50 protein-coding genes and 1 tRNA gene (2 of these 51 only partly in view) are annotated in these 57,281 nt (G+C 58.8%); 25 read left to right on the forward strand and 26 right to left on the reverse strand.

Annotated elements, in window-relative coordinates; translation table 11 throughout:
• Positions 1 to 391 carry the 3' portion of a ribonuclease HII gene (locus ACZ5C3_RS05305; RefSeq protein ID WP_464035823.1) on the forward strand. The gene continues 356 nt to the left of window position 1, outside the view, so 391 of the gene's 747 nt are visible here — the last part of the coding sequence; its start codon lies off the left edge, out of view; it ends in the stop codon at positions 389 to 391.
• Positions 392 to 465: 74 nt separating this feature from the next.
• Positions 466 to 1,998 carry a glycosyltransferase family 39 protein gene (locus tag ACZ5C3_RS05310; RefSeq protein WP_464035825.1) on the forward strand — a complete coding sequence of 511 codons (1,533 nt, stop codon included), beginning with the start codon at positions 466 to 468 and terminating at the stop codon, positions 1,996 to 1,998.
• A 4-nt stretch (positions 1,999 to 2,002) separates the two neighbouring features.
• On the opposite strand, the gene ACZ5C3_RS05315 is transcribed toward ACZ5C3_RS05310, so the two are convergent.
• Complete coding sequence (locus tag ACZ5C3_RS05315; RefSeq protein WP_464035827.1) at positions 2,003 to 2,824, reverse strand: uracil-DNA glycosylase; 822 nt, start codon at positions 2,822 to 2,824, stop codon at positions 2,003 to 2,005.
• A gap of 115 nt (positions 2,825 to 2,939) precedes the next feature.
• On the opposite strand from ACZ5C3_RS05315, the gene ACZ5C3_RS05320 reads away from it, so the two are divergent.
• The 3 genes from ACZ5C3_RS05320 to ACZ5C3_RS05330 all read left to right on the forward strand — a co-directional run bounded on the left by ACZ5C3_RS05320 (position 2,940) and on the right by ACZ5C3_RS05330 (position 7,573).
• Positions 2,940 to 4,601 (forward strand): electron transfer flavoprotein-ubiquinone oxidoreductase, encoded by a 1,662-nt coding sequence (locus ACZ5C3_RS05320; protein ID WP_464044579.1) that lies wholly within the window; start codon positions 2,940 to 2,942, stop codon positions 4,599 to 4,601.
• A gap of 163 nt (positions 4,602 to 4,764) precedes the next feature.
• Positions 4,765 to 6,558, forward strand: coding sequence for a tetratricopeptide repeat protein (locus ACZ5C3_RS05325; RefSeq protein ID WP_464044580.1), 1,794 nt, complete (start codon positions 4,765 to 4,767; stop codon positions 6,556 to 6,558).
• Between the two features lie 133 nt (positions 6,559 to 6,691).
• Positions 6,692 to 7,573 (forward strand): 4-(cytidine 5'-diphospho)-2-C-methyl-D-erythritol kinase, encoded by an 882-nt coding sequence (locus ACZ5C3_RS05330; protein WP_464035829.1) that lies wholly within the window; start codon positions 6,692 to 6,694, stop codon positions 7,571 to 7,573.
• A gap of 7 nt (positions 7,574 to 7,580) precedes the next feature.
• Here ACZ5C3_RS05330 and ACZ5C3_RS05335 read toward each other — a convergent pair whose 3' ends face one another.
• Positions 7,581 to 8,591, reverse strand: a complete 1,011-nt coding sequence (locus tag ACZ5C3_RS05335; protein ID WP_424629563.1) for a polyprenyl synthetase family protein — start codon at positions 8,589 to 8,591, stop codon at positions 7,581 to 7,583.
• A gap of 99 nt (positions 8,592 to 8,690) precedes the next feature.
• On the opposite strand from ACZ5C3_RS05335, the gene ACZ5C3_RS05340 reads away from it, so the two are divergent.
• The 7 genes from ACZ5C3_RS05340 to ACZ5C3_RS05370 all read left to right on the forward strand — a co-directional run bounded on the left by ACZ5C3_RS05340 (position 8,691) and on the right by ACZ5C3_RS05370 (position 15,847).
• Positions 8,691 to 8,918, forward strand: a complete 228-nt coding sequence (locus ACZ5C3_RS05340; RefSeq protein WP_464035831.1) for a putative signal transducing protein — start codon at positions 8,691 to 8,693, stop codon at positions 8,916 to 8,918.
• On the forward strand, positions 8,911 to 9,684 hold the full coding sequence (locus ACZ5C3_RS05345) for a tRNA1(Val) (adenine(37)-N6)-methyltransferase (RefSeq protein ID WP_464035833.1): 774 nt from the start codon (positions 8,911 to 8,913) through the stop codon (positions 9,682 to 9,684). Before ACZ5C3_RS05340 ends, ACZ5C3_RS05345 begins: the two co-directional genes overlap by 8 nt.
• A 342-nt stretch (positions 9,685 to 10,026) precedes the next feature.
• On the forward strand, positions 10,027 to 10,914 hold the full coding sequence (locus ACZ5C3_RS05350; protein WP_464035835.1) for a S49 family peptidase: 888 nt from the start codon (positions 10,027 to 10,029) through the stop codon (positions 10,912 to 10,914).
• A gap of 50 nt (positions 10,915 to 10,964) precedes the next feature.
• Positions 10,965 to 11,150, forward strand: a complete 186-nt coding sequence (locus ACZ5C3_RS05355) for a hypothetical protein (protein ID WP_464035837.1) — start codon at positions 10,965 to 10,967, stop codon at positions 11,148 to 11,150.
• Positions 11,151 to 11,572: 422 nt separating this feature from the next.
• Positions 11,573 to 12,502 carry a glycine--tRNA ligase subunit alpha gene (locus tag ACZ5C3_RS05360; protein ID WP_464035839.1) on the forward strand — a complete coding sequence of 310 codons (930 nt, stop codon included), beginning with the start codon at positions 11,573 to 11,575 and terminating at the stop codon, positions 12,500 to 12,502.
• A gap of 3 nt (positions 12,503 to 12,505) precedes the next feature.
• A complete protein-coding gene (glyS, locus tag ACZ5C3_RS05365; RefSeq protein WP_464035841.1) occupies positions 12,506 to 14,587 on the forward strand; it encodes a glycine--tRNA ligase subunit beta in 2,082 nt (693 codons plus the stop codon).
• Positions 14,588 to 14,743: 156 nt separating this feature from the next.
• Positions 14,744 to 15,847, forward strand: a complete 1,104-nt coding sequence (locus tag ACZ5C3_RS05370; RefSeq protein WP_464044581.1) for a hypothetical protein — start codon at positions 14,744 to 14,746, stop codon at positions 15,845 to 15,847.
• Between the two features lie 58 nt (positions 15,848 to 15,905).
• Here the strand turns inward: ACZ5C3_RS05370 and ACZ5C3_RS05375 are convergent, their stop codons facing one another.
• Positions 15,906 to 16,268 (reverse strand): DUF1236 domain-containing protein, encoded by a 363-nt coding sequence (locus tag ACZ5C3_RS05375; RefSeq protein WP_464035845.1) that lies wholly within the window; start codon positions 16,266 to 16,268, stop codon positions 15,906 to 15,908.
• Between the two features lie 233 nt (positions 16,269 to 16,501).
• Between ACZ5C3_RS05375 and ACZ5C3_RS05380 the strand changes: the two genes are divergently transcribed.
• The 3 genes from ACZ5C3_RS05380 (at position 16,502) to ACZ5C3_RS05390 (ending at position 21,491) form a co-directional block, all read left to right on the forward strand.
• The gene (locus ACZ5C3_RS05380) at positions 16,502 to 16,642 is read left to right on the forward strand and encodes a DUF3096 domain-containing protein (RefSeq protein WP_464035847.1); all 141 of its coding nucleotides are present in this window, start codon (positions 16,502 to 16,504) and stop codon (positions 16,640 to 16,642) included.
• 151 nt (positions 16,643 to 16,793) lie between these two features.
• Complete coding sequence (ppdK, locus tag ACZ5C3_RS05385; RefSeq protein ID WP_464035848.1) at positions 16,794 to 19,736, forward strand: pyruvate, phosphate dikinase; 2,943 nt, start codon at positions 16,794 to 16,796, stop codon at positions 19,734 to 19,736.
• A 324-nt stretch (positions 19,737 to 20,060) separates the two neighbouring features.
• Entirely contained in the window at positions 20,061 to 21,491 is a 1,431-nt protein-coding gene (locus ACZ5C3_RS05390; protein ID WP_464044582.1) for a cell wall hydrolase, read from the forward strand.
• A gap of 1 nt (position 21,492) precedes the next feature.
• On the opposite strand, the gene nadC is transcribed toward ACZ5C3_RS05390, so the two are convergent.
• The 3 genes from nadC to nadA form a co-directional block, all read right to left on the reverse strand.
• Positions 21,493 to 22,380, reverse strand: coding sequence for a carboxylating nicotinate-nucleotide diphosphorylase (nadC, locus tag ACZ5C3_RS05395; protein WP_464035850.1), 888 nt, complete (start codon positions 22,378 to 22,380; stop codon positions 21,493 to 21,495).
• 1 nt (position 22,381) lies between these two features.
• On the reverse strand, positions 22,382 to 23,977 hold the full coding sequence (locus ACZ5C3_RS05400; RefSeq protein ID WP_464044583.1) for an L-aspartate oxidase: 1,596 nt from the start codon (positions 23,975 to 23,977) through the stop codon (positions 22,382 to 22,384).
• Between the two features lie 108 nt (positions 23,978 to 24,085).
• Positions 24,086 to 25,198, reverse strand: coding sequence for a quinolinate synthase NadA (gene nadA, locus ACZ5C3_RS05405; RefSeq protein ID WP_464044584.1), 1,113 nt, complete (start codon positions 25,196 to 25,198; stop codon positions 24,086 to 24,088).
• A 328-nt stretch (positions 25,199 to 25,526) separates the two neighbouring features.
• Here nadA and acuI point away from each other — a divergent pair, with 328 nt between their 5' ends.
• Together acuI and ACZ5C3_RS05415 are read left to right on the forward strand one after the other, a co-directional pair.
• Positions 25,527 to 26,513 carry an acrylyl-CoA reductase (NADPH) gene (gene acuI, locus ACZ5C3_RS05410; RefSeq protein WP_464035852.1) on the forward strand — a complete coding sequence of 329 codons (987 nt, stop codon included), beginning with the start codon at positions 25,527 to 25,529 and terminating at the stop codon, positions 26,511 to 26,513.
• 139 nt (positions 26,514 to 26,652) lie between these two features.
• Entirely contained in the window at positions 26,653 to 27,189 is a 537-nt protein-coding gene (locus tag ACZ5C3_RS05415; protein ID WP_464035854.1) for a hypothetical protein, read from the forward strand.
• An 83-nt stretch (positions 27,190 to 27,272) separates the two neighbouring features.
• Here ACZ5C3_RS05415 and ACZ5C3_RS05420 read toward each other — a convergent pair whose 3' ends face one another.
• From ACZ5C3_RS05420 to ygfZ, 6 genes are all read right to left on the reverse strand, one after another.
• Positions 27,273 to 29,969 (reverse strand): DUF2339 domain-containing protein, encoded by a 2,697-nt coding sequence (locus ACZ5C3_RS05420; protein ID WP_464044585.1) that lies wholly within the window; start codon positions 29,967 to 29,969, stop codon positions 27,273 to 27,275.
• A 97-nt stretch (positions 29,970 to 30,066) separates the two neighbouring features.
• Positions 30,067 to 31,050: an NUDIX hydrolase gene (locus tag ACZ5C3_RS05425; protein ID WP_464044586.1), complete on the reverse strand. Its 984-nt coding sequence runs from the start codon at positions 31,048 to 31,050 to the stop codon at positions 30,067 to 30,069.
• Between the two features lie 32 nt (positions 31,051 to 31,082).
• Positions 31,083 to 31,589: a tyrosine phosphatase family protein gene (locus ACZ5C3_RS05430; protein ID WP_464035856.1), complete on the reverse strand. Its 507-nt coding sequence runs from the start codon at positions 31,587 to 31,589 to the stop codon at positions 31,083 to 31,085.
• 133 nt (positions 31,590 to 31,722) lie between these two features.
• Positions 31,723 to 32,334, reverse strand: a complete 612-nt coding sequence (locus ACZ5C3_RS05435) for a YfbR-like 5'-deoxynucleotidase (RefSeq protein WP_464035858.1) — start codon at positions 32,332 to 32,334, stop codon at positions 31,723 to 31,725.
• Positions 32,331 to 32,954 carry a DNA-3-methyladenine glycosylase I gene (locus ACZ5C3_RS05440; protein ID WP_464035860.1) on the reverse strand — a complete coding sequence of 208 codons (624 nt, stop codon included), beginning with the start codon at positions 32,952 to 32,954 and terminating at the stop codon, positions 32,331 to 32,333. Before ACZ5C3_RS05440 ends, ACZ5C3_RS05435 begins: the two co-directional genes overlap by 4 nt.
• The gene (gene ygfZ / locus ACZ5C3_RS05445) at positions 32,951 to 33,832 is read right to left on the reverse strand and encodes a CAF17-like 4Fe-4S cluster assembly/insertion protein YgfZ (protein WP_464035862.1); all 882 of its coding nucleotides are present in this window, start codon (positions 33,830 to 33,832) and stop codon (positions 32,951 to 32,953) included. Before ygfZ ends, ACZ5C3_RS05440 begins: the two co-directional genes overlap by 4 nt.
• Before the next feature lie 326 nt (positions 33,833 to 34,158).
• On the opposite strand from ygfZ, the gene ACZ5C3_RS05450 reads away from it, so the two are divergent.
• The gene (locus ACZ5C3_RS05450; protein WP_464035863.1) at positions 34,159 to 35,493 is read left to right on the forward strand and encodes a dihydroorotase; all 1,335 of its coding nucleotides are present in this window, start codon (positions 34,159 to 34,161) and stop codon (positions 35,491 to 35,493) included.
• Between the two features lie 34 nt (positions 35,494 to 35,527).
• Here ACZ5C3_RS05450 and ACZ5C3_RS05455 read toward each other — a convergent pair whose 3' ends face one another.
• The 4 genes from ACZ5C3_RS05455 to ACZ5C3_RS05470 form a co-directional block, all read right to left on the reverse strand.
• A complete protein-coding gene (locus ACZ5C3_RS05455) occupies positions 35,528 to 35,794 on the reverse strand; it encodes a hypothetical protein (RefSeq protein ID WP_464035864.1) in 267 nt (88 codons plus the stop codon).
• Between the two features lie 181 nt (positions 35,795 to 35,975).
• Positions 35,976 to 36,353, reverse strand: coding sequence for a TIGR02301 family protein (locus ACZ5C3_RS05460; protein ID WP_464035866.1), 378 nt, complete (start codon positions 36,351 to 36,353; stop codon positions 35,976 to 35,978).
• Between the two features lie 46 nt (positions 36,354 to 36,399).
• Positions 36,400 to 36,828, reverse strand: a complete 429-nt coding sequence (locus tag ACZ5C3_RS05465; protein ID WP_464035867.1) for an NUDIX hydrolase — start codon at positions 36,826 to 36,828, stop codon at positions 36,400 to 36,402.
• Positions 36,825 to 37,289: a hypothetical protein gene (locus tag ACZ5C3_RS05470; protein ID WP_464035869.1), complete on the reverse strand. Its 465-nt coding sequence runs from the start codon at positions 37,287 to 37,289 to the stop codon at positions 36,825 to 36,827. Before ACZ5C3_RS05470 ends, ACZ5C3_RS05465 begins: the two co-directional genes overlap by 4 nt.
• A 147-nt stretch (positions 37,290 to 37,436) precedes the next feature.
• On the opposite strand from ACZ5C3_RS05470, the gene ACZ5C3_RS05475 reads away from it, so the two are divergent.
• Positions 37,437 to 38,231, forward strand: a complete 795-nt coding sequence (locus tag ACZ5C3_RS05475; RefSeq protein WP_464035871.1) for an SOS response-associated peptidase family protein — start codon at positions 37,437 to 37,439, stop codon at positions 38,229 to 38,231.
• On the opposite strand, the gene ACZ5C3_RS05480 is transcribed toward ACZ5C3_RS05475, so the two are convergent.
• The 4 genes from ACZ5C3_RS05480 to ACZ5C3_RS05495 are packed head-to-tail and all read right to left on the reverse strand — an operon-like array spanning position 38,228 to position 41,734.
• Positions 38,228 to 38,812 (reverse strand): GDP-mannose pyrophosphatase, encoded by a 585-nt coding sequence (locus tag ACZ5C3_RS05480; protein WP_464035873.1) that lies wholly within the window; start codon positions 38,810 to 38,812, stop codon positions 38,228 to 38,230. The genes ACZ5C3_RS05475 and ACZ5C3_RS05480 overlap by 4 nt on opposite strands.
• A gap of 25 nt (positions 38,813 to 38,837) precedes the next feature.
• Complete coding sequence (locus tag ACZ5C3_RS05485) at positions 38,838 to 39,281, reverse strand: GNAT family acetyltransferase (RefSeq protein WP_464035875.1); 444 nt, start codon at positions 39,279 to 39,281, stop codon at positions 38,838 to 38,840.
• 15 nt (positions 39,282 to 39,296) lie between these two features.
• A complete protein-coding gene (locus ACZ5C3_RS05490) occupies positions 39,297 to 40,724 on the reverse strand; it encodes an FAD-binding oxidoreductase (RefSeq protein ID WP_464044588.1) in 1,428 nt (475 codons plus the stop codon).
• A 29-nt stretch (positions 40,725 to 40,753) separates the two neighbouring features.
• Positions 40,754 to 41,734, reverse strand: a complete 981-nt coding sequence (locus ACZ5C3_RS05495; RefSeq protein ID WP_464035877.1) for an L-threonylcarbamoyladenylate synthase — start codon at positions 41,732 to 41,734, stop codon at positions 40,754 to 40,756.
• A 93-nt stretch (positions 41,735 to 41,827) separates the two neighbouring features.
• Between ACZ5C3_RS05495 and ACZ5C3_RS05500 the strand changes: the two genes are divergently transcribed.
• Positions 41,828 to 41,904: transfer RNA gene (locus ACZ5C3_RS05500), tRNA-Pro, on the forward strand.
• Positions 41,905 to 42,247: 343 nt separating this feature from the next.
• Here ACZ5C3_RS05500 and ACZ5C3_RS05505 read toward each other — a convergent pair.
• From ACZ5C3_RS05505 to ACZ5C3_RS05525, 5 genes are all read right to left on the reverse strand, one after another.
• A complete protein-coding gene (locus ACZ5C3_RS05505; protein WP_464035878.1) occupies positions 42,248 to 42,571 on the reverse strand; it encodes a hypothetical protein in 324 nt (107 codons plus the stop codon).
• 357 nt (positions 42,572 to 42,928) lie between these two features.
• A complete protein-coding gene (locus ACZ5C3_RS05510) occupies positions 42,929 to 43,639 on the reverse strand; it encodes an SDR family NAD(P)-dependent oxidoreductase (protein WP_464035880.1) in 711 nt (236 codons plus the stop codon).
• Positions 43,640 to 43,960: 321 nt separating this feature from the next.
• Positions 43,961 to 44,686, reverse strand: coding sequence for an alpha/beta fold hydrolase (locus ACZ5C3_RS05515; RefSeq protein WP_464035882.1), 726 nt, complete (start codon positions 44,684 to 44,686; stop codon positions 43,961 to 43,963).
• A 104-nt stretch (positions 44,687 to 44,790) separates the two neighbouring features.
• Positions 44,791 to 45,087, reverse strand: coding sequence for a putative quinol monooxygenase (locus ACZ5C3_RS05520; RefSeq protein ID WP_464035884.1), 297 nt, complete (start codon positions 45,085 to 45,087; stop codon positions 44,791 to 44,793).
• An 896-nt stretch (positions 45,088 to 45,983) separates the two neighbouring features.
• Positions 45,984 to 46,904 carry an MBL fold metallo-hydrolase gene (locus ACZ5C3_RS05525; RefSeq protein ID WP_464044589.1) on the reverse strand — a complete coding sequence of 307 codons (921 nt, stop codon included), beginning with the start codon at positions 46,902 to 46,904 and terminating at the stop codon, positions 45,984 to 45,986.
• 659 nt (positions 46,905 to 47,563) lie between these two features.
• On the opposite strand from ACZ5C3_RS05525, the gene ACZ5C3_RS05530 reads away from it, so the two are divergent.
• Both ACZ5C3_RS05530 and ACZ5C3_RS05535 read left to right on the forward strand, forming a co-directional pair.
• On the forward strand, positions 47,564 to 53,017 hold the full coding sequence (locus ACZ5C3_RS05530; RefSeq protein ID WP_464044590.1) for an AAA family ATPase: 5,454 nt from the start codon (positions 47,564 to 47,566) through the stop codon (positions 53,015 to 53,017).
• Between the two features lie 358 nt (positions 53,018 to 53,375).
• Positions 53,376 to 53,789 (forward strand): response regulator transcription factor, encoded by a 414-nt coding sequence (locus tag ACZ5C3_RS05535; protein ID WP_464035893.1) that lies wholly within the window; start codon positions 53,376 to 53,378, stop codon positions 53,787 to 53,789.
• 76 nt (positions 53,790 to 53,865) lie between these two features.
• Here ACZ5C3_RS05535 and ACZ5C3_RS05540 read toward each other — a convergent pair whose 3' ends face one another.
• Positions 53,866 to 54,558, reverse strand: coding sequence for a response regulator transcription factor (locus ACZ5C3_RS05540; RefSeq protein WP_464035895.1), 693 nt, complete (start codon positions 54,556 to 54,558; stop codon positions 53,866 to 53,868).
• A gap of 412 nt (positions 54,559 to 54,970) precedes the next feature.
• Between ACZ5C3_RS05540 and ACZ5C3_RS05545 the strand changes: the two genes are divergently transcribed.
• From ACZ5C3_RS05545 to ACZ5C3_RS05555, 3 genes are all read left to right on the forward strand, one after another.
• A complete protein-coding gene (locus tag ACZ5C3_RS05545) occupies positions 54,971 to 56,014 on the forward strand; it encodes a LysR family transcriptional regulator (protein WP_464035896.1) in 1,044 nt (347 codons plus the stop codon).
• A gap of 61 nt (positions 56,015 to 56,075) precedes the next feature.
• Positions 56,076 to 56,639 (forward strand): YkgB family protein, encoded by a 564-nt coding sequence (locus tag ACZ5C3_RS05550; protein WP_464035897.1) that lies wholly within the window; start codon positions 56,076 to 56,078, stop codon positions 56,637 to 56,639.
• Positions 56,640 to 56,714: 75 nt separating this feature from the next.
• On the forward strand, positions 56,715 to 57,281 hold the start of the coding sequence (locus ACZ5C3_RS05555; RefSeq protein ID WP_464038264.1) for a dihydrolipoyl dehydrogenase family protein. Its footprint extends 984 nt past the window's final position; the window shows 567 of its 1,551 coding nt (coding positions 1-567); the start codon lies at positions 56,715 to 56,717; its stop codon lies beyond the right edge, outside the window.

Here is a 57,281-nt window from a genome sequence, read left to right on the forward strand (position 1 = left end):
GGCTGTGCGTGCGCTCCCCGAACTGCCGAAGCATGTTTTTGTCGATGGTCGCGACAAGATCGATGTCCCCTGCAATTGCGAGGCGGTGATTGGCGGCGACGGACTTGTCGCCTCGATCGCGGCAGCGTCCATTATCGCTAAGGTCTCGCGTGACCGGTTGATGTGCCGGCTGGCGCAGGAACATCCGGAATACGGTTTCGATTCCCACATGGGCTACGGTGTGCCCGCACATCTGGCGGCTCTCGACCGTCTTGGACCGACCATCCATCATCGCCGGTTTTTCGCGCCGGTCGTTGCCGCCCGTGAAAAGCACGAGGGCAGGGCCGTCTCGATCGATGCGTCGGTCAGGATTGCGATCAGCGAAACAACTGAAGAAGTCGCCGGTAGTTGAGCAGCTTGGTTGCCTGATCGGGCGCCGGGCTTTATCAGTGATGAAAATCATCGCAAGGCCGGTTCAGGCGTTTCATGCGTTTTACATCCCTGATCGTTGAATTGGTTCGTGCGCGGCCGCGGCTGATTTTCTGGATCGCGGTGCTGGCGCAAGCGGCGCTGTGGTTCATCGTACCCACCATTCTGTATGGAAGCCCGCCGGGCGACACGGCAACCGTCCTGGCCTTCGGCAGGGAATATCAGGTCGGCACCCAGCTTGGTCCGCCAGCTGCGTTCTGGCTGGCCGATATCGCCTTTCGCCTTTCCGGCAACCATATCTTCGGCGTTTATCTGCTCTCGCAGGTTTGTTTCATCGTCACCTTCTGGGCGCTGTTCCAGCTCGGCCGTGCCATTGTCGGGGGACAGCAGGCGGTCCTCGCAGTGCTGCTCACGGCCACGATCATCGCATTTTCGTATCCCGGCGTTGAGTTTGGCCCGCTGACCTTGGCAAGGCCGCTATGGGCGCTTGTGCTGCTCCATTCGTGGCAGGTCATCGGGCAGAGCCGGCGCAACGCATGGTTCGCTCTGTCCATCGAAGCCGGTATGTTGCTGCTGACGACGATGGCGGCGATTCCGTTGCTGATCATGCTGGCGATCTTTGCCCTGGCGACAAAGAAAGGCCGGCACGCACTGGCGTCGACGGATCCCGTGTTCGCCGTGATGGTTATCATGGTTATCGTGTTGCCTTACGCCGTGTGGCTGGAGCGTGGGGATGCGGTCACCCTTCCGCTGCTGCCGCAGATCTTGGATCTCTCGGATATTGAGGCGCGCCTGATCAACTGGGGGCAAATGCTGGCCGGATTGGCGTTTGCACTGTTTGGCGTCGCGCTGCTCTTGATCTTCAACTCACGCAGGTTGAACGGCAAACCGCAAGACGCGCCCGTCATCTATCGGCCCGGTGTCGCGCCATCGGGGCGATTGTTCGTTTATGTGTTCACCGTCGCCCCTGTGCTGGTGCTCAGCTTTGGCGCCGCATTGCTTGGAATGGACCAGATCATTGGCGGTGATGGCATCGCGCTACTGCTGGTGGGGCTGGCGGTCATCGTGACGGCGAGCGACCTTATCTATCTCAGGCGGCAGCATGTGCTGCGCTCCGTTTGGCTGGCGATCATGGCCGCACCGGTGGTCGTTGTCCTTGCGGTCGTCTTCATTCAGCCATGGACCAGCACGGGCGAAATCAAGACATCGCTGCCGGCGAGCGAGATCGGCAAGTTCTTTGGCGAGAACTTTGAGCGGCGCACCGGGCATAAGCTGGCTGCGGTTGCCGGTGATCCGCAGCTTGCAATGCTGATTGGCTTCGCGGCGCCGGGCCGGCCGCATGTGCTGCTCGATGCAACGCCGAAGCAGACACCGTGGATCACGTTTGCGTCGTTCAACCAGACTGGGGGCGTCGTGGTCTGGCGCGCCGCGGATACGGTCGGCACGCCGCCCGATGATCTCGTGAAACGGTTTCCCGGACTGGTGCCCGAAGTACCGCGTACATTCGAACGCATGGTGAATGGCCGCCAACCGCAGCTGCGGATAGGGTGGGCTATTGTCCGCCCACAAGCTGCGCCGGCATCGCGCTAATCCTTCAATCGGTCTTTGTTGCCGCGAGTGCTTTCTTCACGGCACGTAAATCCTGCCAGGTCAGCCGTTTGTAGATCGGCTGGCGCAGCAGATAGGCCGGATGGAATGTTGCCATCGCGCGAATTTTTCGCGTGCCGGTGTTGTACTCGATCCACTTGCCGCGCGATTTCACGATGCCGTCCTTCACCTCGAGCACGGCCTGCGATGATGGTTTGCCGAGGCATACCAGAACATCTGGATTGACGAGTTCGATCTGCCGCCGAATGAAGGGCAAGCAGATCTGGGTTTCCTGCGGCGAGGGATCGCGGTTACCTGGCGGCCGCCACGGAATGATGTTGGCGATATAGGCGCTGGTGCGGTCGAGACCAATCGACGCCATCATCAGATCGAGCAGCTTGCCGGAGCGCCCGACAAACGGCAGACCTTCGAGATCTTCGTCACGTCCGGGCGCTTCGCCGACGAACATGATTCTCGCTTGCGGATTTCCGTCGGCGAACACCAGCCGTGTCGCGGTCGATTTCAGCGCGCAGCCGTCGAACGCCTCCAGCAGCGTGCGAAGTTCCTGAAGCGAGGCGGCTGTCGGCGCGATATCGCGCGCGGAAGCGATCGCCGCATCAGGAGGAGGCGCAGGCTCGGCAAGAATCTTTTGCGGCGGTGGTGCTACGTTCGCAGTGCGGAATTGAACCGGCTTTGCGGCAGGCTGTTCCGCCGCTGCAATGTCCTCGGAGAGCCAATTCACAGGCTCATCGGATAGCGCGCAATCCACCCCTGCTTCCAGATAGAAAGCAAGAAGTTCGCGGGCAGTAGGGGCGCGTTCGGGTGTCATGGCCATTTCAATGTAGGATGGATTGCGCTGCAGCGAAACGGGGTTGTTCTTGCGCCGAAAATCGGGAAGAACGATGGTTAGAAGTATTCTGAAACGACAATTTTGAGATCAGAGCATGAGCACCGAGCCGCTTCCTCCGCGCGATTCCATGGAGTTCGACGTCGTGATCGTCGGCGCCGGGCCTTCCGGCCTCAGCGCAGCGATCCGGCTGAAGCAAATCAATCCCGACCTCTCGGTCGTCGTGGTCGAGAAGGGATCGGAGGTCGGCGCTCATATTTTGTCCGGTGCGGTGATCGATCCGGTCTCGCTCGACAAGCTGATCCCCGATTGGCGTGAGGACGCCGATTGTCCGTTGAAGACGCAAGTCAAGGACGATCACTTCTACTGGATGACCGGCAGTGGCGCGATCAAGCTGCCGAACTTCATGATGCCGCCGCTGATGAACAACCATCATTGCTACATCGGCTCGCTCGGAGACGTGTGCCGCTGGCTTGGCCCACGCGCCGAAGCGCTTGGCGTGGAAATCTATCCGGGCTTCGCCGCGGTCGAAGTGCTCTACGGCGAGAACGGCGAGGTGCGCGGTATCGCTACTGGCGATATGGGCGTGGCGCGCGATGGTTCGCACAAGGCTTCTTACACCCGCGGCATGGAGCTGCTCGGCAAGTACACGCTGTTTGCTGAAGGCGCCCGCGGCAGCCTGACCAAGCAACTGATCGCGAAGTTCGGGCTCGACAAGAATGCCGAGCCGCCGAAGTTCGGCATTGGGCTCAAGGAAGTCTGGCAGATCGATCCGGCGAAGCACAAGAAGGGGCTGATCCAGCACTCGTTCGGCTGGCCGCTCGGCAATTCCACCGGCGGCGGATCGTTCCTTTATCATTACAATGAGAATCTGGTGGCGGTCGGGTTTGTGGTCCATCTGAACTACAACGATCCGTATCTGTCGCCTTTCGAAGAATTCCAGCGCTTCAAGACCCATCCGTCGGTACGTGACGTGTTTGAGGGGGGCAAGCGCATTGCCTATGGCGCGCGTGCGATCACTGAAGGCGGCTATCAGTCCGTCCCACGCTTGTCGTTCGCGGGCGGCGCGCTGGTCGGCTGTGCGGCGGGCTTCGTCAACGTTCCCCGCATCAAGGGTGTCCACAATGCAATGGGCACCGGCATGCTGGCGGCGGAGCACGTCGCGGCCGCGCTGGCGGCAGGCCGCGCCAACGACGAACTGGCCGAGTACGAAAACGCCTGGCGTGGATCGGCGGTTGGCCAGGACCTGTTCAAGGTCCGCAACGTCAAGCCGCTGTGGTCGAAGTTCGGGACTGTAATCGGCGTGGCGCTGGGCGGCCTCGACATGTGGACCAACACGCTGTTCGGCTTTTCGCTGTTCGGAACACAGTCCCACGCGAAACCGGACCGCAAGACGCTGGATCCCGCCAAGGCCCATGCCCCAATTGCCGCGCCGAAGCCGGACGGCAAACTGACCTTCGACAAACTATCGTCGGTATTTTTGTCTAATACGAACCACGAGGAGGATCAGCCGATCCACCTCAAGGTTGCCGACATGAACCTGCAAAAGACCTCCGAACACGATGTCTATGCCGGTCCGTCGAACCGATACTGCCCGGCGGGCGTTTATGAATGGGTGGACGAGACGTCGGGTCCGCGCTTCCAGATCAACGCGCAGAACTGCGTCCACTGCAAAACCTGCGACGTTAAGGACCCTAATGGTAACATTACATGGGTTCCTCCCGAAGGCGGGGGCGGGCCCAACTACCAGTCGATGTGAGCACGATTACGCGAGGATGGCGAGTTGCCACGATTGCGCCATAGTGACTAGGCTCCTCGCCTCATTCCCTCGAATCCTTGCGGATGAGGGCCAAACAAGCCATTGTTATGTGCTGCTGGCGTGACCGGTCGCACTTTACCTAATCATGGAGCCGGCGAGCGTGATGCTTTCACTTCGTTTCAATCGCGTGGCCGCAGCCACCCTCGCACTGGCAGCCGTCGTGACGGCGGCATCTCCGTCGTACGCGCAGGCGCGCAGCAATGAGACCAGCGAGGATGCCAAGCAGTCGAATTTCCCGACGCCGCGTGATCTGGCCGGTCTGACCGTCTCCGGCAGCTACCTCGCCGCCCGCCACGCCAGTGTCGACCGCGACGCCGGCGCGGCATCGGCCTTCTATCGGGCCGCATTGCGCTCCGATCCGAAGAATTCCGAGCTTCTCGACCGTGCGTTTATCTCGTCCCTGGCCGATGGCGACATGGACGAGGCGGTGAGACTCGCTGAAAAAATTCTCACCGTCGATAAGAACAACCGCGTGGCGCGGCTGGTGATCGGTGTGCGCGCGCTGAAGCAGAAGCAATATTCTGCCGCCCAGCAGAATATCAATCAGTCGGTTCGCGGGCCGATTACCGATCTCGTTGCGACCCTGCTGTCCGGCTGGGCGAGCTATGGCGCCGGAAACACCCAGGCGGCCATTTCAAGCATCGATAAGCTGGCGGGTCCCGAATGGTATCCGATCTTCAAGGACCTGCATGCCGGCATGATCCTGGAGCTTGCTAACAAGCAGAAGGAAGCGGGCGTACGGTTTGATCGGGCCTATAAGCTCGATGATTCCGCCCTGCGTGTTGCCGATGCCTATGCGCGCTGGCTATCACGCAACAAGGATGCTCCGGCTGCGACGGCTATTTATGAGGCGTTCGACAAGAAGCTGGCACGTCACCCGCTGGTCGTTGAAGGCATCCGGGAGACGAAGGCCGGCAAGAAGCTGGCGCCGCTGGTCGACTCCCCACAGCAGGGCGCTGCTGAGGCGCTCTATGGCATTGGTGCGTCGTTGACCCGCCGCGGCGGCGAAGATCTGGCGTTGGTCTATCTCCAGCTCGCGCTTTACCTGAACCCGAACCACTCCCTCGCGCTGCTCTCGCTTGCCGATCTCTATGAGTCGGTGAAGAAGCCGCAGATGGCGATCAAGGTGTATGAGCGGGTCGCTGCGAATTCTCCACTGAAGCGTAACGCCCAGATTCAGCTCGCGACCGACCTCGATGCGGTCGATCGGACCGATGAAGGCATCAAGATCCTGAAGACCGTTGTTGCCGAAGATCCGAAGGATCTCGAGGCGATCATGGCGCTCGGAAACATCGAGCGCTCGCGCAAGAAATTCGAGGATTGCAGCACGACTTACGGCAAAGGGATCGATATCTCGGCCGAGAACGGCGATAAGCCGAACTGGGTTTTCTATTATTTCCGCGGCATCTGCAGCGAACGGTCGAAGCAGTGGCCCCAGGCGGAAGCCGACCTGAAGAAGGCTCTCGAGCTGCAGCCTGAGCAACCGCATGTGCTCAACTACCTCGGCTATTCGTGGATCGACCAAGGCATCAACCTTGATGAGGCCATGAAGATGATCCGCCGTGCGGTCGAGCAGCGCCCGGACGATGGTTACATCGTCGACTCGCTCGGCTGGGCCTATTACCGCATCGCTGACTATGACAACGCGGTGAAAAACCTTGAGCGCGCGATCGACCTGAAGCCGGAAGATCCGACCATCAACGATCACCTGGGCGATGCTTATTGGCGCGTCGGACGGACCCTCGAAGCGAAATTCCAGTGGCAGCATGCAAAGGATTTGAAGCCGGATCCTGAAGAGGTGCCCAAGATCGACGCCAAGCTGAAGGACGGCTTGCCGGACGATACGTCCAATGCCGCGGCTGCCGAAAAGAAGAAGGACGATGGCAAGGGCGGCTGATTTCTCGGCCATCTTCCAGGGCTGCCGGGCTTGACCCGGCGCTCCATTCCTCGATAAACGGCGCGTTTTCCGGTGAATGTGCGGGTTAAGGCCCGCGCATTCACGTGCCATTGACCGGAGCGGCTGACCTGAAATGACCCTCTTGACCGATACCGCACGCGCCAAGGTCAACCTGACGTTGCGCGTTCTCGGCCGCCGCGTGGATGGCTATCACGATCTCGAAAGCCTCGTTGCCTTCGCCGACTGCGCAGATACCCTGACCCTGGAGCCCGGCTCTGAGCTCAGCCTGACGACGAAGGGGCCGGGCGCGCAGGACTGCGGCGACATGTCGGACAATCTGGTGGTGCGCGCGGCGCGTGGGCTTGCCGGTCGCGTTCCAGGTCTCATGCTCGGTCATTTCATATTGGATAAGCGGCTGCCGGTCGCGGCGGGAATTGGTGGCGGCTCAGCGGATGCCGCGGCCGCGCTTCGGCTATTGGCGCGGGCCAACGGCATCGAAAGCGATGATCCGCGTGTGGTTGAGGTCGCGCGCGAAACGGGGGCCGATATTCCCGTCTGCCTCGCTTCTCACGCCTGCACCATGACCGGGGTCGGCGAAAACCTGTCGATGCTCACGCTGCCCCAGCTGCCCTGCGTGATGGTCAATCCGCGCGTTGGTGTCGCCACCAAGGACGTGTTCACGGCGCTTGGGCTGAGCAAGGGTGAATTCCTCGCCGGTGTTGGCGACGTCATGCTGTCGCCGGGCTGGCCCGAGGATGCTTCGTTTGAAGTATGGGTCGATGCCATCGATGCCGGCACCAACGACCTTGAGCCGCCTGCGCTGAAAGTCGAGCCAGTGATCGGCGACGTTCTGTCGGCGCTACGCGCGACCGATGGCGTGCGCCTCGCACGCATGTCGGGCTCCGGCGCGACGTGTTTTGCGATTTTTGGAAGTGGCGCGGAAGCGCGCGCCGCTGCGAAGGAAATCGCCGAAGGGTATCCCGACTGGTGGGTTCACGCCGGCGAATTGAGCTAGCACGCTCTCAGTGCGAGCGCGCGAGACAGAACGCGACAACCTGCTCCAGCGCTGTCTTCATCGGCGATGACGGGAAAAGCGCCAGCGCATCGACAGCCATCGCGCCGTAGTGCTGCGCACGGCTCATGGTGTCTTCCAGTGCACGATGCTTGGTCATCAGACCGATAGCGTGGTCGAGATCGTCGTCATTGATTTCGCCACGCTCCAGCGTGCGAATCCAGAATTCGCGCTCCACGTCACTGCCGCGGCGGAAGGCGAGCACCACGGGCAGCGTGATCTTTCCCTCGCGGAAATCGTCGCCGACATTCTTGCCAAGTTTCGCGGCCTTGCCGCCGTAGTCGAGCACGTCGTCCACGAGCTGGAATGCGATGCCGAGATTCATGCCGACCGACCGGCACGCAGTCTGTTCGGCCTTCGGGCGATTGGCGATGACCGGACCGACTTCGCAGGCGGCTGCAAAGAGTTCAGCGGTCTTGCCGCGGATCACAGCGAGATATTCGTCCTCAGTCGTGGCGGTGTTTTTCGCTGCCGCCAGCTGCATCACTTCACCTTCGGCAATGGTTGCCGCCGCGGACGACAGAATATCGAGCGCGCGAAGCGAGCCGACCTCGACCATCATGCGGAACGCCTGGCCGAGCAGGAAGTCGCCGACCAGCACGCTGGCCTCATTCCCCCACAGCATGCGTGCCGAAAGCTTGCCCCGGCGCAGCTCGCTTTCGTCAACGACGTCGTCGTGAAGCAATGTCGCGGTGTGCATGAATTCCACCGCCGCCGCGAGCTTGATGTGACCTTCGCCGCTGTAGCCGGTCAGGTTGGCCATCGCGAGCGTCAGCATTGGGCGCAGGCGCTTGCCGCCCGATGAGATCAGGTGGTTCGCGACCTCCGGGATCATCGTGACTTCCGAGCCGGTCCGCGACAGGATGGTGGCGTTGACGCGCTCCATGTCGGAAGCGACAAGCGCAACCAATTGATCTATCGATGGTGTCGAGTGGCTCTCGAAGGGTACTATTACGGCCACGCCCGGTCTCCGGATGAAATTTGAGGCCACCATAGAAACTGCCGCGCGGCGCGGCAAGAGGGGCCATATAGGCTGTTCTAACTACAGGAGAAAGCTGCATTGCGCGAACTGATGCGGACCAATGATATCGTACTGGTGTCGGCCGTCGGCGCGCTGCTTGACGGTGCGAATATCCATCACCTCGTTCTGGACAATAACATGAGCGTTATCGAAGGATCGCTGGGCGTCCTGCCGCGGCGTATCCTTGTCCATGAGGATGACAATCTGGCCGCAAGGCGCCTGCTGACCGAGGCCGGGCTCGCCCACGAGTTGCGGGACAATGATTGAGTCGCCAGGTGACGTAACCGACGATCTGTTTCTGGGCGGACGGTTACGGCTTTGCCAGCCAAAGCGCGGTCATCGTGCCGGACATGATGCGATGCTGCTGGCCGCGGCGACGATGGTGCGCACCGGTGACCGCGTTGCCGATTTTGGTGCCGGTGTAGGTGCAGCTGGATTGGCCCTTGCCACGCGTGTGCACTGTATCGATTTGGTTCTCGTCGAAATCGATGAAACCCTTGCTGCACTGGCGCGGGCGAATGCCGGCGCAAATCAACTCAATGCGCAGGTCATCGTGCAGGACGTGACGTCAAAGGCTGCAGATTTGGCTGCTGAAGGTCTCGGTCCGGACAGTGTCGACGTCGTGTTGATGAACCCACCGTTCAACGACGCTGCGCGTCACCGGGCGTCACCGGATGCCGGGCGGCAGGTCGCTCATATGGCGACCCCGGAAACACTGCAGGAATGGGTGCACGCCGCACGCCGGGTCCTGAAGTCTGGAGGCGTGCTGACGCTGATCTGGCGGGCTGACGGGCTGGCTGATGTGATCACAGCGCTCAACCGCGGTTTTGGCAGTCTGGAAATCCAGTCGGTGCATCCCGCCGCCGAATTAGGCGCCATCCGGATCCTGGTGAAGGCGGTTAAGGGAGGACGCGCGCCGCTGGTTCTGCACCAAGGCCTTGTCTTGAGGGACGAGAAGGGGACCGCCGCTGAGGTTCAGGCCATTCTTGACGGCAAAGAGGTCCTACCGCTGGCAAAGCCACTCAGAGCTTAATAAATCGCGAGCCAAGTGGCCTTATTGATGGGCCGACTTCGACTCTGCTTCCGGCGCGGCCGTGAAGTGGATGGCCGTAAAAAGGGCGCCAATCAGCAGCATCAAGAGATAAATTTTCATCGGAGCACCTATTGGGCTGCGCGTTCGCAGCCAGATACTTCAAAGCAAGATATGTTCCAGTTTGGGGTCACCCCGTCGCGATGCCCTGATAACGCCGGGAAAACCTCTTCGACCGGCAGGTAGCGCGAATTCGGACGCAAAGACAGTAAACCTTTGCTGAATGAACCGTGACTTGTTGATGCCAGTTACCGGATAATAAACCGTAAATGTGAAGGACGTTTGATGTCTGATGAGAGTGGCCGCAACGGCGGATTTTGGGACCAGCTGAAAGGCATGCTGCCCGCACGTTTTCGTGGTGGAGCGGTGGTGCCGGTGGTCCGGTTGTCTGGCGTGATTGGCGCGGTGACCCCGCTGCGGTCCGGGATGACCCTTGCCAGCGTGGCCAAGCTTCTTGAGCGGGCGTTCGCCACCAAGGGTGCGAAGGCGGTCGCCCTCATCATTAATTCGCCGGGCGGCTCACCGGTGCAGTCGCGTCAGATCTATCAGCGCATTCGTGCGCTCGCCGCCGAGAAGAAGCTTCCGGTGCTGGTGTTCGTCGAGGATGTCGCGGCCTCGGGCGGCTACATGATCGCGTGTGCGGGTGACGAAATTTTCTGCGACCCGTCGTCCATCGTTGGATCGATCGGGGTTGTTGGCGGCAGTTTCGGGTTCCAGGAACTGATCAAGAAGGTTGGTATCGAGCGGCGGCTTTATACGTCGGGCGAGCACAAGGCGACGCTCGATCCGTTCTTGCCGGAGAATCCTGAAGACGTGGCACGATTGAAGGCGATCCAGCGCGAAATCCACGACACCTTTATCGATCTGGTGAAGCAGAGCCGCGGTGCGCGGTTGAGAGGCGAAGACGGCTATCTGTTTACCGGTGAATATTGGGCTGGCGAACGCGCAGTGAAGCTCGGTCTCACCGATGCCATCGGAGATATCCGCACTGTCTTGCGCGCGCGCTACGGCGACAAAGTGCGCACACCTGTTATCGCGCCGTCGGCCGGACTGTTGTCGGGCGCGCTGGGGCGCAAGCCCGGCGCCGGCTCGCTGATGGACCTACACAGTTTGCCCGAGGATGCGATTGCAGCAATCGAAGCTCGCGCGATCTGGGCTCGCTATGGGCTGTAGTGTGTGACCTACAAGCTGCAGGCTTTTGAAAATCTAATGGGAGATCAATCGTGCCGCCGCTGATCCTGATCGTTGCTGGAATTCTTGGCGGAGCGGCTTTGATGCGTCTTGCGGCGCGCGAGAGTCGTCGCATCAACCGCGAGCTTGACGAAACTCGCCAGGCGCATGTCGACAATCGTGACGATGCAAAGACTCTGCGTCGCGACCCCGACACCGGGACATACCGGCCGAGCTAGTGCGGTGGTTCAGAAGTTCGTTGCGCTTAGTTTTTTAGCGGTTGGGGCGGAGGTCTTCCGACACCATGGTGCCGAGCCCGATAATGATGACAATCGCCGCCAAGATTTCAGACATGAACATGGTACGCCCCGGTACTGCTATTTTTGGCCGGTTATCCGGCTTTTTTGTTCGTGAACTGGTTTAGCGGCGAGTTCCTAATAAAGGCCGCAGCGTTGTCGGGCTTTTGCCACGGCGGTTAAGGGGAAGTTTCGTCAGTCGGGGATGTTTGATCAAATTTGGGGTGATCTGGCGCTGCCGGTGCTCCGCGAACAAGAGAGGGTTGCTGGCGGTTTCCTTGCCTTGATTCCAGTCGCCTGCGCCGATACGGTCCGCGCGCAAATCAGGCTTCACCAATCCTTAAAGCGATCTCAGAAACCACCCCATGGACTCAACACCGCCGCATATGCGCCCCGAACGCTCGTTCCAGGGCCTGATCCTCACGCTGCAGCGCTATTGGGCAGACTACGGTTGCGTCATCCTACAGCCGTACGACATGGAAGTGGGGGCGGGTACGTTCCATCCGGCAACGACATTGCGCGCGTTGGGCCCCAAGCACTGGAACGCGGCCTATGTGCAGCCGTCGCGCCGGCCGAAAGACGGCCGTTACGGCGAAAATCCGAACCGGTTGCAGCACTATTATCAGTTCCAGGTGATCCTGAAGCCGTCGCCGCCGGATATCCAGGAGCTCTACCTGAAATCGCTCGCTGCCATCGGCGTCGATTCACACCTGCACGACATTCGCTTTGTCGAGGACGACTGGGAAAGCCCGACGCTGGGCGCCTGGGGGCTCGGCTGGGAATGCTGGTGCGATGGCATGGAAGTGTCCCAGTTCACCTATTTCCAGCAGGTCGCAGGCGTTGAATGCGCGCCGGTGGCCGGCGAACTCACCTACGGCCTTGAACGCCTCGCCATGTACGTGCAGGGCGTCGATCGCGTGTACGACCTCAACTTCAACGGCCGCGACGGCGACGAGAAGGTGACCTACGGCGACGTGTTCCTGCAGGCCGAGAAGGAATATTCGCGACACAATTTCGAGCATTCCGATACGGCGATGTTGTTCGAGCAGTTCAAGATGGCTGAGGGCGCGTGCAAGAAATATCTCGAAGCGGGTTGGGAAGGCGGCAAGAAAGAGCGCCACTTGATGGCGTTGCCTGCCTATGACCAGTGCATCAAGGCAAGCCACGTTTTCAATCTGCTCGATGCACGTGGTGTGATCTCGGTGACCGAACGTCAAAGCTATATCTTGCGTGTCCGCGAACTCGCCAAAGCATGCGGCGAGGCATGGGTTCATACCGAAGCAGGTGGAGCATAAGCGATGCCTGATCTTCTCCTTGAACTGTTCTCCGAAGAAATTCCCGCACGCATGCAGGCGAAGGCGGCAGACGACCTGCGCCGTATGGTCACCGACAAGCTGGTCGCCGAAGGGCTCGTTTATGAAGGCGCGAAGGCGTTCGTGACGCCGCGCCGTCTGGCGCTCACCGTTCACGGCATTCCCGTGCGTCAGCCTGATCTCAAGGAAGAGCGCAAAGGTCCAAAGGTCGGTGCGCCTGATGCAGCTGTCCAGGGCTTTCTCAAAGCGACCGGACTGAAATCGCTGGATGAAGCGCAGCTTCAGAGAGATCCGAAGAAGGGCGATTTCTACGTCGCACTGTTAGAAAAGCCGGGCCGTGCTGCGATCGACGTGATCGCGGAGATTCTCCCCGTCATCATTCGCACTTTCCCGTGGCCGAAGCAGATGCGCTGGGGCGAACGTTCGGCGAAGCCGGGCGCGTTGACCTGGGTGCGGCCGCTGCATTCGATCATCGCCACCTTCGGTCCCGAGACTGAAGAGCCGGACATTGTGAAATTCGACGTTGCGGGCATCGAAGCGGGGCAGGCGACCCGTGGCCATCGTTTCATGGCGCCTGCTGACTTCACCGTGCGCCGTTTCGACGATTATGTGTCGAAGCTGGAAGCGGCGAAGGTCGTTCTCGATCCGCAACGCCGCAAGGACATCATCCTCGCGGACGCCAAGCAGCTTGCCTTCGCGCAAGGTTATGAGCTGGTCGAGGATCAGGTGCTGCTCGACGAAGTGTCGGGACTGGTCGAGTGGCCGGTGGTGCTGATGGGATCGTTCGACGAGGATTTCCTCTCGATCCCGGGTGAAGTGATCCGTGCCACCATCCGCAACAACCAGAAATGCTTTGTGGTGCGCGATCCGAAGACCGGCAAGCTCGCCAACAAATTCATTCTGACCGCAAACATCGAGGCCACCGACGGCGGCAAGGCCATCATCGACGGCAACGAACGTGTGATCCGCGCGCGCCTGAGCGATGCGAAGTTCTTTTACGAAACCGATTTGAAGACGAAGCTGGAAGACCGGCTGCCGAAGTTCGAGCAGATCGTGTTCCACGAGAAGCTTGGTACGCAGGCGCAACGCATTGGGCGCATCGAGAAGCTTGCTGCCGAAATCGCGCCTCTGGTGGGCGCTGATGTCGAAAAGACCAAGCGCGCCGCGCGCCTCGCCAAGACCGACTTGCTGACTGAAGTCGTCGGTGAATTCCCCGAGGTTCAGGGCCTGATGGGTAAATACTACGCGCAGGCTGCGGGTGAGGATGCGAGTGTCGCGGCCGCTATCGAAGATCACTACAAGCCGCAAGGCCCGAACGATCGGGTACCGAGCGATCCGGTGGCGGTTGCTGTCGCACTGGCCGATAAGATCGACACGCTGGCGGGCTTTTGGCGGATTGATGAAAAGCCCACGGGATCGAAGGACCCGTTTGCACTCCGCCGTGCCGCGCTGGGCGTTATTCGTCTCCTGCTCGACAATTCGTTGAAGTTCAGCCTGGCGAAGGTTGCGTCATCGCAGCTCGGCGGCGAGAGCGACAAGGTTGCCGATCTTCTCTCCTTCTTCGCCGATCGTCTTAAGGTCCAGCTTCGCGACCAGGGCGCGCGGCATGACCTCGTCGATGCGGTATTCGCGCTCGAGGGGCAGGACGATCTATTGATGATCGTGCGGCGCGTGGATGCGTTGGGCAAATTCCTCGACACTGACGACGGCAAGAACCTGCTCGCCGGTACGAAGCGTGCGGCGAACATCCTGCGCATCGAGGAAAAGAAGGACGGCAAGTCGTTCGAGGGCGCACCGAACGTGTCGCTCTACAAGCTCGATGAAGAAAAGGCATTGGCGAGTGCCATCGATCAAGTGAAGGTTGACGCCAGTGCAGCCGTGGCCAAGGAAGACTTTGCCACCGCCATGACAGCCATGGCGAAGCTGCGTCCGGCGGTCGATGCGTTCTTCGACAAGGTGAAGGTCAACGACGACGACCCATCCGTGCGCGAAAATCGTCTCAGGCTTCTCAACGAGATCCGGGCCGCGACCCGCGCCGTGGCGGATTTCTCCAAGATTCAGGACTGATTTGACCATCTCCGCCCAGACCCGCCCCGCGTAAGGGGCAGGTCTGTCCGGATTCGGGACGGGAATTTACCGTTCATTAACCATGATCTGAAAGGTTCCACTCGCATAACGGTTTTTTAACCGAGGCTGTTTTTCGGCCCGCGCGAGGACCTTTAGATGACATCGATAGCTGCCTTTACCAACAACGCGTATGCCCAGTTCGGCTCGGCCTATGCGAGGGCCGCTGCGATTCAACCTTCGCTCGCCAACATCCTGAATGCGAATGAGACTGGACATTCGGTGGATCCGAATGCCGCGACAACTCTGACGCTGTCAGACGCCGCCCGCGCTCGCCTCGCGAGCGCGGCTGCAACCCCTGACTTTGCGACGATCGCGAGCAATGCACGCAAGTCGCTCGACGATCTTTATGCTGCGGCACAGGTTACCCGGCCGCTCACCAATGACGGCAAGCAGACGATCGATTTGTCGAAACTCGATCGCCGCTCGCTGTTTGCTATCTCGACCAATGCAGGCGGGAAGTTCACGGATGACGAGCAACGCGTCGCCTCCGATGAATTGAAAAGCCGCCTCGACGGCGCGCTTGCGCCAGCGGCCGCGACAGCGTCGCTGACGAATAATTATGCGGTGGTTTACAAGGCCGCCCTCAATTATCTCGACGGTGCCAGCACCGAGGAGAAAGCCACATCAACGTGGGCTGTGCAGCATGCGGCGGCTCAAAAGGGATATCAGGCGGCGCAGCAGAATCCGGATGCGGTACCGTCAGGCATTCCGGGTGATCCGGTCGCCGCTTACCTCGCGCAGAATCCCCACGGCACCCCCTCAAAGCCAAAGAAGGACTTTCCGACCGTCGCAAAGGACGTGCGCACGGTGCTCGACACCCAGGCGCAGGACGCTATTCAGAACGGCAGGGAGCTGGTGTACGAGCCAGGCCGCAAGACTGGGCAACTGGTCGATTTCTCGACGATGGACGGCCGCTCGCTGTCTGCGATTGCCCTGAACCAGAACAATCTCTTCTCCCTGCAGGAAGTGCAGGCGGCCAAGAAGGAATTGAACTCGCGCACGCGCAACAGCATTTCGTCCGCGATGAAACAAAGCCAGTCGAGCGGGGATCCTTCGCAATTCAGCCTTGGCGTTCTGCAAAGCTATTCGGCAATGAGCGACGAAGAGCGGCTCGCCGTTGAATGGACGCCTGCGTTCCGCGAAACGCTCGTCCACAATTACAAATCGACTCGCGGCATCATGGATATGATGCCGACATAACGGCAATAACGATAAAAGCCCGCCCGGGTCACCGGGCGGGCTTTTATCATCGGAGCTGTTATTCAATCACCTGCATGACGCGTCGGGTCCGCGGCTCCACCAGCAGCGGGCGATCGTTCACGACCGTGTATCGATAGGTCGTTGCGCCAAACTGCTGAGGCACGTCGTAATACGTTACGCCTGCTTCAGGTAGGACCGTGCCCACTCTCACGGGCGTGTTGACCGTGTAGGAAGGTACGCGTTCCTCAACGATATATTGCCTGAAACGCGGGCGCTCATCCTCATTGATGATACCGACGCCGGGACCGCTAAGCCCCGTCGTTACGCCTTCCTCGACGATAACGCGCTGCTGAGCCTGCGCGGCGAACGGCATTGCCGTGGCGCTGGCCAACAAGGCAATTGCGAGAATCGGATTACGCATGGTTGTCGTCTCCTAAGAAATTTTTGGGGTTCGGCAATCGTGCCAGCCTGACAATCCTTCCCGTGGAGCATCGTTCCTGCGCCATGCGTGGTTTCATTGCGGCATTTTCGGGATCAACAGGAACTTGTGTGCCCTTCAAACTAGTGTGGCGAGAGCCTGCTATCGTCATCGTGCGCGCGAGGATAAATTTCTCAGCGATTCGCTTTGTCATTCCTGATTGCCGGAGACTCTTGATGCATCTCTCAACTCATCTTCAGCCGATCGTTGCCCTGGTTGCCGGCCTCCTGATTCTCGTCATGCCGCGGCTGTTGAATTTTATCGTCGCGATCTATCTGATTTTGGTCGGAATCATCGGCCTGGGCCTCATCAAGTAACCCCCGCAAATGGGGCGGTTATTCGGAGACGGGACGCCAGCCCTAAAAGTCACCACATTGAAGTCCACAATGGCCCTCGCGCGGCTTGCGCGGGGGCTATTAACCGTGGTGTAACCCGCCTGCCGTTTCCCTCACGCAGCGTCTGGAAGCCATGGCCAAAGCCTCATCTAAGCCCAAAAAGCCCCTCGTTAAGTCTTCTGCCAAATCCAAGCCTTCTGCATCAAAGCCCTCTGCATCGCCTGCCGCCGCGAAATCAGCGCGGAAGGCTGTGAAGGCCGCGCCTGTCGCGGCCAAAAAGGCTGTCAAGGCGCCGGCCAAGTCGGCCGCCAAACCAGTTGCAAAGTCGGCTTCCAAATCCAAGCTGCCGGTCAAGGCCGCAGCCAAGAGCAGCCCAAAGGCGGCTCCGGCGCCGAAGGCAGGGAAGTGGGTCTACACGTTTGGTGACGGCCGGGCCGAAGGCAAGGCTGGCATGCGCGACCTGCTCGGCGGTAAGGGCGCGAACCTCGCCGAAATGGCCAATCTCGGCCTTCCTGTGCCTCCCGGTTTCACCATTCCGACCTCGGTCTGCACCTACTTCTACGCCAACGAGAAGACCTATCCGAAGGAATTGAAAGCGCAGGTTGAAAAGGCGCTGGACGCGGTCGGCAAGATCGCGGGGAAAACCTTCGGGGACGCAAAGAATCCGCTGCTGGTGTCGGTGCGATCCGGCGCGCGTGCGTCGATGCCGGGCATGATGGACACGGTCCTCAACCTCGGTCTGAACGACAAGACCGTCGAAGCATTGGCTTCGTTGTCCGGTGATCGCCGCTTTGCCTACGACAGCTATCGCCGCTTCATCACGATGTATTCGGATGTCGTGCTCGGGTTCGAGCATCATCACTTCGAAGACATCCTCGATACCTACAAGGATAGCAAAGGTTACTCGCTGGACACCGAGCTGACCGCTGAAGACTGGGTTGATCTTGTCGGCAAGTACAAGAACGCCGTGGCGGAAGAGACCGGCAGCGATTTCCCGCAGGATCCGCATGCTCAGCTGTGGGGTGCAATCGGCGCGGTCTTCTCGTCGTGGATGAACGCTCGCGCGGTGACCTATCGCCGCCTGCACGACATTCCTGAATCCTGGGGCACCGCGGTCAACATTCAGTCGATGGTGTTCGGCAACATGGGGGACACCTCGGCAACGGGTGTGGCCTTCACGCGCAATCCGTCCACCGGCGAAAAGCTGCTGTACGGCGAGTTCCTCATCAACGCGCAAGGCGAGGACGTCGTCGCCGGCATCCGCACGCCGCAGGACATCACCGAGCGCGCGCGCAAGGAATCAGGCTCCGACAAAGCGTCCATGGAAGTGGCGATGCCGGACGCCTTCAAGGAGCTGACGCGCATCTACACGCAGCTCGAAAAGCACTACCGTGACATGCAGGACCTGGAATTCACGGTGGAGCAGGGCAAGCTGTGGATGCTGCAGACCCGCAACGGCAAGCGCACTGCCAAGGCGGCGCTTCGCATCGCTGTCGAACTCGCCAATGAAGGATTGATCTCGAAAAAGGATGCGATCTCCCGCATCGATCCGGCTTCGCTCGATCAGTTGTTGCATCCCACCATCGATCCCAATGCCAAGCGCGATGTGATCGCGACCGGCTTGCCGGCATCGCCCGGTGCGGCGGCGGGTGAAATCGTGTTCTCGTCGGACGAAGCGGCCAAACTGCAGGCCGATGGCCGCAAGGTCATTCTGGTCCGCGTCGAGACGTCGCCGGAAGACATTCACGGCATGCACGCCGCTGAAGGCATCCTCACCACGCGCGGCGGCATGACCTCCCACGCGGCGGTCGTGGCGCGCGGCATGGGCAAGCCATGTGTCTCGGGCTGCGGCACGATCCGTGTCGATTACGGGCGCGGTCTTATGACGATTGGCGACCGTACATTCAAGGCGGGCGATGTCATCACGATCGATGGTGCGCTGGGTCAGGTACTGGCCGGCCGCATGCCGATGATCGAGCCTGAGTTGTCAGGTGATTTCAACACGCTGATGGGCTGGGCCGATCAGGTGCGCAAGCTGAAGGTGCGCACCAATGCCGACACGCCGGCCGATGCGCGCACTGCGCTCAAGTTCGGCACGGAAGGCATCGGGCTTTGCCGCACCGAGCACATGTTCTTCGAAGAGACGCGCATTCGCACCGTCCGCGAAATGATCCTGGCTGAAGATGAGCAGGCTCGTCGCGCGGCGCTTGCCAAGCTTTTGCCGATGCAGCGTGCGGACTTTGTCGATCTGTTCGAGATCATGCAGGGCCTGCCGGTTACGATCCGGTTGCTCGATCCGCCGCTGCACGAGTTCCTGCCACACTCGCAGAGCGAGATCGAGGAAGTTGCGCGTGTCATGCACGCCGATCCGCGCAGGATCGCGGACCGTGTACGTGAACTGGCCGAGTTCAATCCGATGCTCGGATTCCGCGGTTGCCGTCTGGCGATCGCCTATCCGGAAATCGCAGAGATGCAGGCACGCGCCATCTTCGAGGCGGCGGCAGAAGCTGCCAAGCGCACCGGCAAGCCGGTCGGTCTTGAGGTGATGGTGCCACTGATTGCGACCCGTGTTGAGTTCGATCTGATCAAGGCGCGTATCGATGCGACAGCACAGTCGGTGATGCGTGAGACCGGTGCGAAGCTCGACTACCAGACCGGCACGATGATCGAACTGCCACGCGCCTGTCTGCTGGCGGACGAGATCGCCAAGACGGCGGAGTTCTTCTCGTTCGGAACCAACGACCTCACGCAGACGACGTACGGCATCAGCCGCGACGATGCGGCGAGCTTCCTCGGCACCTACGTTGCGCGCGGCATTCTCGACATCGATCCGTTCATCTCGGTCGATCGCGATGGTGTCGGCGAACTGGTGAAGATCGGCGTGCAGCGTGGCCGCAAGACCCGCCCGGGTCTCAAGATGGGCATCTGCGGCGAGCACGGCGGCGATCCGTCATCGGTCGCCTTCTGTCACGAGGTTGGCCTCGACTACGTGTCGTGCTCGCCTTACCGCGTGCCGATCGCTCGCCTTGCTGCGGCGCAGGCCGCGCTCGGCAAGGCTGTCGCCAGCCAGGCGTAAGCCGAACTTTACTAGTTCAATGAACGACATCTTTCCTGCCCGGGCTTGTCCCGGGCAGATTTGTTTCATGCGTGCTGCTTGAGTTACGAACAATTGGTTTACTTTGTCAGTTGACGCGCCGTTTACGATCTTGCTCCACGCGATATTTACCAGCGCATTCAAAACGGCAGCGCGGATCAAAGCCTTCTCTTGCGTGTGGCGCAGGCGACGCAGTGATTAACTCCGCGGCAACTTTAATTCGATACGAACGCAATCGATCGAATTGTATCGGTCGTACATTCGATCTTCTGAGTATGTGTAAGCGTTAGTTGCGTGAGCGTATCGATGCCTGTGTTGCGTAACAGGTCGAAGGGTGCGCGGTTTGCGCCCTTCGGCTTTGTCCTCTGTCTGTTGACAGTGGCACCGACCCAAATCGGCTATCAGGATCTCGCAGCCTTGCTCGCCCGTCAGCCCGGTGTGGCGGAGCGGCTGCAACAGTACCTGTTTGCGTCATCGCGCCGGATGCTGCAGGTCGCATCTTTCAATCTGCCACGTCCGATCGGTACGCAGACACCCGAAACCGCGCTTTATCGCCTGGCCAGTCTCGACGGCGAGAGCGTCGATATCACCGGTTCGATCAGCCAACATCCGCTGGGACGCGCGCTTCGGCCGCCGCAGAAATCCGATTTCCCGAAGGTGGTCCGTTCGTCAAAAGGGGATCGTCTCCCACTTCGCGAGTCCGAGCCCGAAATTCCGCAAGTAACTTCGCCGCCGCAGGATCAGCCGAGCCCGAATGTGCGCGGCGCGAAGACCGCTGAAGTCATCGAGCCCGCACAGAGTGAGACGGCTCTTTCCGCGCACGAGCCCCTCGATGCGGAACTCGAAGCCGCGCTGCACGCGCCCCGTTTGCCGCAATATGAAGCTGCTTCTTCGCTGCAGAACTTGCCGCCCGATCATCCGCTCAATGCGGCGTCGGCGAACTCTTCTGAGGAGATCGCTGCAGCATCGCCGCCGTCGGATCGGGAAGGTTTCTCGTTCAAGACATCGAGCCTCTTCTTCGGAAATTCCTCCCTTGGCGCATCAGGTGAGTCGCTCGAACGCTGGCAGCCGGGCGAGGAGCCGATGATCGTCCTGCCGGGCGGCGCAGATCCCGAGATGAAAGTCACAGCCTCTTTGCCTGTCGACCCGTCCGTCGTCGCAGGTGGAGAGAGTGTCGCCAGTAAGGGGCAGGTCACCGCAGAACCGAAACGGCTGGAAACGCCTGCTGAGCGCCTGGGTCTCGATGCGAAGTCGCGTCCGAAAGCGGAGAAGTGCCTGACCGACGCGATCTATTTTGAGGCCCGCGGCGAAGCGGTGCGCGGCCAGATTGCGGTGGCTCAGGTCGTCGTCAACCGTGCGTTCTCCGGCTATTACCCGACCACGATCTGCGGCGTGGTTTATCAGAATGCGAACCGGCATCTTTCGTGCCAGTTCACGTTTGCATGTGACGGCATCCGCGACGTGGTCAAGGAACCAGACATGTGGGAGCGCGCGAAGAAGATCGCGAAGGAAACCCTCGACGGACGTCTGTGGCTGCCTGAGGTTGGCAAGTCCACGCACTACCATGCGTACTGGGTGCGTCCGTCCTGGGTCAGCGAGATGAAGAAGATGTACAAATTCGGCGTGCACACCTTCTATCGTCCACGCGCCTGGGGTGACGGCAGCGACGCGCCGACGTGGGGATCAGCCGCGCAAACAGCGGAAATCTCGAAAGAGTTGTCGGCGGAGAAACCTTAAACTACGCGTCGATATCCAGCGCGACATCGAAGTTCGGTGCGGAGTGTGTCAGTGCGCCGGCAGATGCATAGTCGACGCCGGTTCGGGCGATGTCCGCAATCGACGACAACGAGACGCCGCCGGAGACTTCAAGGACAACGCGCCCATCGGCGATCTTCACCGCCTCGCGCATTGCCACGAGGTCCATGTTGTCGAGCATCACCACGTCCGCGAGACCGGTCTCCAGCACCTCGCGCAACTGATCGAGCGTATCGACCTCGATCTCGATCTTCACCAGATGACCGGCGTGAGCGCGTGCGCGTTGCAGGACGGCTTTCACGCCACCAGCGACCGCGATGTGATTGTCTTTGATCAGGATCGCGTCATCAAGCCCGAAGCGGTGATTGAATCCGCCGCCGCAGCGCACCGCATATTTCTCTAGCGCGCGGAGGCCAGGGGTGGTCTTGCGGGTGCAGCAGATACGCAGCTTGGTGCCGCTGGTGTGGCGCACATAATCGGAAGTCAGCGTCGCAATCCCCGACAGCCGCCCGACGAAGTTCAGGGCCGTGCGCTCGCCGGCCAGCACGGCACGGGCCGGGCCGGAGATTGTCAGCACATGCACGCCCTTGGCGACGGCGCCGCCGTCATGCACATGCGCCTGAATATTGATGTCGGCTGAGAGCCGCTGAAATGTTGCGACCGCAAGCGGCAATCCCGCAATGACACCGGCTTGCCGGGCGACGAGGACAGCATGGGCATGGACGTCCGGAGGGATAGTCGCAATCGAGGTGACATCGCCCGCGCGCCCGAGGTCTTCTTCGAGAGCACGTTTGACCGCATCATCAATGGCAAGCGGAGAGAGAAATGCATCCGGATGCAACAGTTCGGCGGGATCGAGCACTTCGGTCACGTCAGGCTCCCATCGAGCGTTTCTTGAGGGATGGTTCGGTCAACTCTGCCGCGATCTGCCGCGCGTCATCAAGCGTGGTTATGGTTCGCTTCTTCTGTGCGGGATCTTCAGACGGGTAGTCCGAGCGATAATGCGCGCCACGGCTCTCGCGCCGCGCCCAGGCCGAGGCGGCAACAATCAGCGCTGTGGTCGCCATATTCCGTAGCGTGGTGTTGGCCGTGCTCTGCTCGAGCAAGGCAAAGGTCCGAATCGCGTCCGCAAGATGGTCACCATCGCGGATCACGCCGACATGGGACGACATCATTATGCGCAGGTCGGCTTCGGCCGTCGCAGGCATGGCCGTATTTTCAGGCACGGTGAGCCTGGCCAAGCGTGGCGCGCTGAACGTCTGGCCGTCGATGTCTTCCGCGATGCGCGCGGCATAGACGACCGCTTCGAGCAGTGAGTTGGAAGCAAGGCGGTTGGCGCCGTGCGCGCCGGTGCTGGACACTTCACCACCGGCCCAGAGGCCCTTGATCGATGTTCTGCCGCGCTTGTCTACGGCGATGCCGCCCATGTGGTAGTGCGCTGCCGGAGCAACCGGGATGGGTTGCTTGGCTGGATCGATACCTGCTGCGAGACAGCTCGCATAGACGGTCGGGAATTTCTGGGCAAAACGTTCTCCCAGCGCCTGTGTGGCGTCGAGAAATGCGCCGCGTCCGGCGGCGATCTCCGCGAACACACCACGCGCCACGATGTCGCGCGGTGCGAGCTCGGCAAGCGGGTTCAGCGCCAGCATGAAGCGCTCGCCCTTGCTGTTGATCAGCGTTGCGCCCTCGCCGCGCAGCGCTTCTGTGGCGAGTGGGGCAGGGTCCCTGCCGACCATGATGGCGGTGGGGTGAAACTGCACGAATTCCGGATCGGCGATGGTCGCGCCCACGCGCGCGGCGATGGCGAGGCCCAGACCGCTGGCCTCGGCCGGATTGGTTGTGACTGCGTAAAGGTGTCCGATGCCACCAGTTGCGAGGACGACGGTCGAGGAGGCGATCGCAACAGGTGTTGCCGTGACGTCTCCGGTCTTGCGCACCTGCAAGCCGGTGACCTCGTTGTTGTCCGTCAACAGGTCTTCGGCGACGTAGCCTTCGATGACGCGGATCGACGGCGTCTTGCGCACGGCTTCGATCAGCGCCGCGATGATGGCCTTGCCGGCCATGTCGCCCTGGACGTGAACGATGCGCCGTGCGGAGTGGGCCGCTTCACGGCCGACGGCAAGCTTTCCTTCCAGATCACGGTCGAATGGTACGCCGTAGGCGAGAAGATCATGGATGCGTGCACCGGCCTCGCGTGCAAGCCCAAGCGCGATCTCTTCATCGACAATGCCGCCGCCCACTGCGACGGTGTCGGCCGCATGAGCTTCCGCGCTGTCGCCTTCGGCAACCGCAGCCGCAATGCCACCCTGGGCCCAGGCGCTGGAGGCGCCTTCGCCAAGCGGGGCTGCCGAGATCACGGTGACAGGGCGGGGACTTAGTTTCAGCGCGCAGAACAGGCCGGCGAGGCCGCCACCGACGATGATGACGTCATTTGCTGCGGATGAGGATGCATTATTGAATGTTGTCATGGCGAGCGCCTTCGAAAGGGCTAACAACTGACCGTCTGTTGACTGCAGTGGCAGGAATGTCCGGCCACCTATGTCGATGGCGATCAGGCCTTTGTTGTCATCGCGTGATCAGTTTTTCAGGTTGATCATCCGCTCGACCGAGCGGCGCGCCTTGTCGATGATCATCGGGTCGATGGTCACCTCCTCGCGCATGTAGACTAGGCTGTCGAGAATCTTCGGCAGCGTGATGCGCTTCATGTGCGGGCACAGATTGCACGGACGCACGAAATCGACGTTCGGCAGCTCGGCCTGCACGTTATCGGCCATCGAGCATTCGGTGACCATCACAATGCGCTTGGGCTGATGCTTGCGCACCCAGTCGATCATATGCGCGGTCGAGCCGGTGAAGTCTGCTTCCGCGATGACGTCCGGCGGACATTCCGGGTGCGCAATGATCTGAACGCTCGGGTCCGCTTCGCGATAGGTGCGTAGTTCGTCGCCGGTGAAGCGCTCGTGCACCTCGCAGGCGCCCTTCCAGGCAATGATCTTCACGTCGGTCTTCGAGGCGACGTACTTCGCCAGATACTGGTCAGGCAGAAAGATCACGGTGTCGCTGTTGAGGCTCTCTACCACCTCCACGGCGTTGGACGACGTGCAGCAGATATCGACCTCCGCCTTCACATCGGCGGATGTGTTGACATAGGCAACGACCGGCACGCCCGGGAAACGCTCACGCAGCAGGCGGACGTCCGCCCCGGTGATCGAGGAAGCGAGCGAACAGCCGGCGCGGGAGTCCGGGATGAGGATCGTCTTGTCCGGGTTCAGGATCTTCGAGGTCTCGGCCATGAAGTGCACACCGCACTGGACGATGACCTTCTCCTTCACTTTGGTGGCTTCACGCGCAAGCTGCAGCGAGTCGCCGCCGATATCGGACACGCAGTGGAAGATTTCCGGCGTCTGGTAGTTGTGCGCCAGGATCACCGCGTTGCGTTGTTTCTTGAGGTCGTTGATCGCCTTCACGTAAGGCGCCATGAACGGCCATTCGATTTCAGGAACGACGTTCTTCACCCGCTCGTAGAGGTGGGCGGTTTCGCGTTCGACTTCAGGTGTCCATTCCAGCGACGGCATGGGCAGGGCGCGGGCGCGCTCCGCATCCGTAATGGGCGCGCGAGCCTGTCCGCCAGTCGGCAGGTGGGCCGGATTGCCAAAATCGTTGGGGCCATAAATTCCAGAGATAGGCATCGCAGCCTCCCAGTCCCGTTCTTATATGCTCAATCTGAGCATATCGTGGTATTGAGAAATCCGGCCTTTTAGGCCGGTTCCAAACTCAGCAGATACTCAGAAACGACGCCGCGAGGGCGTCATCGTTCCTGGCTCGATCATTACAGATTACTTATCCTCATAACGAGCAAAACAAATATAACAGGTCTTTGACGCTTTCGCCAGATGGCATGCCAAATAATTCCGCATCGCTGAATTGCATTGAGGCTTCGTAAGGTCGCGGGTTGGAATTGGTGTGCGGTGCCTCTAAGACGTTCCTCACAAGCAGACACAAGCACGGGAGCGCGTCGTGGGAACGTTCAAGGCAATCAGAATCGACAAGGCTGAAAAGGGCACCACAGCAGCGCTGACACAGTTTGACGAAGCAGAGCTGATGGAAGGCGACGTGACCGTCGCCGTTGAATGGTCGACCGTCAACTACAAGGATGGCCTCGCACTGACCGGGAAGTCTCCGGTGGTCCGTCGCTTTCCGATGATCGCAGGCGTGGACTTCGCGGGCACCGTTCTTCAGTCCTCGCATCCGGACTGGAAGGCAGGCGACAAGGTCGTCTCCACCGGATGGGGCTTGGGCGAAACGCATCTCGGCGCCTATGCCGAGAAAGCCCGGGTGAAGGGCGACTGGCTTGTGCGCCTGCCGGATGGCATGACGACGCAGCAGGCCATGGCGGTCGGTACGGCAGGATTCACCGCGATGCTGTCCGTGCTCGCTTTGGAAAAGCATGGCCTCACCCCGAAGGACGGACCGATAGTCGTGACAGGGGCCGCCGGCGGCGTGGGCTCGGTCGCGGTGGCGCTGCTGGCCAAGCTTGGCTTCCATGTCATCGCCTCCACCGGCCGTGTGGCCGAGGGCGGCTACCTGAAGGACCTCGGCGCGGCCGAGATTATCGATCGAAATGAGTTGTCAGCACCGGGCAAGCCGTTGGCGAAAGAGCGCTGGGCGGGCGGTATCGACAGCGTCGGCTCGACAACGCTGGCCAACCTGCTCTCGATGACCAAGTATCGCGGCGCCATCGCTGCCTGCGGTCTTGCCGGCGGCATGGACCTGCCGTCGTCGGTCGCTCCCTTCATTTTGCGTGGGGTGTGCCTTTTGGGCATCGATTCCGTGATGTGCCCGATTGGCCCTCGTAAGGAGGCTTGGGCGCGTCTTGCAAAGGATCTCGATCACGCTAAACTTGCTGAAATTACTCAAGAAATTTCTCTTGAGGATGTCTTCGACATCGGCCCGAAAATTCTCGCCGGCCAGGTGCGGGGTCGACTGGTGGTGAAAATTTCCTGAGGACGTTCAGATTTTGCAAACCATACTGCGCCAATGTTGCCATGGTTAGTATGGTAATCAGCGGGTTAAGGGGTAAACCGGCCAGAGGATTGATCCTGGACGGTTTGCCATCCGCAAGTTTAGTCAGTGGAGTAGCCGTATGCTCACGCGTTTTGTTCTGGGAGCCCTTCTTGCTGGGGCGGTGACGGTTCCTGCTTTCGCCGAGACCATGAATGCCGACGAAGCGCGCAAATTCGTCGCCGGCAAGACGTTTGCTTTCAATTGTTTCGACGGCACCAAGGGCATGGGTAAAATTCTTGGTGACGGTTCAGCCCAAGGTGCGGTTCAGTTCAGCGGCAACGGCGCATTGCGTCACATGCGTCTGCCGACCAACACCCTTCAAGTGCGCGGCCAACAGATCTGCGCATCCATCAAGGGCATGCCGTTCGACCCCTGCTTCAATCTCGATAAGACTGACACCGTGAGCTTCCGCGGCTCCGTGTCCGGATTGGGTTTCGCTTATTGCGACTTCCGCCGTCAGGGCAACGGCCGCGTGATCCTCGCACAATCGATCGCTCGCCCGCGCTCGCTGCGTGCGCCGACACGTTCGGCAGAAGCATCCCGTTCAGAGCCAGCGAATACATCATCGGTTCGCAGCGAGCCTGCGCTCGAGCTGCGCCGCTCATCTGCCGAGTAATCCCGGCAGACACTCTCTGCATCAGGCCGTGTCCGAACTTGTTCGGCACGGCCTTTTTTCTGAAGCTTGCCTGAAGAAACGACTCACGAACCGGCGGCGGGCGTCGCCGGAGAAGTCGTTCGCGTCTGCCTAAACAGGAGACGCTGATACAGCCAGCCGATTGCAACAAGTACCAGACCCAGTCCGATGAAGGAGAACGCGCGGTAGGCGCCGGTCAGGTTCGACATGTCAATCAGGAAGACCTTCAAGATGGTGAGTGCGATAATCACGGCCGAGGCAAGCCTTGCCCGTTGCGACGGCAACAGCAGTCCTGCACCAAGCAGGACCACTCCGAGGGCAAGCCAGGCCACAGAGTAAGTGTATTGCTCCACATCGAACGTGGCGCCGCTGCTCATCAGCGGGCCATGATAGAAGCGGCGGATCTGCAACGTCACATATGCCAAAGCGAGAGCGAGGGCACCCGCCGCGAGGGTATGGGCATAAGCCGCCGGCCGTCGTCCGACCACAGCATAAGACAGCAGAAGTGCAAGGATCGCAGGCATGGCGTAGCCGAGAAGCAGCACATTGATGAATGCCCCCTCCACACGGATCGGCCAGATCATTGGATTTTCCAGCGCAAACAGTCCGCCGACAATCGCGACACCTGCGAGCACGGTGAGCAGTACCGCCGAAATATTATGAATGATGCTGCGGGATCGGACACGCAGCCGCTCCAGACCGAGCGCCATGGCCAGTGCCACACACACCTGCAGTGCGACTTCAGTCAGCCCGGATGAGGCACGATAGATGTCACCATTGTTGATGAAGTGACGGATCTCCACGAAAGCCAGCAGCACGGTGAACAGGATCGCGGCGGATTCCACCGCGCGGACCGGTGCATCGTCAGCACGGCGGCGCATGAAGATGCTCGCCGTCCAGAACGATAGAGCCGGGATTCCGTAGCCGAGCAGGAGCCAGTTGAAGATCGGCGTGGTGCCGACATCGTTGCCGACGATCCGCGGCTCGTATCCGATGCGCAGCACAACGATGCCGGCGAGAATGGCCGCGAGCGAGCGCAGGAAGGGGATCGGACGCTTCATCGAGATCCAGGCTGTGCCGAGCGACATCAGCGCCAGCGCAATCGTCAGCCAACCCTTCTCAAGCGCGAAAGTGAAGGCCAGTGCCAATGCGGCAAGCGTGCCGGTTGCGAACAGCGCGGTCGAGATCATCTGACCGGGGCGCGCTTCGCGTTTGGCCAGCAGTTCGGTTGCCGCCGCAAACGCCGCAGCCAGCGCAATAGCGATGATCGCGAATGGAATGGAGCGGTCGAGATGGGCAATGCGGGCGTAAAGGGCAACCAGCAAGGCGAGGGGCGTGAACACACCTGCAGCAGACCAGACGACCGGAACGATCGCGCTGATGGAACGGCCCTGAGCGAGAAACCCAGCCACTCCGAAAGCCGCGGCGAAACCTGTCGCTGTGACGAGATGGAGACTGATCGACCCGTCATCAGCACTTGAGCCAATCCCCGGCATCGCACCGCCGGGAACGATGGCGAGGTCCGGATTGGCACGGATCGCCCATTCCGCAAACACAACGAAGACAAAGAGTGCCGCGGCTCCAATCGAGCTGGTGGCGGCTTCAGCACGCCAGGCAACCGCAATGGTCGCAGCGACCAACAGTGCAAACACGATCATGGCCGCGCTGGCATGATCGGTGGTCAGCACCAGCGCCATTGCACCGAAGAGAAACGCAATCAGCGAGACGGAGGAGATTCGTTCGATCTGTCCAGGTTCGCTGGCGGGGCCGAACGTGAATCCGCTTACGACGAGCAGCGCGGCGAGTGCAAAGCTCACGATGATATCAAACGCGTGCGGCGCGAGCGTGTCCGGCTCCGAGATGTCGAACAACATCCAGGCGATGCCGAATGCAATGGTGGTCAGAGCGAGCCATCGCCACAAGCGAATGCGGGCGAGGCCGAAGGCAGCCGCAGTGACAATCGCGATATAGATGTACAACGCCCAGTAATCCGGAGTGTCCGATGACACCAGAATCGGCGTGATGAATGCGCCGACCACGCCGAGGCCTGCCAGCGCTGGTCCATGCAACAATGCGGCAGCGAGCGTACCCAGCGCGACAAGTCCGAGAAGTCCGAACGCGACGGGCGGTGCGAGGAATCCGTACAGCGCGTAAGCGGCATATACCGTCGCGAATGCGACGGCGGTGCCCGCTGCGGTGAGAATGGCGGGAATGTTAGCGGTGGTCGATGGTGCTGTTGACGACGAGCTTTCCTTGCGGCGAGTCCATTCACCGCCGCCCAGCAACCCCAACGCGAACAGGCCGCCAAGCAAGACGCGCACGCCCGGGCCAAGCAGACCAGCTTCAATGGAGTATTTGACGAGGAATAGGCCGCCCATTGCGAGCGTCAAGCCACCGATCCAGACAACCCAACGCGTGCCGAGCCGCTCTTCCAGTCCCGGGCGTGTCGTTGCGGTCTGCTCAGGCAAAGCATCAGATGACGGAGCGTCGGGTTGGACTGTGTCTGCGGGCGGTTCGACAGAGTCGGTCGGAGTGGTCGTGAAGGGTGGCGGCGATGCCGGCGCTGGTGCTTCTGCTGGTTCCGGAGAAATCGATGGCGCGGCGGGCGTGTCCACCATCGCTGGAGCGGACTCGCGCAGAACGCTGGCCGTGATTGACGCTTCCAGCTGGCGCAGCCGTGCCGTCAGTTCGAGAACTCTGTTGTTGGCCTTGCGTGCGAGAAAAACAGCGAAAAGTGCAATGAGAAAAGCAATAAATTCCATCAATCCCCCTCGCGTTATCAGAGCCGGCTCGTATCGCGGCCGGCAATTTGATCACGCCAAATTTCTAAGCGGCTTCGAGGCCGCTTTACCTAAATATCTATCGGCGTCCCCGCACGCGCAAACCAGGCGCGGGGCGTTCCTGCAAAACTTCACGTCGAAAGCGAAATAACGCGGCAGGGCGCCCGCCCGTTTGGGTGGACATTTCGCCGGTTGGCTCGACCAGTGCACCGGCTTCCACCAGCCGGCGGAAATTCTGCTTGTGCAAATGACGGCCAGAGATTGCTTCCACAGTGCGCTGCAGATCTGTGAGTGTGAATTCGGAGGGCAAAAGTTCAAAGACCACCGGGCGATATTTCAGCTTGGCGCGCAGCCGCGCAATGGCGGTCGCCAAAATCCGTCGATGATCAAACCGCATCGGGATACCGAGCGGGGGCAATGAGTTGCGAGCCAGTGCTGCAGGGCGGCCATCGCGGCGGGATTCCTCGATCAATCCCGCTTCGTAAAGTAGCTCATAGCGATCAAGAACTCGTTCTTCGTCCCAGTGTGCGCCATCGGTGCCGAAATAAAGCCTGACACGGTCCCCGCGCGCGAGCGCACGCTCGGCGTTTGACGCTTCGGATTGCGCCGCCCAGTCTTGCAGTGCGGGAAGGATTTCCTTTTCGATCAATGCGGGACGATCTTCGCGCCAGTCTTCCCAAGGGAAGTACCGATACCAAGGCTCAAACGTGGCTCCCGCAACCTGCGGCTTCGATGTGTTGTCCGCAGCGCGCGTCAGCGCGAGATATCCAACGGAAGCAACATGCGCGTCTTTATCGCCGCGCTGCGCGTGACGTCCACGATCGCCGAATGTGTAAAGCTGTTCGGCATAACCGAGATGCAGGCCCGTCTGCTCCTGCACCCATGCGCGCAGACCGATCTCGAAAGTGCGGTGGGTCACGGCATCGAAAGGACCAAACGGCAGGCCCGTGAGTTTCTCGCTATCACCGCCAGGCGCAGTCAGAATCAGCGGCTCGTTGCCATCGAATGATACGATGGCGGCCGTCAGTCCGATCTCGATGGGGATAAGGACTTTATCGATCATGGCGCCTCGGTCATCCGCATGCGACCGCGCGCTTATTCAATATCGACGCGGAATGGCTGGCCTTCGATGCTCATGTTGCCGGGCCCCATCGCGTCTAGTGCACGGATCATGCGGCCATCCCGGCCAAGCACGCGATCGGCAAGCGTCACAATCAGCCTATTGGGAAATGCACTCGGTGATGCCGTGCGGATCTGCCGGGCGATGGTGGTTTCATCACGATGTGGATTGAGCGCACACGCGGCCATGAATGCACTCGCGGTCGAGCGGCTGATTCCGGCATAGCAGTGGATCACCATCGGTGCGGCGCGATCCCACCCACGGATGAAAGTCAGAGCCCGCTCAATATGAGCCTCAGATGGCGCGACGAAGCCTTCGGCAGGCTCGGTGATGTCGTCCATCGAGATCAGTAAGTGATTGGCTTCCAGTACGGAAACCGGACGCACCACCTTACTGACATTGCCCATGACGGTGAGGATATGGCGCGCTCCGGTGGCTTCGACAGTTGCGGGCAGCGCAGCAAGCGAACAGACGTGGATCATGGCAGTCCTTCTCACTCATGTGGCGTCTTGCAATTGCTGACCTCTCTTGCGGCCAGTCATTGGCAATTGCGAAACAAAAGCCACACGAATGCGATTATAGGCATCCGCGTCGCAAATCGCCACCGCGGGAAGGCTATTTGAACAATGTCTTGAACCGCGCGAGGAACTGTTTTTCAGCCCGGCCGGCGGACCAGGATGTCACATAGTCGCGTTCGCTCGCCGGAGGCAGCTTGGGATCCCGGCCGAACAGCCGTTTGGCTTCGGCTTGAGAGAAACCCGCGAGATGAGTGGCTTCGAGATAGGCAGCGCCCATATCGGCAGCCTTGATCTGCTGCTCGATCTCAGCGGGCAGGACGGGCGGCAATCCGAATCGGATATGGATAGCGGCAAGCAGGCGCTTCTCCACGACCTTGTAGGAGCCGCCGATCACGGCCTTGAATGGCGAAATCATGTCGCCGATCACATATTCTGGCGCATCGTGCAGCATCGCAGCCAGCCGCACCTGATGATCGATGCGCGGATTCTGCGTGCGCAGCACGGCTTCGACGAGCAGCGTATGTTGCGCCACTGAGAAGATGTGTGCGCCGTGCGTTTGCCCGTTCCAGCGAGCAACGCGCGCGAGACCATGCGCGATGTCTCCCACTTCGATGTCGAGCGGCGAGGGATCAAGTAGGTCGAGGCGCCGGCCGGACAGCATTCGCTGCCACGCTCGCGACGTTGAAGGGGACGCTTTCCGGGAGCTCATTTCACTTTCAGGCGCGCAGGGCGTTTCGTCTTGCCGCATGTCTCGTGGCAATGGCACGTCACCAGATGATCGTTGACCATGCCGGTCGCCTGCATGAATGCGTAAACGATGGTCGGCCCGACGAACTTGAAGCCGCGCCCGATAAGCTCTTTCGACATCTTCGTCGAGATCGGCGTCGCTGCGGGCACGGAGGCGGTGGTTTTGAAATTGTTGATCTTGGGTTTGCCGTCGACGAAGTCCCACAGAAAGGCGGAAAAGCCCGGGCCTTCTTCCATGATCTTCAAATAAGCCTTCGCGCTGTTGACCGTGCCTTCGATTTTTGCGCGGTTACGCACGATGCCGGCATCATTCATCAGCGCCGCGACTTTCTTGTCACTGTACCGCACGATCTTGGCGGGCTCGAAATCGTCGAACGCTTTGCGGAAGTTGTCGCGTTTGCGCAGGATCGTGATCCAAGACAATCCCGCCTGGAAGCCATCGAGAATGAGTTTTTCGAACAACGCGCGGTCATCCCATTCAGGGACGCCCCACTCGGTGTCGTGATAGGCAATGTAAAGCGGATCTTCACCGGGCCACGGGCAGCGATGCAGGCCATCGTCGTGCAAGCGTGCGCGGGTCATGCGGAGGCTTTCTTCGGTGTGGTGCGGACATCGTCCGGCGCAACCAGGTTAATCGGGGCCGCGCCCGCGACCAAGGGCAAGCCTGCATCGAGTGCGTCGGTCACGCGATCTGTGCGCAGCAAAGCCAAGCCGAGTCCTTCGGCCGAAGAGCCCATGGTGCCAACCGGTTTGTCGCCGGCAAGAATGCTAACACCGACGCCGGGTGCGGGTCCGTCGAACTTCACGCGAATGGTACGCGTCCGCGCTGTGCCGCGATGCTCCATGCGTGAGACGACTTCCTGCCCGACATAACATCCCTTGTCGAAATCGACGCCGTGAAGGCGATCCATGTTGGCCTCATGTGGAAATGCATCGCCGTAAATAAAATCAGTGCCGCCATTCGGTATGCCCCACGCGATGCGATGAGCTTCATAAGCATCGCTGCTCACCAGCTCTGCACCGATCGCTGCTGCGGTTGCGTCTGCAAGATCATCCGGGACGAGGACGCGCCACCCGATTTCCGAACTGCGTGGATCCGCGAAAGCGAGGTCCGGCTTGGTGGCTGGTTCACAACCCCAGACCGCAACGACGCCGAGCTGGGCGGACAGATTCTCGATGGAGACTTTCGCACGCAGTTTGTAGAAGCCGAGCCGGTCGGCGAGAGGTTGTGCTTGCGGGAGAGGGCAGTCGAACACAAAGCCGCCGCCATGCGCGGCGGGCGCTTCCGTCACCAGAAAGTCCGCGATGATTTTCCCTTGCGGCGTCAGCAGCGCGCCAAAGCGGCCAATCCCGGGCTGGACGTGCTCGATATTGGTGGTCACAAGACCGTCGAGAAAGCGGCGGGCATCCTCTCCGCTGACCTTAATGACGCCGCGATCGGGCAGAAACGCTGCTTTCATGGACAATTTTTCCGAAGTTCTTGGGGAAATGCACCCGGCCGATATTACATCGCAACGTAAGGCGCTAAGGTGCCGGCAACAAGGCCCGCCTAGTGGAGCGGATTTGACATTCGCTACCGGTCTGGCTGCGGATTCGTTAGGCGAATGTCAAATCCAAAGCTCCACTAGCAGCTTATAATTGCTAGTTGTTCTTTGATTCTAACATTTGCAATGGTTTCCGCTGAAACGGGATGCAAATGTTAGAATCGAACAACTAGCGGTCAGCCCGTTGCAATGCGTGCATAAAGCCGGGCACAGACGCAGCAGACAGAAGACGAGTTTCAAAAGTGGCCCAGACATTTGACGTGATTCTCAAGTCCGGCACCGTCGTCAATCAGGACGGCGAGGGTGTGCGGGATATCGGCATTTCTGGCGGCCGAATCGCTGCCATTGGTGAGCTGGGAACTGCCAGCGCTGCGGAAGTGATCGATTGCAAGGGGCTGCATATCCTGCCCGGCGTGATGGACACGCAGGTGCATTTCCGCGAGCCGGGATTGACCCACAAGGAAGATCTCGAAACCGGTTCGCGTAGCGCTGTCATGGGCGGCGTCACCGCCGTGTTCGAAATGCCGAACACCAATCCGCTTACGGTCACGGAAGAAGCGTTCACGGCGAAAGTGAAGGCCGGTCATCATCGCATGCATTGCGACTACGCTTTCTTCATCGGCGGGACGCGCGAGAATGTGCAAGACCTGCCGGAGTTAGAGCGGGCGCCAGGCTGCGCCGGGGTCAAGGTTTTCATCGGCTCTTCAACCGGTACGCTGCTGGTTGAAGACGACGAGAGCCTGCGGCGCATCTTCAAAGTCATTCGCCGCCGTGCCGCGTTTCACGCCGAAGACGAATATCGCCTCAATGACCGCAAAGGACTTCGCATCGAAGGCGACGCCCGCTCACATCCGGTATGGCGCGATGAGGTTGCTGCACTGATGGCGACGCAACGCCTGGTGAACCTTGCCCGCGAGACCGGCAAGCGCATCCATGTCCTGCATATCTCGACCAAGGAAGAAATCGAGTATCTGCGAGATCACAAGGATGTCGCGTCATGCGAGGCGACGCCGCACCATCTAACGCTGGCAGCGCCCGAGGCCTATGAGCGGCTCGGCACATTGGCGCAGATGAATCCGCCGGTGCGCGATGCAAGCCATCGCGAGGGGATTTGGCGCGGCATCGAGCAGGGCATCGTGGATGTCCTCGGGTCCGATCACGCGCCGCATACGCTTGAGGAAAAATCCAAGACCTATCCGGCTTCGCCGTCAGGCATGACTGGTGTGCAGACATTGGTACCGGTGATGCTCGATCACGTGAATGCGGGGAAGCTGTCGCTGGCGCGTTTTGTCGATCTCACCAGCGCCGGTCCGGCACGGCTCTTCAATATTGCCTGTAAGGGGCGGATCGCTGCTGGTTATGATGCGGACTTCACCATCGTCGATCTGAAGCGTGAGGAGACGATCACCAACAAATGGGTCGCGTCGCGCGCGGGCTGGACGCCGTATGATGGTGTGAAGGTCAAGGGCTGGCCTGTCGGGACATTCGTGCGCGGACGGCGCGTGATGTGGCAGGGCGAGTTGGTGACGCCTTCAACGGGCGAGACGGTGCGTTTCCTGGAAACGCTGAAGCCTTGAGGTCTTCCAGGCTACGGTTTGGGGCTTAAACGGCTTACTGTCTAAACGAGACGATAGAAAACTCGCCGCTGCGAACACGGGCGGCGAGGCCTTCCACGAATGTCGCAACAGCATCCTCGCCATAGGTGCCGACCAGTTCGGCGAACGCGGCGAAGAGGCTTGCTTGCGCGAGGCAATCGCCGTCCACGCCGTCATGACGTGCTTCAGCCCAAGCTTCGTTGAGATAAGTGAGCGCAGCCTGCTTTTGCTCGTGATCGGGCAAAAGGTCGCGACCGGACGTTAAATAAGAACGGTACGTCATGAATGTCAGAAACCTGTAACGGGCGTCCGGTGGGATTTACGGAATTTTGAAACTGCACAAGCATTAGCATGCACGCGCGCGTCGCCTAGTCAGTTCTTTAGGAAAGGTTAACGGCAAGCAATCAGTTTATCAGAAAGTTCCGCCTGCCAAGGCGATCGTGCAACCGTTTGGCCGAATTGCACTAATTGGCGTAGCGGGCCGTCAAATCCCGCGAAATTTTCGAGCCTTCTTCCAGATAACGGCGGATCGCCACCGTGGCTGCCGGGGTGCAGGTCCGATAAGTCTGTTGAAAACCATTATAGCCGCGGTTGAAGCTCGCGATCATGCGCGATCGACGGGCACCGGATGGTGTCTCGGCATCAACCAGCGCCTGCATTTCCGCACGCCATTTCTGGCCTTCATTGGCGCCGCAAATTCCGCGCAGGTAATGCAGCGTTCCGAGAATTTCGGCGAGCCGCAGCAGGTCGCCGTCGAACGGCGCGGCCGCATCCTGCGCCCGGGCGGAGACGGGAACAGCCACAGCGGCAATCAGGAAAACTGCGAAAATGCGTCTGAGCATGAAGGCTGCCATATGCCCGTTCAAAGGGCCGGAAGCAAGGCGGCGATCAGGCGCCCACCATCTTACGCGCGGATGCGATCACGGTTTCCAGACCCGTGGTGATGGGCAGGCCACCCAGGTCATCCGGCGGCAGCCAGCGGGCGTCGTCCAGCTCATCATTGAGCATGATCTCGCCCGAGACCCAACGGGCAGCAAAAGGCAGGATCACGAAGTGGCCATGTCCGCCGGTTCTTGCGGGGAGCGCCTCACGCCAGCCCGCCAGCCCCACAATCTCGATGGTGAGGCCGGTTTCCTCACGAACCTCGCGAGCGACGGCTTCGGTCAGGCTCTCGCCGAATTCCACGCGCCCGCCGGGAAAGGTGTAGATGCCCTTGGCCGGTTCGCGGGCGCGGCGGACGAGGAGAACCTTGCCATCGCGGAAGATGCCAGCGCTGACGGCGAGCTGCGGCCTGTTTGCTGGGGTCTGCGTGGTCATTGAGTCATGATGCTGTCGACGTCGGCCTCATCGCTGGGGCCGTTGATGACCGCACCGGCGTGCGTCACCAGCGGCTTGACCCAACCGATCGCCTGTTCCGCCAGGGTCACCCGGGTTTTGTCCGATTTGGCTTCCCGCATCGCATCTCCGACAGCCGTCAGGATAGATGTCATTGCAGCCGTGATGCCGTCGAATTTATCCCGGATCGTGGGATTGGCCGAATCATAGACGCTGATGGTGAGGTCGCGGCCCTTGAGGTTCGAGGCAGCGAAATGCTCGCGATAGCTCAGGGGGTGCCACTCGAGGAAATCATCCGCGCATTCCGGCATGTCCGGAATCATTTCCAGCAGCATGATGGCTTCGTTGAAATGATTCAGGTAATCGGTCGCAAGACCCGTGCGCGGATTGATATTCGCGTCCAGCAATATTTGCTCGCGCTCGGCGGCATCGAGGTGCGCCATGGAACGAGCATTGGGGGCAGGGCAAGACATTGCGGGAGCCAAATGAGACATTGCACCAACTGTCCAATATCCCGAGTTAAAAGCGACTGAATAAGTTCCAGCGTTGTGTAATTTTCGCCCCGGAATTCCCCGTTCTCGAGTCTTTTTATGTGTGGCCGATACATCATTGCATCACCTCCCGACGTGCTCCGTCGCCTGTTTGCCTACGGCGAGCAGCCGAATATTCCGGCTCAGTTCAATGTCGCGCCGACTCAACCGGTACCCGTCGTCATCCTGGACAATGGCGCCCGGCACTTCCAACTGATGCGCTGGGCGTTCATGCCGGCCTGGGTCAAGGACCCGCGCCAATTCGCTGTCGTCATCAACGCGCGGTCGGAGACCATTTTCGAGAAGCCATCGTTTCGGAACGCTGTGAAGCGCCGCCGCTGCCTGTTGCCCGCGGACGGCTACTACGAATGGCAAGCATCGCGTAAAGGCAAGCAGCCGTATTTTATCCATCGTGCCGATGGCCGGCCGGTCGCCTTCGCAGGCGTCGCGGAAACCTGGAGTGGACCGAACGGCGAGGAAGTGGACACAGTCGCGATCGTCACTGCCGCCGCCAGGCCGGATATGGCTGCGCTGCATGATCGGGTGCCCGTCACGATTGATCCAGACAATTTCGAACGCTGGCTCGACAGCAACGCGATAGAGACGGAAATCGCAGCGCTGATGGTTGCGCCTGCGGAAGGCACTCTTGTCTGGCACGCGGTTTCGCCGGCAGTGAACCGCGTGGCGAACGACGGCCCGGAATTGATCGTTCCACTGAGTGCGGAAGAGATCGCGGCGTCCGAGGCCCTCGCGGATGAGCTACCCAAAAAGACGCGCAGTGCGCCTAAACCTAAATCGTCCACCAAGCCCGCGCCGCCTCCGAAGGAAGACGACGCGCAGGGATCGTTGTTCTAATCTTTGAAAATGTTCAGAGCCGCGTATTGCAGCAGCATGATCGTCTTGGCGTCGACGATCCGCCCATCCTTTGCCATCGCGAACGCCTCGTCGAACGGCAATTCGAGGACGTGGATGTCCTCGCCCTCGTGAGCCAGTCCGCCACCGTTGCCGATCCGCATGTGCGGCTCGTACGCGGCGACGAAGAAGTGCAGTCTCTCGGTGACGGCGCCCGGGCTCATAAAGGCTTCGAAGACCTTCTCAACCTTATCGATGCGATAGCCGGTTTCTTCTTCTGCTTCAGCCTTGATGCGCACCTCGGGCGTTGCATCATCGAGAATTCCGGCAGCTGTCTCGATGAGCAGGTCATCATAGCCATTGACGTAAGCAGGATAGCGAAACTGCTTGATGAGCAACACGGTACGCTGTGCGAGATTGTAGGGCAGCAATGTCGCGCCGTTGCCGCGGTCATAGGTTTCGCGATGCTGGGTCTGCCATTCTCCATTCGAATGCAGCCAGTCGAACGCCGTTGTTTTCAGCACATACCAGTTGTCCGACAGCAGACGGACGTCTTTGACGCGGATGCGGTCACGCACACTCATGCAGAGGCCTCAGGCAAAAATTAGATCAGGGAGTTGGTTCGCGCCCATCGAGCCATTTTGCGTAGATGATACGCGGCTGTTCATCGTAATTGAGCGTTTCATAGAACGCCTGCGCTTGCGTGTTCTCAGGGCGGACCAACAATTGAAGCTTTTCGACACCGCGCTTGCGGAGCCAGTCCTCCGCTGCGGTGATGATGGCGCGTCCGTATCCGTTCTTGCGGTGATCAGGATCGACCGCGACGTAGTAAAGCCAGCCACGATGGCCATCGTGCCCCACCATCACCGTGGCGAGGACCGACTGCTGATCGCGTCCGACCAGTACGGTGGACCCCGGACCCTTGCGGGCTCTCGAAAGATCGGCCCTGGGATCGTTCCAGGGCCGTGTCAGATCACATTTTTCCCACAAGGCGACGATGCCCGCTTCATCTGCGTCCTCGGCGGTGGTGATGTCGAGGTTGCTTGATGGCATCGTCGAAGACCCGATTCAGAGGACCTTGCCAGGGTTCATGATGTTGAGCGGGTCGAGATTGGCCTTGATCGACCGCATGATGGCGAGCGCCACCGGATCCTTCACGTGCGGAAGTTCTTCGCGCTTCAGGATGCCGATGCCATGCTCGGCGGAAATCGATCCGCCGTGCTTGGCAACGATGCTGTGCACGACACTGTTCACATCGCGCCAGCGCGCCAGAAATTCCGCCGAATCGGCTCCGACCGGCTGGCTGATATTGTAGTGGATGTTTCCGTCACCAAGATGACCGAACGCAAATGGTCGTGCGCCGGGGATCAGATTTGTCACGGCGGCATCGGCCTCGATCAGGAAATCCGGCACTGCGGCGACAGGCACGGAGACATCGTGCTTGATCGAGCCGCCCTCGGGCTTCTGTGCTGGCGAGACGATCTCACGCAGTTTCCAGAATGCATTGCGCTGGTCGAGATTCGCCGCCAGCACTGCGTCCAGGACAATGCCGTCTTCCATGCCCTGCGCCAGGATCGCTTCAATGGTGTCGCGTGCATCGTCGCGTGGCGATGAAATTTCCATCAGCACGTACCATGGATGCGGCCCGGCTATCGGTGCGCGGACGGACGCGTTATAGTTGACCGCCCAGTCGATGGCGATCTGGGGGAGGAGCTCGAAGCTGGTCAGGCTCCCGGCAGCCATATTGCGTGAGATGTCGAGCAGCTTGAGGGCATCGGCGGGGGACTCGATCGCCGCGAAGGCGGTTTCAACCGAGCGCGGCTTGGGAAACATCTTCAATGTCGCAGCAGTGATGATGCCGAGCGTGCCTTCGGCGCCGACAAACAGGTCGCGCAGATTGTAACCGGTGTTGTCCTTTTTCAGGCTGGAGAGTCCGTGCATGATGCGGCCGTCCGCGAGCACGACCTCCAGACCCAGCACGAGATCACGCGCGACGCCGTAAGCAAGCGCGGCAATACCGCCGGCATTGGTCGAGAGGTTGCCGCCGATGGTGCAGCTTCCTTCAGAGCCGAGCGACAGCGGGAAAATCCGGTCTGCATTCGTTGCGGCCTGTTGCGCGTTAGCCAGGATCACGCCGGCTTCGAGCGTCATGGCGTTGGATTGCGTATCGACTGAACGGATCTTGTCCAGCCGGCGCAGCGACACCACGACTTCGCCGTGATGAGGTGTCTGACCGCCGACGAGACCGGTGTTTCCACCCTGCGGGACGATCGCCGTTTTGGTCTCGGTTGCAAGCTTGCAGATGGCGGAGACTTCCGCGGTCGAGCCCGGCCGCAAAACGAGCGGCGAGCGGCCCTGATACAGATTGCGCTCTTCGACGAGATAAGGGGCCACTTCATGCGGGTCCGTCACCGCGTATTTTTCGCCCACGATGGCCGCGAAGCGCGCAAGCAGTTCAGGTGAAAGAGTGGACGGCGGTGTTTGCACGATATTCATGTCTCGATTCATCTCTGCGGATGTTTGCATTAGGTTGGAACGGCTGCACGGCGCAGCCGATCGTTGATCGCTTCTCCAAGTCCCTCGTCCGGAACCGGCATCACGGCGATGGCGCGGGCTCCTTTGGTGTCGAGCGCGCGAAGATAACTGAAAAGGTTCGCCGCGGCTTCTACGAGATCGCCCGTTGGGGACAAATTCATGGCTGCTGCGCCTCCGGAAATCTCGTGGGGACCGAATGCCAGCAGCGCCTCATCGGGCTCCAGGTGCTTTGCATTCAGGCGCACCGCCGTTCGCGGCGCATAGTGCGAGGCCAGCATACCCGGCGCCAACGGGCTCGCTTCGGTGGCCTGAGTTTCTTCGGTGACGCGGGCAAGCGGTTCACCAAGCACACGCTCGATGTCCTCACGCGGCAGGCCACCCGGCCGCAGCAAAATCGGTGTCTCAAAACAGCCGACGATGGTGGATTCGACGCCAACAGAGACCGGGCCGCCATCAATGATCAGATCGATGCGCCCAGCCAGATCGCTAAAGACGTGCGCGGCAGTGGTGGGCGAAACGTGCCCTGAAATATTGGCTGAGGGTGCTACGACCGGTTGGCCGAATGCGCGGAGAATGTCATGCGCCACCGGATGAGCCGGCACACGCACGGCAACGGTCTCCAGTCCCGCGGTCGCAAGGTCGGAGACTTGGCAGCCAGGAGCCTTCGGCAGAACCAGTGTGAGGGGTCCCGGCCAGAAGGCCTCTGCCAGGCGCAGGCTTCGCGCGTCGAACCGGGCGATGTGCCGCGCCGCGTTGAGGTCACCGACATGGGCGATCAGCGGATTAAACGACGGCCGGCCTTTGGCCGCATACAGGCGGGCGACCGCACGCGCGTTGGTTGCGTCTGCGCCCAGGCCGTAGACCGTTTCAGTGGGGAACGCGATCAGCCCGCCGCCGGCGAGGCATTCCGCAGCGCTGTCTGCCGCGGTGCCATCTGCGGGGAGAATCGTCGTGGTCTGGCTGGGTTTCATCTGGGGACTTTGCGCCGGAAGACTTTTACTCGTTTGATCCTTATACCGCTTCTTGCGATTTGCGGGAGCCGACGCTATACCGGCCACCCATGTCGGAGTGTGGCTCAGCCCGGTAGAGCACTGCGTTCGGGACGCAGGGGTCGCAGGTTCGAATCCTGCCACTCCGACCATGATTTCAATAGGTTAGCTGGTTTCGGCCATTTCTGCGCAACGAAACGATTACGATGCTATAACAATCGCCACGTTTGAGCCGAATTGGCCGATTTTCGAAAACGTTAGGCACCGAGCTGATCTCTACGCGGTACTGAGCGATGAGATCTTGAAGCCCGCGACGCAGCGTTCGGGTTTGTGTCCGCCCGCAGCTCCGGCCTTTCAGGGGTGCTCAGAGTGACGGCACCGAACGTCATCGGCCACGCTGTTATTGTGTGCTGGCACTTGTAGTATTCGAGTTGTCCGCGCGACAATCGCAGATTCGTTCACGCGTCAGCAGCGGAAAGTCTCGTCGGGCCACGGCTACTTCTTGTCGTCAGCTTCGTCGTTATCAGAGAGCGCGCGATAGCGGTCAAGATCGGGGTCGCCGTCCATGTAGAGCCCGATGAAGCCGCGGTAACCGAAGTCATCGCGGAGAAGAGCGAGCAGCCGATCCAAATCCTTGTAGGACCGATCTTCCTTGTCGCCCCAGGTCCGCAGTGGCAAAAACTCGCGTCGCCAACTAGGCCGAACATAAGCCAAATGTTCGGCTACGCCCGCAATCGTCTTGGTGATGATAAGGACGTTACGCAGGTGGCCGCCGTTTTGAAGCTCCTGCTTAATTTCCCCTTCCTGTAACCCTCTCACTAAGAGCTACTCCCGCAAGTTTATTCGCCCAAGGGCGAGACCACACCGGGCAGACTTCTTTCCGAATGGCTCGTCGACATTCGGTCCGGTAGATCCGGAGCGAGTCGAACAGCTCTATAACGAAGGTTGCCTCCAACCTCGTGTCTAACAGCGATGGAGTGGATTCGCGAGACACCAATAAGGCTCGCCGTCCAATGATCACCTATCGCTGGTTCCTTCGACCAGCGTCGGGGATATGTTATGAGGCTCTTTATCTCGGAGGGAATCGCCAATCTAGCGGTGCAAGAGCGGCGCTACTAATCCTCGTTGTTCGCCGGTCGCCGACAAATGCCCTCACTCATCGCGCAGCTACATCGGCTAGAACTTTTCCGACCACGGACGAACGTCGATCTCGTGGGACCACGCGCTGCGCGGCTGTCGATGCAGTTGCAGATAGAGTTCAGCGATCGCATCCGGTGCTAGTAGAGAATCCTCGCCGCGCTGCTCGGCAAGATGCCGATAGCGCTCGGCTTCGATTTGCCCATCGATGATCACGAAGCCGACGTGTACGCCTTGGGGCCCCAGCTCACGGGCCATACTCTGGGAGAGCGCACGCAAGCCGAACTTCGGAACCGCTAAGTTGGCAAAGCCTGCACTGCCGCGCAGGGCAGCAGTTGCACCCGTGAAGATGATCGTGCCATGTCCTCGCTTTGCCATCCGCCGCGCAGCCGCCTGACCGACAAGAAACCCTCCAAGACAGCCAATGCGCCAGCAGCGCTCGAAGTCGGCGGGATCGATATCGAGAACGTTGTCCTTCTGAAAAGCACCCGCGTTGAACACGACGAGGTCGGGCGTTCCAAGATCGCGGTCTACACTATCGAAAACACGGAGGACGTCTTCGCTATTCGAAACGTCAGCGGCATAGGGCTTGACGCCATTGCAACCTCCAGACTCGATCATGGAGTTCAGCTTCGCTCCGTCGCGAGCAACTGCGCCGACCTGCATGTTCTCGTTCATAAAGCGCTGTGCCAGCGCCCAGCCCAAGCCTGGTCCAACTCCAAAGACAATCGCTATCTCGCCCGCTGCCATGTCTACTCCTCCTAGGGATACTCCGCGACCCAATTCTTGTAAGTGGCGATAGGCGGGCGCGTTTGGGGATTATGCGCCCGATCGAACAGGCCGTCGTCGCCATAGTGATCGCCCTAAGTGGGCTGCGTCATTGTGTCGTCTCCTCCTCGGATCACACTAAACACGACGCCAACAGCATCTAGAAAATGCGGCGCCCTACTGCTGACGCGCAAGCCGCTTCCGGATCAGCGACGGTCTGTAGACAATGCTGCAACAGCAATCCGAAAGCGGCTGTGCGGATCAGTCACAGCAGCGCGGAAATCACCGCTCAACAGACCGCTGTTACCTCGCGGCTGCGAGAGCGGCCTGCTTGATCACATCCGCCACGAGGTCCGGGTTAGAGACGGTGACGGCGTGCGAAGCGTTGACCTCAATTACGGTGGAGTGGGCGCGATCAGCTTCGAACTCGTATTCGTCGACCGGAATGGCGCGATCTTGCAAGGTCCTGACTTGCCAGCTCGGCTTGCTCGCCCACGCCGCCGACGTCACAGGCTCGGTAAGGGCCGCCAAGTTCATGGGGCGTTGGCCAGCGAGCATCAGGGCTGCCACACTCGCGGGCACATCGGCGGCGACGTTGCTGTGGAACTTGTCCGGCTGGTAGAGGAGATAAGTGCCTGTAGTTCCGTCGGGCAGGGTATACGTCGTCGGCTCGACGGACGTGGGAAACGTGCTGCCGGGATATCGCTCGAGTAAATGGGTTGCAGCCTCGCCGACCGCGGGCATGATAGAGGCCGCGTAGACAAGGCCTTTGACCTTGGGGTCGTCGCCGGCCTGCGTGATGACGGCGCCGCCATAAGAATGAGCCGCCAGGATCACGGGCCCATGAATCTTGCCCAACAGACTGCGCAGATACGCGGTGTCGATCGCCGGACCGAGAAGGGGGTTGCCGAAAGCGATGACCGGGAAGCCGTCGCGCTGAAGCCTCTCAATCACTCCATTCCAGATCGACGCGTCCTCGAAGGCCCCGTGCACAAGCACGATAGTGGGCTTAGGTGATTCGTGATTCATCTCGATTCCCTTTAAGAGGGTTACACGGGCAGTGGCGCGCTGATGTGTTCGTCAAGCCATTCCGCCCACGATCATCAGCTTCCATAAAGAGCCGCGAACGGTGCCTACTTCTGTGCGATCACATGAAGGCGATGAACCTTGGGAGCTTTGGAGAACAGCTCGTCCGCTCTTCCGAACAGCGCTTTTGCGAGGTCGCCCTTCAAGTGCTCGTCGCGCCCGACTTCGTCTGCGAAGGTATCGACGATGCCGTACAACCCTGGTTCTTCTTCTTTGACGGCATACCAGCCCACGATCCCAGGCTCGTCCTTCGCCATCACAGCGCCCTGTTTCAGGAAGGCTTCGACCTCAGCTTCCTTGCCTGGCCTAGCATTCAACTCAACATAGAAGCCGAACTTCACCATCCGATTTATCCTTTCATTGACAGCTGACCGATGCACTCAGTCAGCCAACAGGCACTTTGCTAATAGTAAAATCATCTACATATGAGGATGCATTTTTATAAAATCGCAACTCAATAAAAAATTACTTCGAAATTTTCAGCTTTGATAAAATCGATTTTAGTCAGCAACAGAAGCGTTTCTAACGAAACCAGCTACCAGAATGGTCGTGCTTTTGGCATCATAACAAGAAATTATCTTTTCGATAAGAATATGCGTTTTTATAAAAACACCAATAATAAGGGCGATTGCGATGCGCGCGCGGAAAACGTTGTCGAGCTGGCGCTGCTTCTCGGGTGACAACTCGTTCGGTTCGTTTCGTCGATAAGCTGGCGACGACGAGCAGCACTATCGGCGCCAAAGAATTCTCGACCGTCAGAGCCGCCGCTACACCGATCAGCAATTGGTCGACATCAGCTTGGCGATTGCCGTGGCGACCTTCGTCATCGACTTCCCAGTGGTTACTTAAGCGACCGCCGCCGGTGAAGTCATGGCCTCCCAGAAGTCGTACGAGTGTCCGCCGTAGGCGGCTGACATGGTCATGGACCTGATGCAGCGGCCGGCGTGACTTCGGTCACGCCGGTACTTTTGCGCTCACAGCCGTTTGGCGTTTGGGCGATAGTTCCTCAATGGCATCTTGAAGATGCAACACGGTCCTTGAGTGCTCCGGCCGATCAAGCAGACTCAACGCTTGCAGTATGAGCGATAAAGCCACTGCAGCATCGGGGATTCGATAAGTCATGATTCTCCCGTATGTGCTAGGATAGCGTCCCAGAGCCAGCGAATTAAAGGGAATGCTAGTTTCAGTAGCCGTCTCGGTTATGTAGCGTCTGGCCGAGGAGCTTAGGCTTAACCTCTTACTAGCCGCCGTGACTATGTAAGTGATGGTAGGCGGCGGGTACATTGACGGTGTTGTGCGCCCAATCGAATAAGCTGTACTCGCCATAGTTGGCCATAGCGACGGCCTCAAGTGTAGCCTCGACCGATCGCCCTTCTTCAATCGCTTTGCGCACCGCGCTATCTAAGTCGCGAAGATAGCGAAGCGGGAAATCGATATCAGCAGGACGCATTGGCCGACCATGGCCGGGGATGATCGTGGCGTCTTCGGGGAGAAAGTCGCGTACGCGGGTGAGGGTTGCAATTGTCTCTTTATGACGGCCTTCGAGAAGCCAAGGGAGGGCGGGTGACGGAGCTTGAATCATGTTGCCAACCCAAAGAACTTTTGCTTCTGGCTCCCATATGACGAGATCGCCTGGTGTCTGCGCAAAACCAAAGTGACGGACTTCGACAATGCGACCGCCGAGATCGACACTAATCATGTCAGGAACCGTGATATCGGCGGCCCGTGCTTGCACGCGCTCGATGCCCTTTCCTCTGCCCATGAGGCCGATCATGAAACTGCGATCATCCTCAAAATTCTCTTCCATATAGCGTTTGGTCGCTGGATGCTGGATCAGCACGGTGCTGTCGGGGAACAGATAGTTTCCATAAGCATGGTCGCCGTGATAGCTCGTGTTGACGAGGAAGCGGATCGGCTTCGTCGTCGCACGGCGTACCAGGCCGATAAGTTGAGAGGCGAGTTCGCCGTTCAGCATTGACTCGACGACGAGAACGCCCCGCTCGCCAATTACGAAGCCGGCCGTGGTAGCGACATGATCTTTCGTCAACACGTCGTCCGGCATAACCGCGAATACTCCGGGCGCCAGCTCTTTCGATGTGAGGTTCACCTGTGCGGCATCCCAAGGAGGTGTTGCTTCGTGCTCGCTATCTTGCGTTGTCATCTTGATATCTCCTTAAAGGAACCCACAGGTTGTTTCTTCTTGCCTTCAACTACTGTGTCTACTCGTGTCTCATCGAGGCAGTAGAACTTCGGGCCGCCTGAATACTCCGTTTCGCCGATCGCTTTCACTGTGAGTGGCAATTTCTGGTCACAGTACATGTCCGGCATGAGTTTGACGCGATCGTGCAGGAGGCGTAGCGTCGATGCTCGCTGCATACTCATAGCGCTCGCAGTCTCCCTCATGTACCCGAAACAGCTCGGTCGACTCGATTGGACGGGGAAAGCGACCGAGCTGTAACGGGTTGCTTCCGGGACGAAGCGAACCGAGGGTATCCATCTTCCAGCGTGGTTTCACCACAAAAGCAAAACTGCATCGAAACCATAACCGATCGCGTGGCGCAATCACCGCCATTGGTGATCTTATGGATGTTACGTGGTAGCTGCATTACGTCCGTTGAGGTTGGAACTGTGCTTGGCCGTGCTAAGGACGTTTTGATTGCTATGCTCTTTATGTAACAGGCGCCAATCGATATGATTGCCCGGGCTTGTTCTCGTTGAGAATCTCAGCCTTAGCACCAATCGAATTGTAATCCGGATACTTGTCGTGTCGCGATTAATGGCCGAATGGGATGGCCTTGACTTTGAGCGGACGTCTTGTCGATGATCGACCTCACCAAATGCGAAGTAGAGCGCTTGGGGGCGGACGAAACATTCATCCTCTATCGAGCTTACAAACGAGAGGGTGAAGACTCGTTCCTGGCACTTGTCGCGCGACAGCCTTCGATACACTGTTTTCACAAGCTCAAAAATTCTCATGCTCTCGCCGTCGATTTGGGAGCGGCTTGTGCCGTACTGCCGATTGAATTGGTCCCGCATAAAGACAGCATGATGCTCGTGCATCACGATCCGGGCGGTTGTCTCCTGGCCGAAATGGTAGGCAAGGCAATCGACTTGGATGCACGACTTCGGATTGCGGTAAGCTTGAGCAAAACTATCGGTAGGCTTCATCGCCACGGATGGATCCATCGCGACATAAGGCCAACAAATATTCTAATTACTCCTGGTTATGACGCGCGCTTGATTGGACTCGGCTATGCCGTTCATCAAACCCAACAAGAAGCGTCCCTTGGATATATCGCCGGCGCGCTGCCTTACATTGCGCCAGAGCAGACGGGGCGATTTAATAGGCGCGTTGATTGTCGAAGCGATCTCTACTCACTCGGAGTGACTTTATACGAATTCCTTACCGCAGCTTTGCCATTTTTTGCCTCGTCTCCCGAGGAATGGATTCACTGTCATCTCGCTCGATCACCTTTCCCGCCGACCGAGCGCGCAAACGATCTACCTGCGCCGATTTCACGCATTTTGCTCAAGCTCCTTTCGAAGGAACCGGCGGACAGGTACCAGTCTGCAGATGGCCTTGCTGCCGACCTGGAGGAATGCCTCTTACAATGGCGAGTTGATCGGCAAGTTAGGGATTTCGATCTCGGCCGATATGATTCTGTTGCGGCAATCCAAATTCCACGCAAGCTTTACGGCCGCGCCCTTCAAAGCGACACTCTGGACAAAGCATTCCTTCGTGTCAGGGAAAGCGGCCAAACTGCCGTTGCGATGATCGCTGGACCTTCCGGCGTGGGGAAGTCAGCACTTGTTCGGGAATTCCAGGTCGGTCTTCGCTTTGAAGACGCCTTGATGGCCGCTGGCAAGTTTCACGTCCAGATGCAGGACATTCCTTACGCAGCGCTGGCCCAAATATTTAGATCGCTGATACGTCAAATACTCACTTACGATGAGGCGACGGTTGCGAGCTGGCGGAAAGCGCTGATCGAGGCCGTGGGACTCAATGGCCGACTTGTAATTGAGCTTCTTCCTTCATTCGAGCTCTTAATAGGTGGGGATTATCCGCCTGTTGAGTTGACCCCCGGAGATCGCCTCAATCGGATCCGCATTGTTTTTCGGCGGCTGGTCCAGACATTTGCCAATCCTCGCCGTCCGCTAGTTTTATTTTTTGATGATCTGCAGTGGATAGACGCGGCGACGCTCGATCTAATCGGCGATTTAATCACCCGGCGGGATGTTTCAAATCTGTTGCTTGTGGGAGCTTACCGAACAAATGAAATCGACATCCTGGCTCCGCTTATCTCCCAGCTGAACGCTCTTCGAAGCGCAGGCGTCGACATAGAAGACCTCGATCTTCAGCCACTGCTCCCAGAAGATATCGCTATCATGGTCGCTGAGACGTTGCAGTGTAACGTCGTTCGAGTTCGTGGGCTCGCGAACTTGATTCATATGAAAACGGGCGGAAATCCTTTCTTTGTCATTCAATTTTTTAAAGCCCTGAATGAGGAAGGCTATCTCAAATTCGATCGCTCGACACGCGTTTGGGATTGGAACATCGCCCGTATTCGCGAGAAAAGCCTCACGGATAATATCGCAGACTTAACGGCGCTGCAGGTTAACGTATTGCCCAGAGGCACACGTGAGATGTTGCAAGTGTTGGCCTGCCTCGGAGCGTCTGCCACTCTCGATATGCTCGCGATTTCTTCCAGGCGCTCTCTGCACGAAGTCAGCGAGCACCTTCAGCCGGCCCTCCGCGCTAGCCTTATCGTACGCCGTGCGAAGTCTTTTGCCTTCGTTCACGATCGCATTCAGGAGGCTGCCTACGAATTTGGGCCGGATGGGAAGAGGGCAAATTTGCATCTCCAGATTGGGTTGGCTCTCGCAGCCCATATTGCTTCTGACGATGGAAACGATAAAATCTACATTACTGCGAACCAGCTCAATCGCGGGCGCAGCGCCGTTAAATATGAGAGTGAACGAAAGACGATTGTAGACGTCAATCTCTCTGCAGGACGATATGCGCGTGGGGCGGCCGCCTATGATGCCGCCCTTTTTTACCTCGGAGTTGCGAGCAATCTGCTTGGCGACCAGTCAGATCCCAGCTGTAGTAGAATCGCCTTTGATCTCGCCTTGCTTAGGGCGGAATGCGAATTCTTGGTTGGGGAGCTTGACGAGGCGGAAAGGCAATTGTTGGCTCTCTCGGAGAGCTGTCCGGATATTCAAACTAGTGGGGATGTCACTAGGCTGCGAGCAAACGTATATACGGTGCGCGGCCGTACCGAGAGCGCGATTGATGTTGGTCTTGAATTTCTACGTCTCGTCGGAATCGACTGGAATTCGCACCCAACAGACGCGGAGGTGGATAGAGAAGGCGAACATTTGAAGGAACTGGCGCAGACATTATCTGACGATAAACTTCAAAATTTGCCGCCCCTGACTGAGCCAATACACCTAGCAACTGCCGCGGTTTTAGCCGATTTAGTCACACCCGCTCTTCTTACGGATTTGAATCTATCGAACATCGTAATCCTAGCGGCTACTAGGCTCACGTTGCTGCACGGTGTTTGCCCGGAGCTGTGCTATCCGGTGACGTGTTCGTTCAGCGTCTTGAATATTCGTTACTCAGACCCAGAACTGGGGGTTCGATTAGCGCGCTTTGGAATCTCCCTGGCCGATCGATGGCAGCAATCCAAGTGGAGTGGACGCGCACACCTCGCATATGGCCATTACGTAATTCCGTGGATCCAATCAAGCAGAACGGGGCTGCCGCTTATACGTCGCGCCATCGAAATTGCATTCGCGACGGGAGAGCTCAACTGGGCGAGCTATTCCCATCATGCATTGGCATCTTCTCGTCTTTTTAGTGGCGATGGGCTGAGAGAAATCTCCAAGGAGGCGGGGGAAGGAGTGATATTTTCCGATGCCTGGGGTTTTCGCCTTAACGCATCGAGTCTGGCGACACAGAGAGATTTCGCGATCGCGTTAATGGAGGGCGATCGGGACAATAGCGCCTGTATACCGAACCTAAGCCCGCTTGCGGACTTGAAAAGCGCTCCGCCCCAAAACCTCTGCTTTCATTATCTTGCACGCATACAACTAAATGTTATCGCCGGACGTAATGAGGCGGCCTTGGAGCTAGCCGCGGAGGTGCCGTTCAAAAGTATCCGAGCGTATCCAGACGTCATTGAATATCGATTCTATACGGCTCTTGCTCACGCGGCCGTATCGGATACTTGTGCTCCGGAACTTCGCGACGCTCATATCGGAGGCCTTCGTCAACATCATAGTGAGATCAAAAATCGCTGTTCTCGCAATCGAGCGAACTTCGCAGCCCGTATTGCACTTCTTGCCGCTGAAATTGCTCGTGTTGAACGGCGTGCGCTGGAAGCAGAGCAGCACTATGAAGAAGCTATTCAGTTGGCTCGGGATGACGGTTTCGTGCAAATCGAAGCGGTCGCTGCGGAGCGCGCTGCTCGGTTTTACGCAGCGCGAAACATTCGCACAGTCTCTCACGCTTACTTAACGGATGCGCGCGACTGCTATCTGCGGTGGGGCGCCGTCGCAAAGGCGCGACAGCTGGAAGTGGAGAATCCTCATCTTTCGTCGCCGTATTCTATATCCGGTTTGCCTGGCGGCTCCGATGTGCCGTGGCATCAGCTTGACATCAATGCCCTTTTTAGAGCCTCCCATGCACTGTCGCAGGAAATCGAGCTCGACAGCTTAATTCGCAAGTTAATGCAGGTCGTGATCGAGCATGCGGCAGCGGAGCGCGGAGTACTATTCTTAATGAGGAACAAGGTTCCGTGTGCCGTCGCGGAGGCTAGCGTAAGCGTGGATGGTGTTGAGGTCAGCGTAAAGGAGGCGGGTCATCGCGACATCGCGTACCCGGTATCCGTGTTGAACTACGTAGTGCGAACACGAGGAAGCCTCAGTTCAGGTGAGGCCGAAAACGAGCATATTCTATCGGCCGACTCATATCTGCAAGAACGACGACAGGTTTCTCTTCACTGTCTACCGATCATCACTCAGACAAAGTTGATTGGCGTACTTTACCTTGAAAATCACGTCGCTGTCAGAGCATTTGCCCCTCAACGAAAAGCTATGTTGGGCCTTCTGGCGGCGCAAGCAGCCACATCATTGGAAAACGCGCGGCTCTATGCTGACTTACAGCGAAATGAAGCGTTTTTGATAGAAGGACAAAGTATTAGCCGCACGGGAAGCTGGAGCTGGAACGAAGCCAACAGGGAGACAATTTGGTCGCTTGAACACTATAGACTTTTCGGTCTCGATCCCAACTCGGCACGGCTATCGCTTATGCGTCGTGCGTTTCGTCACGTCTATCCCGAGGATAGGGCTAGCGTTCGCCACTGCATCCGTTCCGCCCTTAAAAATGGCGACGCATTTGCATGCGAATACCGCCTCAAACGGTCCGATGGCGTTCGCTATATGCATATGGTCGGGCGTCCATCCAACGAGAATGGAATGCCCAGGAGTTATGTCGGCACAACGGTCGACGTGACTGAGCAGCGACGTTCGCAGGAAAACCTACAGGCGGCCCAGGCGGACCTCGCGCGAGCGTCGAGGCTAACCGCTATTGGTGAACTGACTAGTCTAATTGCTCACGAGGTCCGCCAACCGTTAACAGCGATCGCTGCTAGAGCGACTGCTGCCCAAAGCTGGCTCGCATATAGTCCTCCCGATATCAGCAGGGCGACCAACGCGGTCACATTAATCGAAGATTATGCCAGTCGCGCCAGCGGCATAATCGAGAGCATCCGTCAGATGGCGAGAAAGTCTTCGTCGCGTCGGATCCCGCTGGATATAAATTCAGTAATTCAGGAGACAGTATCGCTGCTTCATAGTGAGGTACGTCGTCAACACGTTCAACTGACGCAGCAGTTGGCTTTTGGGTTGCCGGCGATAGTTGGAGACCCAATACAACTTCAGCAGGTCGTTATGAATCTTATGCTGAACGGGATTGAAGCGATGGCAGAGGTGGCAGGCCGGCCTCGAAATCTTCGGCTGATCACAGAGGAGGGGTCTCCGGGTATTGTAAGGGTTGCCGTGGAGGATGTTGGAGTTGGTCTCTCGGCGTCGAAGTTAGAGAATCTCTTCGAAGCTTTCTCTTCTACTAAGCCTAATGGACTTGGAGTCGGGCTGGCGATCTGCCGTTCTATCGTTGATATGCATGGCGGTCACTTGCGGGTTAAATCAAACGAACCATGTGGTGCCATTTTTGAGTTCACCATCCCCGCTGAAGGTGACGGCATATAATCGTCTGCATTATCTATTCGATAGCGATCATGGTTATTGCTTACCGCGGAGAGGCGCGCGAAATACTGCGCCGGTTTTCGCAGGCTGAGCTGCGTAGGTTCGAGGGAGTTTGCATATGCGCGGATGGTTTGGCTTTCCATAACTTGCCCGCCTTTAGCTCGGCTGTAGGATCGGGCAACCGTTAAGACTGATCCGGAGAACCCAATTGCCGCCCTGAGCGGTCGCCGTGTTCGATAAAAAGACTCAGTCGCGTCGTGATCTTGCGCTTTAGATCGTTGATCATTTTCGAAGAATTGTCGCTGAGTAAATGATTGAGGTTCCAACTAGGATCGGCTGGGGGCTACAAGCGGTGCGCAGAATGGCGAGCGCGACAAATGTTGGGGCATCTGAATGGATTTGTTCAGTGGCAAATCGTGGTGTAGCCATCATCGATGACGACGAAGCAGTATGCTCCTCCGTTGTCGATCTCATGCGAGCGGCTGGATACGATGCCGAGTGCTATGAATCGGCAAAAACGTTCTTGGAATCGAAAGACCTTTTAAAGTTCGGGTGTATTATCGTTGATGTCCACATGCCCTGCATGAGTGGAATAGATCTTCTACGAAAGCTTCGTGCTGAAGGGGTTGCAATCGGAGTAATCCTGCTGACCGCGTTGCCGAATGACGAGTTGGACAACAGTGCGATGTCGTCAGGGGCGCTCTGTGTACTCAGAAAGCCGTTTGAAACCAGAGCGCTGTTGGAGAAAGTAGAGGCTGTTTTCTCGGAATCTTGAGAGGTGATTGCGCAGCTGGTTAAACTATCTCGAGAGTTTGTCGTATCCGAGGTCGACCGTAATGCCGGTCTCGCAATTACACTTCGGTAAGATCGACGTTTAGATCTGCGGCGATTTTTGCAAGGGTCGCGACGGACTTTGTTTCCAACTTTCGCATCATGCTGCTGCGATGTATTTTGACCGTTATCTCCTGGATGGCGAGCTTATTCGCAATCTGCTTGTTCATAAGGCCGGATGCTACCAAAGCTAGCACCTGCTTTTCACGAGTCGTTAAGAGCTCGTATTTTTCCCGGAGGTTGGCAAGTCGCAGGACGCCCCGTCGTCGCTCTTTGTCCAATTTTATTGCGGCGCTGATGGCATCGAGTAAGTCTTGGTGGCGTATTGGTTTGGTTAAAAAGTCTACTGCTCCCAACTTCATCGATTTGACAGACATGGGAATGTCGCCGAAACCCGTCATAAGAATGATGGGCATCGGAAGTTCAGCTTTTCTCAGGTATTCTTGAAGCTCGAGGCCGCTGGTGTCGGGTAAACGAACATCCAATACGAGACATCCCGGTCCATCTGGTAACGCGGCGCTTAAAAACTCGGAAGCGGAGCTATATAAGCGGACGCTATACTTCATGGACTCCAGTAGGTCTCCAAGCGAGCTGCGCACGGCTTGATCATCGTCGACGATATGCACAAAGTGCACGGCATCGTCCGGGTTTGACGTCCGGTCGGACTTATTCTTCTCCGTGTCGATCGTGGCGTCACGGTATTTTCTGACCATGGATAATTCTACCTGCGCGATAAAATCCTTGAGAGAGCCATTTTCGCTGCGAAGTCTCTATTCGCATCAATCAATCGTCAGCTAGAGGCGCACGAGTGCTCCTTAAAACCGCGAGCGCACGCCTCCGCTTGTCGATCTGGCAGTCTAGTAATCTCCGGAAAGCGGCTGAATGCTCACCTTGCCTATGGGAGCTTTGTGTTTCGTAGTTCGTGCGTTTTTTATCGCTTCTTATCGACTTGGCAAGCATGTCTGCCTTCTCATTGAACGTCGGTCTGATGCATAGAGCCGATCCAACTTATACCGCCGTATGGTTGTATCCATCTCCCGAATAATTTTAAGTCGCGGGCCGGTATCCTAAGCTCATCCCACGCACTCGCTGAGTGTCGGGCGACTCTATTCCTACCAACTGGTAATGGCTAGTCAGCCCAGAGTTGTCCAGCGCTTCTTCGAAGTTGCGCGAGGGGTAGGGGGCGGTTTGGTGGAGTTAAACCAAGTCAGATACTTCGTGGCCCTGTCACGTCATCTCAACTTTACCCGCGCTGCGGAAGAGTTCGGTATTAGTCAGCCTGCGCTATCAAAGGCTATTCAGAAGCTCGAACGCGAAATTGGAAATGAGCTGATTTTTCGAGAGCGGCAGTACATGCATCTTACCGATATTGGAAGGCGCGTACTCCCTGCCTTGGAGCAACTGATCGCCGCGGCTGATTCCGTGAATACTCTCGTGCATGAGCATCAGATCGGACGCTATGCCTCTCTCAGGCTCGGGCTAACACCTTGGCTACCAGGCCCAGAAATTGTGGGCATGCTCGCGAACGTTGTGCGCCTTGTGCCAGGATTGCAGGTCGAATTTGTCGAGAGCGAGACTTGTGATCTGTTCGATCTGCTGCTCAAAGGCCAGATAGATGTCGCGATAGGAACAAACATCGGTAAAGCACCTGAAAGAATAGACAGGTGGAAGTTATATGAGGATCATCTTGTGGTGCTTCTCAGGTGCACTGATCCGCTTAGCCGAATGCAATCGATTCCTCTTTCGGTACTCGCTGACGCAACGTGGCTGCAGAAGGCGGGTTGTGAGTTCACTACTAAGCTGTTCGAGGTTATGCGCAATGATGGCTTGGCTCCGATCGTTGCTCATCGCAGTTCCCACGACGGCTATCTGCAGCACATGATAGAGGCGGGGCTTGGAATAACAGTCACGTCTTCCCACGCCTCTTTTTCGAAAACATTAAATACCAGGCCAATCCAAGGTGATCCTGTTCATTGGAGCGTCGAGCTTCTTGCTGCGGCAGGCCGCCGTTACACGCCGGCGGTAAGCGCATTCATCAAAGCAGTGCGATTCCAGCATCAAAGTGTGGATCGAACGATGCTCAACCGTGATGAGGATCGTCATGGGCGAAACCACTTCTCTCCGACAAGCATCAGCGGATTGTGCAAGTCAGCTGCTGTTCCCTCATAAATATTGCGACCTGCATCTTTGCAAATGAACATCGCAGACAGTCAGTGACAAGGTGGAAACAATGAATAGTGTCCTGAGTAAATTCAAAAGAAGCTTGTGGACCTCCGGGTTGCTGAACAGTGATCTCGACTATCGTCTTATTCGAGTGTCGATGATCATCCTGTTCTTCTTCTTTGGTTATCAGAAGTGGTGGGCGTATGAGGCGGATCGCTTGGATCCCTTTATTAGCAACGGCCCCTTAATCTGGTGGCTGTATCCGGCTTTCGGACATCAAGGCGCCAGCTGGTTTCTTGGAGTCTCGGAGTGGACCATCTGTAGTCTGCTGTTTGCAGGCTTTTGGAGCAAATCGCTCGGAGCTCTCGGGGCGCTCGGGTCAACCGGAACTTTTATTGCGACGGTAACGATTATCCCATTTATGCCGGATGGTTGGGACACCTCGGCTGGCGGATTTCCGGCGATGACAGGAAACGTTCCGTTTCTCATGAAGGATGTCGTGTTGCTCGCGGTATCGGTCTATCTCCTGAAGCAGGATTTGGTTCGTCTCCTTTATGATGCGCCAAGCGCCGTCGCTCAAATGGGGCAGCTTGATCTGAAGTCCTTGGTCAGACCGTTAGACCAGCGCTAGATCTGCACTCGTCGAAGCAATTAAGACTGCTGCGCCACTGCGTTCCTATATCGGTTAGCGCAAGCGCTCGCCTTGGTGCTCGCCGAGACAGATCGTCGGCACTGTGCGGAGTTTGGTGCAGCCATTCCAGCCAGTTCTGAGAAGTCCATCGAGCCGTTTGCGATCAGCGGACGCACTCGGCGTGTCTTCTGCTCAACACCTAGAACGTCATTGGCACATAAGAAAGAGAGATTCATGTCAAGCCCAGAACAATACGATGTCGTGGTACTCGGAAGCGGCCAAGGCGGGAAATTGCTCGCATGGCATCTCGCCAAGAAAGGCAAGAAGGTTGCGGTTGTTGAGCGGCGTTGGGTGGGTGGGTCGTGCCCCGCGGTAGCTTGCCTACCTTCAAAAAATGAACTGTGGAGCGCGCGGATCGCACATCTGGTTAACAACGCTTCTCATTTCGGAGCCGTCATCGGACCGCACCACACCGATATGCGGAAGGTTCGGAGCCGTAAGCAAGATATGATTGACCGAGAAATTGAAGCGCACCTGGAGGCTTATCGGACCAGCGGCGCCGAATTGATCATGGGTAGCGGGCGTTTCGTTGACCTGCGGACGATCGAGATTTCGCTTAATGAGGGAGGTACCCGTGTGATT

This window comes from Afipia dichlorophenoxyacetatis (assembly GCF_055386385.1).

Coding starts and splice junctions, on each gene's coding strand:
- ACZ5C3_RS05310 (WP_464035825.1), top strand. CDS start 466: ATGCGTTTTACATCCCTGATCGTTGAATTGGTTCGTGCGCGGCCGCGG.
- ACZ5C3_RS05315 (WP_464035827.1), bottom strand. CDS start 2,824: ATGACACCCGAACGCGCCCCTACTGCCCGCGAACTTCTTGCTTTCTAT.
- ACZ5C3_RS05320 (WP_464044579.1), top strand. CDS start 2,940: ATGAGCACCGAGCCGCTTCCTCCGCGCGATTCCATGGAGTTCGACGTC.
- ACZ5C3_RS05325 (WP_464044580.1), top strand. CDS start 4,765: ATGCTTTCACTTCGTTTCAATCGCGTGGCCGCAGCCACCCTCGCACTG.
- ACZ5C3_RS05330 (WP_464035829.1), top strand. CDS start 6,692: ATGACCCTCTTGACCGATACCGCACGCGCCAAGGTCAACCTGACGTTG.
- ACZ5C3_RS05345 (WP_464035833.1), top strand. CDS start 8,911: ATGATTGAGTCGCCAGGTGACGTAACCGACGATCTGTTTCTGGGCGGA.
- ACZ5C3_RS05350 (WP_464035835.1), top strand. CDS start 10,027: ATGTCTGATGAGAGTGGCCGCAACGGCGGATTTTGGGACCAGCTGAAA.
- ACZ5C3_RS05360 (WP_464035839.1), top strand. CDS start 11,573: ATGGACTCAACACCGCCGCATATGCGCCCCGAACGCTCGTTCCAGGGC.
- glyS (WP_464035841.1), top strand. CDS start 12,506: ATGCCTGATCTTCTCCTTGAACTGTTCTCCGAAGAAATTCCCGCACGC.
- ACZ5C3_RS05370 (WP_464044581.1), top strand. CDS start 14,744: ATGACATCGATAGCTGCCTTTACCAACAACGCGTATGCCCAGTTCGGC.
- ACZ5C3_RS05375 (WP_464035845.1), bottom strand. CDS start 16,268: ATGCGTAATCCGATTCTCGCAATTGCCTTGTTGGCCAGCGCCACGGCA.
- ACZ5C3_RS05380 (WP_464035847.1), top strand. CDS start 16,502: ATGCATCTCTCAACTCATCTTCAGCCGATCGTTGCCCTGGTTGCCGGC.
- ppdK (WP_464035848.1), top strand. CDS start 16,794: ATGGCCAAAGCCTCATCTAAGCCCAAAAAGCCCCTCGTTAAGTCTTCT.
- ACZ5C3_RS05390 (WP_464044582.1), top strand. CDS start 20,061: ATGCCTGTGTTGCGTAACAGGTCGAAGGGTGCGCGGTTTGCGCCCTTC.
- ACZ5C3_RS05400 (WP_464044583.1), bottom strand. CDS start 23,977: ATGACAACATTCAATAATGCATCCTCATCCGCAGCAAATGACGTCATC.
- nadA (WP_464044584.1), bottom strand. CDS start 25,198: ATGCCTATCTCTGGAATTTATGGCCCCAACGATTTTGGCAATCCGGCC.
- ACZ5C3_RS05415 (WP_464035854.1), top strand. CDS start 26,653: ATGCTCACGCGTTTTGTTCTGGGAGCCCTTCTTGCTGGGGCGGTGACG.
- ACZ5C3_RS05420 (WP_464044585.1), bottom strand. CDS start 29,969: ATGGAATTTATTGCTTTTCTCATTGCACTTTTCGCTGTTTTTCTCGCA.
- ACZ5C3_RS05425 (WP_464044586.1), bottom strand. CDS start 31,050: ATGATCGATAAAGTCCTTATCCCCATCGAGATCGGACTGACGGCCGCC.
- ACZ5C3_RS05430 (WP_464035856.1), bottom strand. CDS start 31,589: ATGATCCACGTCTGTTCGCTTGCTGCGCTGCCCGCAACTGTCGAAGCC.
- ACZ5C3_RS05435 (WP_464035858.1), bottom strand. CDS start 32,334: ATGAGCTCCCGGAAAGCGTCCCCTTCAACGTCGCGAGCGTGGCAGCGA.
- ACZ5C3_RS05440 (WP_464035860.1), bottom strand. CDS start 32,954: ATGACCCGCGCACGCTTGCACGACGATGGCCTGCATCGCTGCCCGTGG.
- ygfZ (WP_464035862.1), bottom strand. CDS start 33,832: ATGAAAGCAGCGTTTCTGCCCGATCGCGGCGTCATTAAGGTCAGCGGA.
- ACZ5C3_RS05455 (WP_464035864.1), bottom strand. CDS start 35,794: ATGACGTACCGTTCTTATTTAACGTCCGGTCGCGACCTTTTGCCCGAT.
- ACZ5C3_RS05460 (WP_464035866.1), bottom strand. CDS start 36,353: ATGCTCAGACGCATTTTCGCAGTTTTCCTGATTGCCGCTGTGGCTGTT.
- ACZ5C3_RS05465 (WP_464035867.1), bottom strand. CDS start 36,828: ATGACCACGCAGACCCCAGCAAACAGGCCGCAGCTCGCCGTCAGCGCT.
- ACZ5C3_RS05470 (WP_464035869.1), bottom strand. CDS start 37,289: ATGGCGCACCTCGATGCCGCCGAGCGCGAGCAAATATTGCTGGACGCG.
- ACZ5C3_RS05475 (WP_464035871.1), top strand. CDS start 37,437: ATGTGTGGCCGATACATCATTGCATCACCTCCCGACGTGCTCCGTCGC.
- ACZ5C3_RS05480 (WP_464035873.1), bottom strand. CDS start 38,812: ATGAGTGTGCGTGACCGCATCCGCGTCAAAGACGTCCGTCTGCTGTCG.
- ACZ5C3_RS05485 (WP_464035875.1), bottom strand. CDS start 39,281: ATGCCATCAAGCAACCTCGACATCACCACCGCCGAGGACGCAGATGAA.
- ACZ5C3_RS05490 (WP_464044588.1), bottom strand. CDS start 40,724: ATGAATATCGTGCAAACACCGCCGTCCACTCTTTCACCTGAACTGCTT.
- ACZ5C3_RS05495 (WP_464035877.1), bottom strand. CDS start 41,734: ATGAAACCCAGCCAGACCACGACGATTCTCCCCGCAGATGGCACCGCG.
- ACZ5C3_RS05510 (WP_464035880.1), bottom strand. CDS start 43,639: ATGGCAGCGGGCGAGATAGCGATTGTCTTTGGAGTTGGACCAGGCTTG.
- ACZ5C3_RS05515 (WP_464035882.1), bottom strand. CDS start 44,686: ATGAATCACGAATCACCTAAGCCCACTATCGTGCTTGTGCACGGGGCC.
- ACZ5C3_RS05520 (WP_464035884.1), bottom strand. CDS start 45,087: ATGGTGAAGTTCGGCTTCTATGTTGAGTTGAATGCTAGGCCAGGCAAG.
- ACZ5C3_RS05525 (WP_464044589.1), bottom strand. CDS start 46,904: ATGACAACGCAAGATAGCGAGCACGAAGCAACACCTCCTTGGGATGCC.
- ACZ5C3_RS05530 (WP_464044590.1), top strand. CDS start 47,564: ATGATCGACCTCACCAAATGCGAAGTAGAGCGCTTGGGGGCGGACGAA.
- ACZ5C3_RS05535 (WP_464035893.1), top strand. CDS start 53,376: ATGGCGAGCGCGACAAATGTTGGGGCATCTGAATGGATTTGTTCAGTG.
- ACZ5C3_RS05540 (WP_464035895.1), bottom strand. CDS start 54,558: ATGGTCAGAAAATACCGTGACGCCACGATCGACACGGAGAAGAATAAG.
- ACZ5C3_RS05545 (WP_464035896.1), top strand. CDS start 54,971: ATGGCTAGTCAGCCCAGAGTTGTCCAGCGCTTCTTCGAAGTTGCGCGA.
- ACZ5C3_RS05550 (WP_464035897.1), top strand. CDS start 56,076: ATGAATAGTGTCCTGAGTAAATTCAAAAGAAGCTTGTGGACCTCCGGG.